We start from the raw sequence: 47,432 nt of genomic DNA, 5'->3' as shown, positions 1-47,432 counted from the left end.
TGTTTGCTCTTCCATCGAAGCATCAGGCCCTTCCTGCCAGGTCCAGCCCTGAGACCGGCCCCGACGCTAGTGCCGGTCCGGCACAGCTGTGCCGGACCGGCACGACGAACGCTCGTATCGGCCGGTGACGCGGTTTTCTCGATCGCACCAGGGCCGGCACCGCGCCTGCCCGGCGAGGCAAGGAGGCCCGGTGGAGACGACACGGACAGCGGACGTCGTAATCGTCGGCGCAGGGATCATCGGGCTGGCCTGCGCACTGGAGCTGGCACAGAGCGGAACCTCGGTGGCGCTGATCGGGCCATGCGCCGGCCGGCACCCCGGGCAGGCGAGCCGGGCAGCGGGAGCGATGCTGACGGTGTTCTCCGAGGTCGAGGCCGCACATCCACCGGAGCGGGTCGCCATCGAAGTGGCCGAACGGGTCGCCGCCCGCGTCGGCTACGAGGCCTGGCTGGACCAGCTCGCCGAAGGCGGCCAGCCAGTGACACTCACCCCGGGCGTGTGGGTCACCGCCAACACGCCCACCGACCGGGCCGAACTCGCCGCGATCGCCGCCGCGGCCGCTGGCGCAGGCGTCCCCGGCGAGCTGCACTCCCCTGGCAACGTTCCCGGGCTGGTCTCCGAGACGGTGTTCGAAGCGCTGTGGCTGCCCGGCGAAGCCGGCGTCGACGCCGAGGCCTTGACCGGCTCGGCCACGGCAGCGGTGCTCGCACATCCGCGGATCTGCTGGCTCGATACTGACGCCGTCACGGTCACCGAAGCCGGATCGGCGATGCGGGTCGCCACCGCCGCCGGCACGACGGTCACCGCCGAGCAGGTGGTGCTCGCCGCCGGCGTTCAGATCCCGGCGCTGCTGCGCCACAGCCCGGGACTTGAACTCGCAGCTCCGCCGGTGCTGGCCGGGCGCGGCGTCAGCATGGTCCTCGACGCCACCCCGGCCCCGGTCGCCTCGCCGATCCGCACGCCCAACCGCGGGTTCGCCTGCGGCGCCCACCTGGTCGCCCGCACCGACGGCGGGTTGTACCTGGGCGCCACCAACCGGCTCAGCACCCACCCGGTCCTGGACCGCTGCCCCAGCGTCGACGAGATCGCGACCCTGCTCCACGACGGCACCCACGAACTCAACGCCGACCTGCGGCACGCCCAGATCCGTGAGGCGCGAGTCGGCTACCGGCCCTACACGACCGACCATCTCCCCCTGGTCGGCCGGACCGCGCACCCGAAGGTGCTCCTCGCGACCGCCACCTACCGCTGCGGGATGCTTCTCGCACCACACGTGGCCCGCCTCATCCAGCACGAGGTCGACCACCCAGGCGCCCTGCTCGATCACCCGTACTCACCGCGGCGATCAATCCAGACGCCCGGTCTGACCGAGCTGCTCACCGCGCACCGCACCGCCCTGGCTGACGTCATCTGCCAACCCGGCGGCTCGCTGCCCGCTGGCACCGCCGCAGCACTCGGCGGACATCTGTGCGCTGCGCTGGCTCACCAGCTGGCCGACCCCGCGGTGCAGCGGCTCGCTGCCTCCGCCCCAGTCGAGGAAGTCCTGCCGCTTCTGCTGGACGTCGCCGGGCGGAGGAGCCAATGACCTTGCCCGCTCCCCTGATCGAGATCGTCACCGCGCTGCGCCCACCGGCCGTATCCCTCACCCCGACATCCACTTTGGACGAAATCGGCTTCGATTCGCTCGATCGGGTCCGGCTCGCCGCCGCGCTCGAATCGGCCTACGGCGTCGTCATCCCCGACGCCGTCCTGGCGGAAGTCCACCGACTCGGCGACCTCACCGCAGTCCTCGGCACCCACCCACCGGCCGAAAGCCAGTCGCAGATCGTCCCCGACCGAATCCCTGCCCCGCGCGAGGCACCTCGCCCACTGCCGCCGGCGGTCGTGCACCCCAGCGCCGAACTCGGCGAGGCCGCTCACGTCGGGCTCGGAAGCCGCGTCTGGCACCGCGCCCAACTCGCCGACGGCGTCGAAGTCGGCGAGGAGTGCACACTGGGCACCGGCGTCCACCTCGGCACGGGAACCCGGGTCGGCAACCGGGTCAAGATGCAGAACCTGGTCCAGGTGTTCGGCGCGGACATCCACGACGACGTCATGCTCGCACCCGCCGTCCTCATCCTGGAGGATCCGGCACCGCGTGCCGTCACCCCGGCAGGAGCCCCGCAGACACCAGCGGACTGGACGGCCCGACCGGTGACGGTCTGCCGCGGCGCCACCATCGGCGCCGGCGCCGTTCTGCTCCCCGGCGTCCGGATCGGCGCCCACGCTCTGGTCGCCGCCGGAGCGGTCGTCGACCACGACGTCCCACCGCACGCCCTCCTTGCCGGCAATCCCTGCCGCCAGATCGGCTGGGCTTGCCTCTGCGGCCACCGCCTCACCAACGACACCTGCCGTCATTGCGGCACCCGCTACCAGCGAGGCGCCCACTCAATGTGACGAAAAGGCAAGCGGACAGTGACGGACCCTGCGGGCTAGCCTGCTCTCCGTGACGACGCCCACCGCGACCCAGCGGGAATTCTTCGAGAAGTACCCCATGGCCATCCCCTCGGCCGGCGTGCTCTTCTTCGACACCCCCGACCACGAACGCGTCTTCATCGTGAAGCCGAACGGCCGCACACTCTGGGAGATCCCCGGCGGGGTCACCGAAGCACGAGCCGGGGAATCACCCGTCGCGACCGCCCGCCGGGAGATCGCCGAAGAACTCGGCCTCGACATCACCGTCGACCGGATCCTCGGCATCGACTCCGTCCCCGAAGGCCCCGACCACGCACCGATGATCGCCTTCCTCTACTACGGCGGCGTCCTCACACCCACCCAGCTCAGCTCGATCCGCTACGTGGACCACGAAATCGGCGACAGCCGATTCGCCCACCCCGACGAACTCGCCGCCATCATGGTGCCCCGCCTCGCCCGCCGCGTCGCCGCCTGCGCCCACCACGCCCGCACCGGCAGTCTCACCCCACTCCACCTCCAACACGGCACCAACTCGGCGACCATCTAGCCGGGACCATGCCGCTGGCCGCACCAAGGCCCACACCGGGCACGTGCCGCCGCATCCCGGGCAGCTTGCACATCCGAGACAGCCTCCTACAGCGGGCTGGCCAGCGTCACGGTCTCGCCGATGTTCCCGCGCGCTGTATCCGACCGCCGTCGAGCGCAGCAGTACATCACGGAACGGCACAGAGCACTATGCTGCGGCGCTCACCATGCGAAATATGGGTGAACACGGTTCCCCGACGGCCCAGCCTCATGACCATATGACCGCCGTCCGCCCAACTGCAACCCCCACAAAGAAGTTTATAGAGACGCGACGACCGCCAGTACTCGGGTTCACGGCATGCAACCGATCACATCGAAATAGGAGGCCATGCCCGACTAGCGGGCGAAATTTGACGCACGCGAGATTTGCCACGACGCTTTCTCGATACCCATAGCCTACGCGCTTGCGCTCATCTGCCTCAACAGGTCCGCGGTCCCAGATTACAGTCTCGCCTCCGACACGTGGGACCGCGAGGTAAACAACGAACGACAACTGCCTCACAAACTGTTGGTCAAGCGGATTAACTTCGAATTCGGTTGCCACATTGTCGAAGTGCACTCGTGCCCCCGCAGAGATCTCACGTACGGTCCCACCGTACACATCTCTGCCATTAATAGTGGCCGACCGAAGTGAGGTACCAAGCACCTCCGCGAGTCGAGTCAGCGCAATAGAGCGAAGTTCGACCAGTGACGGGATAGACTCGCAGCGAGTGATTGTCTCCGCCATCGCGGTCCAGTAATCCGAGCGTAAAACACCGCGCTTCTTGAAGTCGTTCAACGTCGGCCCAAACCTAGCGATCGGCGGAACGACGCGACTTTTGTTGTACCAATCAAAACGAATGCCTTGCATTGCGCGCATTGCTTCTTCACAAAGGCCAAATGGGGCGACATTTGCAACCCGAATTGCGTCAACTTCACCATTGGCCAGCTTTGAGTAATTTGAACTGTCATCGCCACTCACCGAACCACCCCCCCGACTTATCTGCCAGAAAGTCGTTTCGATGCCGCCAGATCCGGAAACGCGATTCGACTAATCCGTTCCTCGACCGCTCGCATGTCCGAAGCCTTCGCCTGCGTCACCAGATCTTCAAGCAGATTCAGGAAGGAGTCTCCGTCATCTCGAGCCTCACGCTCGGCGAGAACAAAAGGATGAAGCGTGTCCCAGGTCTTCAATAACCTGTAGTGCACGGGTACGACTGCCATGTCAGGATTCACAACGCCGATCGCAACGCAGTATGCAAGCGTCGAGTAATATGAAAAGACAACCTCGGCGTCGTCGCGAATTTCGTCCGACAAGCCACCAAAGCCAGATTCCGAACTAAAAGTTGGCAGCTCATTCCAAACTCTACGCTCTCGGTGGCGAAATTCGGGCGTGCGAGCCTCGCGCAACAAATCAACGAAGACTGGAATCTGATTCTGCTGCTTGATTAACAGATGCTGGCGGATTGCAAGAAGTGACGACATTGTCAGTGCGAGAAGTGACGCCACGATCGCACTGACATTCAGAACGATGATCGTCGCGTCCACGTATCTCTCCACTCAGAACATCCGCCAAGCCAGACCCATCGTGCCCCCATGGCAGGTGCCGTGTCTACCCCCGGATGGCATGATCGGCGTACTTGCGGAGGTACTGACATGAAAACGATCATCGCGTTGAGCGCCGTCCGTTACGATCGCGCGCTACTGAGCCGGCTACCGTACCTGCGCTTCGCAGAAGAACGGGCGTTCTCTCATGTCGGCATGTTACGAGACCGAACCACCCGCTTGATCATCATCGCCGAAGCGACCTTCGAAGACGCCATCGTCGACTACTACCTGCGCGATGTTGCTGGTTTTCACGAAGTCGAGCTACCAGGTGTCAAAAGGCGCATTGAACTAATACAGCCGAGACAGCGACCCCACTTGCCGCTCGATACACTCACACTCCATGACGAGCCACTCGTGGCCCGACTCAAAGGCATCATTAAGGATGCAAGGCAAACGCGATTGGTAAACTTTGCCGCTTCTGCCGATACAGACTTACTCAGCCAGACACTCGGCGTCCCAGCCGAGCAAGCACCTCATAACCTCACTCAACAGTGGGGAAGCAAGAGTGGCGGCAAAGAAGTCCTTCGTCGGAGCGGCGTACCCACCCCAGGCGGCTCCGCAAATTCCGCATACTCCTGGCAGGATGTAGCTGCCGCCGTTCAGCAACTCGACAAAACCATGTCAGGCTTGATTGCCGTGAAGCTAAGCGACCCAAAATGGGGTTCAGCGGTCGGCACCGTAGTAATGAATCGTTCAACCATCAGGCCTAACAGCAGCCCTGCACACGGAGTAGTCACGATACGGCAGCCCTGGGCAGCCTTTACCAAAGAAATGGAGACCGGCGGAGCCATTGTAGAAGAGTACTTAGACGATGTGATCTCCGCTCCTAGCGGACAAGCGTTTATAGACCTTTCTGGTGCCGTGCAGGTAATTTCGACTCATGATCAAATACTGATCAACGATCAGTACATGGGATGCATAAGTCCAGCATCCGAATTCGTCGCAACAATAAATAGACATTTGGAGTCAGTAGGCTCAACCCTTGCAGCCATCGGCATAAGGGGACATTTTGGTGTCGACTTCATTGTAAGGGCAACCGGCGATTTATTGGCGACCGAGATCAATATCCGCAAGGTGGGTCCTACTCACGTACTTGCACAAGCCAAAGATGCGGTTGGCGAAGCCACCAGCTTACATTACGTACACCGGCGAGTACATCAACCACAACTACTCAGAAGCTTTAGTGCGAGTGGCGTCATCGAAGCACTCCGAGATGAAGGTTTACTGTTTGAAAGGCGCACACGAAAAGGCGTCCTTTTGCATATGCTCAATGCCGTGTCGCCATGCGGCTACATAGAAACGACTTGCATTGGAAACTCATTGGACGAAGCGTTTGACATCGATCAACGGCTCCATTGCAAGCTCGGACTCCGCCTGAATGGAGCCGCAGACATTGTCTAGCCCGGCCGCTCAGGTCCTGAAATCGCTTCGCGAAGACAACGGCGAATTGACTGCATCGTCAAAGCCAGTATCGCACGGATATTTTTTGCGATTCTCATATCGCTTTGACAGTCAGTCATATACTCACTGGACTTGACACGGCCGCCCGACCACCTCACATCAATCCCTGTGGGTGCCGCAAACCACATCCACGCATTTCAGGCGGCATGTCTGTACTGATGGAGTACTCCGTCGAGGCGGTCCTGTCGGCGTATCACGAGTCGTTCGAACCCATCGGGATCAAGGGCTTGAGGCCGTGCTCGAAGGGGCGCCGCGGCGGCAAGCGATCAGTGGGTTCGGTGCAGATTGTAGTGCCCCTCATACTCGCGAAGCGCACACACCGGAGGCGAGCCTCGTTCCAGATCAACGTGCGGTCCAGCAGTTCGGCGCGTACCTGTGGGTGCCGAAACTGTGTCACCGCATGCGACCTGCTGATATTCGTGAATCAGTCCACCGAGCCGATCACGCAGGCGAACCCGCCCGACGCCAGTCATTCTGACGGGAACCAACACCTGATCGGGCGTCGCTGGCCCAAAGAGCGATGAGGTCGATGCTGGTTGAAGTGATCGACGTACTCGGCCAACACCTTCTCCAGATGACGCCGGTGGACGACAAGGCGGTCGCCACCTGCCTGGGCACGCGGCACTTTCCAGGGCCGACTGCAGGGCCCCGTGTCGAGGTCACGTTGGGGTTCTCTACGTCCGCCGGGCCGTCGGCAGTGGCGGCGAGCACGAACTCTCGACCCGCGGTTGTTCACATCGTTCATCCTTCTTGGCCTCTACCAGGGCCTCACCGAGAACGTCACGCTGTCGCGGACGCTGCACCATTACCTGAATGTGCTGTCCCTGCACGTCGCCGACCAGCCGGTCCGGCTTCCGCGGCCGCAGAGCTGCGCTGGCCAAAGCGCTGGGCCGCTGACTGGTCAGGACGCCGCACGGTTCCGGCGGCCGGTACGCCGGTAATCTCGCCGTATCGGGCTCGACCACGGTCAAGCCGACCGGGATCGTCGAACTCCACCGCAGTCGATACAGCCCTCGCGAGGGCCGGCGACCTGTCGAGGACCGACCTGGGTGCCGGGCTGCCGTGCGCTGCCGACCAGGTCCACGTCGAGCCACGTCGCCGGCGGCCTCGAACCGGAGAGCCAAGCTGCCAGTTCAACCAGCGCGGCGTGGACGGTAAGCCCGTTTAGGTAGACCACGGACGGGTTGGCCGAGCCGGTTCCGTAGCCGTGCCGCCGATCGAGGGCCTGCTGTTCGGCGGACTTCGCCCAGCGCGCGATCTCGGCCGGATCCAACTCGTCCAGGCAAGACAGGCAAGGACCGTCCGGCAGGACCAATACGACACGGCCGCCGAGAGCCGCGGGCTCGGCGGTGTGGTCGGCCCCGGTGGCGATGTCGAGGTAGGGCACCCGCGAGTCGACCGCGATCTGGTTGAGCCGGTGCCGGGGACCGTCGTGGTCGACGCACCCGATGATCAGGTCGACGTCATGAAGTTCCGGATGCGGTTCGGCAACGGTGATCCCCGGCCGCTGCCCGACCTTGATGAGCGGGTCGATCGCGCGCATCCGGCGACGGGCGACGAGCTGCTTCGGGCTGCCGATATCGGCGTGGTCAGCGGTCACCATCCGGTTGAGGTTGGTGGTTTCGACCAGGTCATCGTCGAAGATCAGCACATTGCGAAAGCCGAGGTAAGCGAGCGCGGCGGCAACGTGCGACCCGGTCCCGCCGGCGCCGACAAGGGCGACCCGCAAGCTGCCGATCGATGCCTGGGCTTCGTCCCCGAGGAGCGGAAGCTGGCGGGTGAACCGCTCGTCTTCCACCGCACGGGCGTTGAGGACGCGCAAGGAGGTGCCGACGGAGACCACCGTGTCGAACGGACGGCGTTCCACGCCTCCGGCCTCAGTCGGTCGCCACCACTCAGCCCACAGGGAGCCCTCAGCCCAGACCGCCGCGCCGTAAGGGGTACCGTCCAGGAGATCCAGCACGTACCCCGCCATGGGTTCGAGGTTTGTCTCGTCAATGCGTGAGAACTGCGGGGGCCCGATGTAGTGATTGTGGAACTCGACCAGACCCCGGCCGGATGTGATGGCTCGGTTGTGCACCTGGTCGAGTGCGTGGTCCTTGATGGACCAGCCGTGGGTGCTCTGGTGAACTTCTCGGTCGTCGATGAGGACGACGTCCACGACCTCGAGAACCGGGCCGTTCGGGTCGTTGCGCAAGACGTCGGTCAGGGCGAAGGCGAAGCGTTCGCCTGAGGCCTTCCTGAGGTGCTGTTCGATGCGGGCCCAGTGGCCCGGCACGGTGAACTTGAGGGTGCTCATAGTCGTCAATCCGCTTCTTGGAATCGGGTGAGGGCACCGGCGAGGTACTCGGCGAGGTTGCTGCCGGAAGCCGGGTCGGCGGTCGGCCTCCAGTCGCCGGGCTCGACGTGGTACGAGAACTGCAGCCACGGCTTGCCCGCGTGCACCTGCACGCCCTGGCTATTGCCCGGCGTCCCGCCGTTCGCGAGGGTCAGGTCGGGCCGGCCACAGATGTTGTCCGGCTGCCCTGCCGGGTAGTTCGGCGGGATTGGGAACAGCACGTCGGTTTCTTCGTGCGACCAACCGGCCGGAAGCCGGTGGCCAGGCAGCACGACGACGAGCGACTCCCTATCGATGCGGGCTCCGGGGTATGCCTGGCGCAGCAGGGTTTCCTCCTGCGCCAGGCGCGCCGTGAGCCGGTTCGGCTCCGTCATGAATCAGCCCCGCTTGAACCGCGGACGGCGCTTGAACTGCGCTCCGGGAACCAGGTGAATCGTCTCGTCGGGCGCGACAGTCTTGCGGGTCCCGTCCGGCAGGATCTGGATCAGTCCGTCGCCGGAGCTGATACCGGCGATGGCCATGATCTCCGCGCCGGTGACGGTGGGGTGCTCGTGCTCGTAGGTGGTGCCGTCGACGTCGAACACGAACTTGGCCTGTTGTTCCCCGGGGTGACGTCCCGGGGTGTCGTCGATGTCGGCACTGGTGTGGGTGGCTGGCACATCGCCTCCTGTGGTCGGCCCGCCTGATGCGGGCTTTCACTAAGAGGTCGTCGGCCTCGTCGGTTCCACACCCCCCTCTTCGGGAAAATCTTGCAATTCTTTGTTTGCTCGCGCGTACATGAGCTCGACCGTGTTCGGCGCGATCGCGGCCAGCCTGCGGGCCAAACCTTCCTCGTAGGTCGTGACCACGATTTGGTCGACGGCGCCCGCGTCGGCGGCGAGCAGGAGTGTCCGTGCGATGGTGGCGCGGCGGCGAGGGTCGAGGTGCTCCAGGGGTTCGTCGAACCAGATCGTCGACGCGCGCGCCAACGTCTTTATCAGAAGCAATCTGGTCACCAGTAGCGCTGTCGCACGTTCGCCACCGCTGAGGTCGCCGAGGCCGAGTTCGACGTCGCCGTGCTGGACACCCAGGTGCCCATCCGGACCGAACCGCAGCCCGTCACTGCCGAACACGAGTTTCCAGCGGCGGCTGATCTCCTGGGTGAGCGGTTGTATCCGTTCGTTCAGGTAGTGGTCCGCCACCCGGTTCACGGTGTTCTGTGTAACCTCGGCGACGGCGTCCTCGCGAGCCGCGGTCAAAAGGTCGTTGTGCTCACGTCCGGCTTGGCGCAGGCTCGCTGCCTTTCGTCGTGCTTCCGATAGCCGGGCACCGAGTGAGCCATGTTTCTCGGCGAGCTCGGACACCAACCGGCGTGCGTTGGCTAGCTCGATGGCTGCGGCCGGGCCTGGGTCTTCGTTCTCGGGCTCGATCGGAGTCTGCAGGCCGTTCAAGGTCCGGCTGAAGTCGGCTATTGCGGCAAGCCGCCGCCGGACGGACGCGGTCTCCAGGTCGCGGCGTTCGACCTCGGTGCGAGCGTGCACGCCGAGGTCGCCGTGCGAGGCGAGTGCGGCGTCGCGCTCGGCCGCGCTGAGCGGGCGCAGGCAGGTCGGGCATTCAGTCATCGCGGCGCTCAGGAGATCGGCGGCGTTCGCGGCCGTCGCCGACGCGACCTCGGCTGCTGCCCGGGCAGCCAGGCTGTCCTGCAGAGCAGCGTCAGCTTCACGCTCTTCATCGGCCAGCGCGCTCGCCGGATCGCGCGCGCCGACATCCAGCACGTCGGTCATCTGCACGACTAGGTCGCGCACTCGATCGTCGTAGTCCTTTGCGCTGTGGCGGTAGCGTTCCCACGCATCAGCTCTGGCTGTAGTGACTTCAAGATCGCCGATTCGTGCTTCGGCGATGCTTCGCTCCCTAGCAGCCGCTTCGACTTCATGCTCGAGGTCGGCTACTTCGCGGTCGGCTTCGGCGACCGCCCCGTCGGTCGCAACGAGATCGTCACGGATCGACTTGATCTTCGCAGCCAGGACGCCTCGGCGCTCCTTGAGCTGGGAAGCGGCATCCAGCAGCGGCTGGATGCCGAAGACGTCCGCGAGGTGGTCACGGACCGGAAACCCAGTGTCCTTCCCAGTCGCCTTGGTGCCGAAGATGAGCGCATCCAACAGACCCGGTCGAGCAGACCAGGATTCACGGAGAATCGCTTCGTACTGATGTTCGTTTATCTCCGCACCACCGGCCGTCGCGGTGAAAGTCGCGCTTCCGGTTCGCTTCAGAGTCCTGGTTACCTGCAGATCGGGATACCCGGGCAAGTTGAGTCCGAGCCGGACGGTTGCCGATTCGCTTCCGCTTCGGACGGCGCGTCGACGGTCTTGGCCGGGGCTGCCGAGTAACCCCCACCGCACCGCTTCGACCAGCGAGGTTTTCCCCACTCCGTTGGGAGCAACGAAGAATGTGACGGGACGAGTGAGATGCAGGTCCAGACTCCGGTACGCCCGCCAGTTGGCGAGCTGGATACTGCGGATCACGACGCGCCTGCCCCACTGACCCTGGCGAGCTCGGCCAGCAGTTCATCGCCGGCCAGACGTCGCTCCTGAACAGCGGTGACCATCGCGGCGATCGGCGAGGAACCGATTTCTTGGAGCCAGCGCTGCCCCTCTTTCTTGTGATCGAGGCGCGGCTTCCCTTGGAGAGCCAGTTGCCATTGATCCTGGGCGGCTTCTGCCCCGGTCGTCTCGGTGTCAGCGGCGTCGAGGAAGCCGTCAAGCCCTACAACCTGGTCCCAAGCTGGGAGCAGCTGATCGAAATGCCGGCCGAGGGCGATGTCGAGCGGTTCGGGCGCCGGACTCCGCGGAGGTAGCCATCCGCGGACCGGGTCCACCGAGCGCTGAGCGTCGGCCGCGGTGATCAGCACCGCGCGTTCGGCATCTGCCGAAGTGATCGCGAGCGACGAGATCGGGCTCTCGCGGAAGAACGTGGCGACGGCTTCCGCCCCTCCGAGCCACTGGCCCGGTTCTGCCAGGCACACGGCGACGATTTCACCGAAGACCGCCGACTGAGCGATCGGGGCCATCCCTCTTGGAACCCGTGCTCCCCAGGAAGGGGAAAACTCGAGATCGATCTGCCCGCCGAACCGGAACTGCAGGTCCTCAAGCACCTGCCGCACGCGGCCGTTGCCGGGATCCCGCCCAGTCGTCGGTGGCGTCTCCGGGGTCTTCGACCCGGGCACGAGTCCCAGCCGGATCGCCACCGGGTCCTCCTCGACAGGAGGCGGCTCCGGGCCGCGATCGGCGAGCGCCGCGACGATCTCGAGCTGTTCCCGCACGGTGTCGCGTAGCTCTTGAGGCAGTTCAGTCAAGTCCGGCTCCGGTCCACGCCCGCGCTTGAAGAGCAGGTACCGCTCGGTCATGTCGCTGCTCAGGTCGCCGATTTCGTCGTCACCGTTCATCATTTGCCCCTTCATGATCGGGTGATCGCTTCCGTTTGACGCATCTGCGCAGCGCATCCAGCGCTCGATCGCGTTGCCTGCCGACGGACTGATAACTCCTCCCCGTCTGCAGCGCCCAGTCGGACAACGTAGTGCTGTTCATGATCGTCTCGCGCACGACGGCGCGCTGCTCGTCGGTGAGGCCCTTCATGCACTCGAGAGCCACCCGGAGCAGCACCTCCTGCACTGCTGCTTCCCGTACATCATCCTCGGCGAACTGTGGATCGGCCGTGACGCCGAGGTCGATGACGAGGTCACGCATGCGCTCGCGTTCGCGAATGATGGCCCGGCCGGCGTCCTGTCCCCGGCGGTACGCGATCGTCTTGGCAAAGCCGATCAAGGACTTCACGCCCGCAGGCCCGATCCGCTCCAGCTCGAGGAACGCGTCGTACACCACGTCGTCGACATCGTGTTCGTACGCGACGTCCGCGGTGATCATCGCGATGCCCTGGCGAGCCCGTTGGCGCATCGGCGCGCGAACAGCTTTGAACAGGTCGAGGCGCTCAGCACGTCCATCCTGCCACGCGCTGAGCAGCTCGTCGTCCTCGTTGACCTGCGTCATCACACCCTGGTCGACGGACCGACCCGGTCCACACCCCCAACCGACGAAATACCGCACCAAAGTGATTCACATCACAGTTCAACACACTGTATCTGACGCATAGTCATACCGCATGACCGAGCGTGACCGACGACAGCTCATGGCTCCGTACGATGGCGGAAAAGAGGTCTACCTGGGGGTCCAGGTGCAGACCCGGCGGATGGTCGACCGCGCGGTCGAGCGGGCCGCGCCGGTGCTGCGCAAGATCCTGCCCGAAGCCGTCGACGCCGAGCTGACCGCGCTGGACTCCGAGGTCGAGCACCTCGACCAGGTCATCGGCAGCGCCGGGCTGGAAGGCCGTCCGGTGCACGCCGAGGAGATGTCCTGGCTGATGCACCGCTCCTGCTCCCTGGGCCTGCCCGCCCCGCGGAACATGCCCGCCGTGCCGGGCGCGGCCTGGGAGCCCGAAGACCTGGCCAGCTTCACCGACGCCGCCGACTACTACGCCGACCCGTACGCGCCGACGGTGACCGTCCGCGGCCGCACCGGCTCCAACGCCGGCGTCTCGCGCCACCTGGCCGTGCTCACCGTCGGGCAGATGCACGGCCTGCAGATCCCCGAGGTCGACGACCCCTGGATCCAGCACGCCGACCGGCTGCCCGCCGCGGTCGAGGTGTCCGCGCGCATCTACGTCCGGCGCCCCGAAGACATCGCCAGCGAACTGCAACGGCAGATGAACAAGCAGCTGCCGAACCTAGAAGGCCGCGTCGACCTGCACCTTGAAGTCGTGGTATTCCGCGATGTCGTCATTGCTCATGAGGCTGAATATCTTGGGCTCGTCAGGAAGCACCTCGTTCACGAAGCCCGTCGCGGTTCCGAGGATCTTCCCGTTCTCGTCGAAGAAGGTCGCTTTGAGAACACCGCTCACGGGGTCGGATCTGTTGCTGCGCGCTTCGCCGTGCACCTCGAGACCACCCAAACCGCTCGTCTTCACGCTGAAGTTTCCCAACGTGAGTGCCGCTCCCGTGTTGCGGTGCGGAGCACCACCGTTGGCCGATGTGATCCCGCCATGCGGGCCCGGGTCGACCGGGCGCTTCTCGGCCGGCGGAGGAGGGGTGGTCGACTTCGCCGGCGGGTGGAGGTCGCCGGACGCAAGCCAGTCCGTGCTGGCCTGCAAGTCGACCGGGCACCCCAGCATGGCAAGCCGCTGCGCGAGCAGGGTACGCGCTTTCGCCTCACCGTCCATCTTCACCACGTTGCGCCCGCCGATGTCGGTGAACGGCCGGAGCCGTCCGATCTCGACGAAGATCGTGCGGTCCGTGAACAGCGCCAGCGCCATGCCGGCCTCGAAGAGGACGTTGGGCCGCGCCTGCCCCGCCGGCCGCAGATCCGGGTCGTCATCGTCGTCCTTGTGTTCTGGCTGGAGCTGCGCGATGTCATCCGGCGTTAGCAAGACGACGACCGCGAACGCGTCCGCGAACACGGTGTCCAGCACGTCGCCGACGTACGGCGCCCCTTTACCCGTCTGCTTCAGCGCGTCAGCCCACTCGACAGGTTCAAGCTTCAGCGCACGGAGGAAGTCGAACATCCCACGGCGAAGTCGCCGGTCGCGACCGTGGATCACGAACACCCGGCGCGGATCGGCCACTCCCCGTCCGGGGCCCCATGCGTGTCCCTGCCAGGCGATCGGCTCGTCGGGGACGGCCATCCATGACGACTTCAGCAGCCGGAGCGCTCGGTCCGGATCGTCCGATGTGATCCGGACCGTCAAGCCGCTTTCCGGATCTTCCAGTTCCACGCAGCACTTCGCGCCACCGACGACGGACGGCTGACGAGCGAGCCAGCCCCGGGCGACGCTGGCGATTTCCGCGGTCATCCCAGCCATCCCGCCGCCGAGCAGGACGGCGGCCAGAACGAGCACCGTCCCCGGTCCCCGATCTCCTATCTCGACCCCTCGTCGGCTGGCGAACCCTGCCTCGTCCAGCGCTTCCTCGAGTTGTTCGCGCGCGCGATCCTCCACGTCCTGGTGGTAGCGGGTGACGACGGACTGCTCGGCCATCTCAAGATGATGCCATCGGGCACCGTCGGCGTGGTTCGATGGCCCCGTGAACGCCGGACCGGTCGACCAGCTCCTCGATCCGCTTGCCAGCCCAGTTGTCGCCTTCCGCGGCGATGCCGATGTACCGGAGTCTGCCTTGCGCGCCCACCAATCGGGTGAATACGCGGTCCTCGCCAAGCTCTACGCGGCGCAGTCGGCTGCCGCGCGGCGGAACCGTGATGATCGGCGCGAGCTGCGCATGCTCCTCGCCGAACGCGCCGCTGCGACGGTCTCGGGCGATCGCCACCGAGCTGCTGAAGCCGGCTACTTCGTCGCTCAACGTCACCGATTGCGCGCCGGCTTCTGCCAGGCCGAGGCATGGAACCACGCGTTGCTCGCCACCGACCTCGACGCCGTGACCGCGGTGTCCCACGCCCGAGCGTGGCGCGAGCTGGCGGCGCTCCGGGAAGTCGCCGCGACGTACGACGAGGGATTGGCCTACTGCGAACGCGCTCTTGCCGTGTGTAAGAGTTTCCCGGATTCTGCGGGTATCCCGCGAGTTCATGTCCAAGTCGTTCTCCAACAAGCGGTCCTTCATCGTCTGCGCGGCGCCATCGGGGACGCGGTCTCCGCGGTGCGACGGGCACGCCAGCTCTCCGAAGACCTCGGCGCGGACGTCGAAACTTCGGGTCATGTCGCACTCCGCGAGGGTGGAATCGAGCTGGCCGTGGGACGCGGCAGCGAAGCACTCGCCGCCTACCAGCGGGCCGAAGAGCTGTTCATGGGCAAGAGCCACAACAACGTGAAGATCGCTCAGGTACGACAGATCACCTGCCTGCGAGCAGTTGGACAACCCCAATTAGCGTTGGCTCTCTCCGAACGACTGCGGCAGGAGTATGCAGAAGAAGGCGACCGTTACCGGCTCGGGCAGGTCGTTCTGGAAGAGGCGGAAGTCCTGCACGAACTGGGTCGTGGCGCGGATGTCGCCGATGTGCTCGAAGCCGGCCGTCCGCTGTTCGAGTCCAGCCGGAGCCTCGAAGCCGTGCGCTGGCATCGACACCGGGCAAGGCACCTGATCGAGACCGGCGGTGACCTCCAGGAGGCTGCCGGGCATCTCGCCATTGTGCTGACGGTCGCGGCAGCACCGGATCGTCGCGACCTCACTCGCACCATGTTGGGGCTCTTCGACCTGACCCGACTTCGCGACGTCTCGCCGGTTCTTCGCTTCAAAGCCTCCAGAGCGGCGCTACTGGCCGCAGATCTGCAGCGAGACGACCTGGGCCCACCCCAGTTTCGCTGGGCGATGCATGAGCAGCGGGAGGAGGTCTACTCAGGAGCGATCCTCGTGCACGCGGATGTCGGAAACGCCGACGGGGTCGCGCAGATCACCGAAACCGGCCGCGCCGACGTACTCCACGAGCTACTCAGAGCCGGTTACCCCGCTGAAGGACTCGATGTGCTGCCTATGACCGCGTCACGAGCAGACCCGGACGCGGTGGAGCAGATCTTCGAGACTGCGGCTGCAGCGGCGCGGGCCCTGGGGTCCGGAGCTTCCGCGGACGACGTGCCCGAACTCCGACTTCCGGATTCTCTCCCACCGGAAAGCGAGCTCGATGAACTCGGTGACGTCGTCATCGTGCTGCACGTCGGAACCGATACGACTGGCTGGTTCTGCGCCACATCGGTTCGCGAAAAGTGGATGTCCTGGCGAACATCGGTCCGGGCGGCTGGTCCGGCCGTTGCCTCGCTGCTGGAACGCCTCAGCGCCGGCGAGCCGTTGCCTCAGCGCGGAATCGCCAAGGCGACCTGGGAAGCACTGAGTGCCTTCCTGCTACCGGACGAAGCGTGGACCGGCAGCCCGGAGCACCCACCCTCGGTGGTCTTGTGCCCTGATCCCCGGCTCTGGCAACTCCCCTTCGCGGCGCTTCCCCGCGACAGCGTTCCCCTCGCCGAGACCGCGGAACTCCTGGTCACCCCCAGTTTGCGAACCTCGGAACTGCTGAAGCACCGGCTGGCCGATCCGTCGCCGACGCCGTCGGGTCCGGCCGTCAGCATCCTCGATCCGGCCTTGCCGGGACACGAACTCGAGGTCGACGTCCTCGACACCTGGTCCGCCGGACACCGCTCGATCGCCACCCTGACTGAGCTCGGCGACACGTCCTTGCTCTACGTCGCCGACCACGGTGTTCGAACCGGCCAGGACTCGCTGCTCACCCGTTCGGTGATGACTCTGGCGGATCTCGCCCGCGCGCCGCTTCCTCCGCTGGTCGTGCTCAACGGGTGCTGGAGCGGAACAGCCGAGAGCCGATACGGAACGGACCCGCTCAGCCTGGCGGTCGGGGCGCTGATCGGCGGTGCGTACACGGTCATCGCCGGGTCAGGCGCGATCGGCAGCGCCGGTTCGGCCCTCGTATCGAGTCGCGCGATGGCGTTGATCATCAGCGGCACGCCGGTCTGCGCGGCCGTTCGGCAGGCACAGCGCGAGATCCGCTCGGCGCACCCAGAGCTCGGCCCCTCGGAGTGGGCCGGGCTCTTCGTGGTTGGTGTGGACGGAGCTTACGGAAGTTCGCGGCCGTGACCTCCGATGCCGACTGCTACGACGTCTTCCTGTGTTACAAGTCAGAGGATGCCGTCACCGCTGAGGGTTTGCGGGTCGCGCTGACCGAAGCCGGCTTGAGCGTGTTCCGCGACGAGATCAACGGTCCGGCGTGGGCACCGCTCGACACCTCCATCCAGGCAGCGCTGTACGGATCGCGAACGCTGATCGCTCTCATCACCCCAAGGTTCCCGGTGAGCCCGCACTGCCGCGACGAACTCCATCGGGCCCTTTGCGCCTCCTACTACCTCGATGACGGGGACACATCGCGAGTCATGGCAGTTGTGCAGGGTGTCGGCCCCGAAGACGTCCGTCCACGTCAGCTGACACGCTTCCGGCTACCCCGGCATGGGGTGCTTTCGGCGGAGTTCGTGGCGACGATCGTGCGCGAGGTCCGTCGGCAGGACAGCCGTCGCTTCGGCGATGCGCCCACGCCGGAAGAGCCCGATTGGTATCCCCGGGGACTGCCTGGAGATGCGTACTTCCGTGGACGCCACGCCGAGCTGTGGGAACTGCACGAAGGCCTCCGAGCACAAGAAAAGACCCGTGACCGCGGTCAGCCGGTCGCCGTCGTGCGAGGACTGGGCGGCCAGGGCAAGTCGGCTTTGTGTCTGCAGTACGCCCGGCTGTTCGAACGGGACCACCCGGGCGGGGTTTTCGTCGTCAGGCTTGAAGGCAGCGCTGGCGGGGAGGTCGACGACCAGGTCGTCTTGGTGCGATTTCAAGAGCAGATGGCCGCGATCGCGCGACGGCTCGGCCTCGCTCACCATGAGGATCTCCCCGCAGAACTGGACCGGCGTGCGACGAAGTACCTCTGGATCGTCGACGACGTGCCGGCGACCACGAGCGAACCGGTCTTCAACCGGCTGATCGCTCCGACTCGGCGTGGCACGACGCTGGTCACGACTCGAGGACGGTCGATGTCCGGCCGGTCCTTCGACCGTACCAGCTCGCAAGAACTGAATCTTCCGCCGCTCGATCCGGGATCGAGTGAGGCCGTTCTGACGGCCTACGCCGGACCGGCGAAAGGCGAACGGAAAGCTGTGCGAGAAATCGTGCAACTCCTCGACCACCATGCCCTCGGGCTTACGATCGCCGCCGGCCTGACCACGTTGCCGAGCTTCGCCGGGTACGTTGCGCTACTCGCAGATCTCACCGAGAGTGAGGCTGACCAGCTGGCGGTGGCCGCCCACCTCAAACGCGAGCTCCCGGTGGGGTGCGCGGTGCCGTTCGCGAGGATCCTCCTTCGGAGCTTCGACTCCCTCACCGACAAGGCCAAGGACGTCGCCGCTGCGATGAGCGTGCTCGCCCCGGTGGTCGTGCCCGCTCCCTTGCTAGCCGATGTCCTCCGACGCGTTGCCGGCGACAACGCGGAACAGGAACTTCCAGACGCCCTGCAGCTGGCGACCGAGCGTTCTCTCGTCGAGCTCGGAGACCAGGCCGGCCCGACGATGCACGCCCTGATCGCTCGGGCCCTACGCGTTCACCTGGGCACCTCAGGACGCCGGGCGCGCCTGCGAGCCTCCGCCCTCGCCGCGCTCACCGAGGCTGTCGAGTCCGCCAATGCCGCCGGACGCCACCGCGAGATCCTGCTCCACCTGCCGCACGTCCGGGCCGTGGCCGGTGTCGAGCCGGGCGGCGACCGCTGGGCCGTCGGCGCAGACGAACGGTATCTCCTGAACGAATCCGGGCGGGCGCAGGTCGAAGCCGGTGACACCGGTGGTGCCCTCACAACGTACGAGCTGCTGCACGACTTCGCGGTGGAATCGCGGTCGGTCGATCCGTACACCCGATACGTCGTCCTGAACGGCTTGGCCGTGGCGTACCAGCTGGAAGGCCGCCTCAGCCGAGCGTTGCGCCTCAGCCAAGAGGTCGTCGAAGGTCTTCGTCGGGATCTGGGCGCCGACGACTTGCTGACGTTGACCGCGATCAACAACCTTGCGCTCGTACACTTGGCCTGCGACGAAGCAGAAACAGCCCACGCGCTGCTTTGCAGCGTGTACCGGAAACGACGAGCGGCATTGGGCAGGGACGACCCGGAAACCCTCGTGGCACTCAGCAATCTCGCCATCGCCCGCGGGCACCTCGGCGACGCAACCGCGGACCAGAATCGAAACCGCCGGATCGCGCACCGGTACTGGCTCGGCGTGTGCGCTCGCTGGCACCTCACGGCGCCCCCGGACAACGCAAACGCGCTCGACGCGCTCAACGGGCTGGCGCTCAGCTACCGCGCGCTGGGCTATCTCGAAGAAGCCCTCAAACTTATGCAGAAAGTGCACTCGATCCGCACAGACGTGCTCGGAGCCACCCACCCCGACACCCTCGGCTCCCTGGAAAACATCTTGATCATCAAGGAGGAAATGCGTGAACGAGCCGGCTGAAACCCTGGAGCACCTCTTCCTCCTGCGCTTGCGCGGCCAAGGACCCGAGCACCCCCGAACCCGGGCGACACTGCAGAACCTGATCGTCGGCAAACGAACCCGCGCCGCCGATATCGGCGCCACCGAGGCGGAGCTTCCCGAAGGAATCGACCCGGACGGCGTCCGCCTCGACGGCGACCACGTCGACGCGGAGATCCATCTTCAGCAATTGGCGATGCACCTGCAGCAACACCGGGTCGACAAGCTGGGAGGCGACGACCCGCGCACCATGATCGCCACCGCATACCTCGCCTACGCGCTCGCCCTGGGTGATCACCTCGACGGGCAGGTCGAGTCGGCCGCCGTGCTCGCCGAAGATGCGCACGATGGTCTTGCCGACGCGGCCGACGAGCACGCGGAGCACCTCGGCGACCACGACCTCGAAACGGCCGCCTTCATTCACGAGTGGATCTCGGAGAAGCTGGCCCTGAGCTGAGCGCGACCAGTTCGGCGCGGACCTCCTCGGCGCTCGGTGCCCCGACTTCCTCGAGCAACCGAAGGGCATCCTGCCAGTGTCGCTCGGCTTCAGCCGGTTCGCCGACAGCCAGAGCCAGCCGCCCGAGCCCCCGACGTGCACGGGCTTCTTCGAACCGCGCACCGCACTGCCCAGCCACGTCGATCGCCGTCCGATGGGCGGCTTCGGCGGAACCGTACCGCCTCGCGAGCAGATGGACCTGTCCCAAGGTGTTCCACGAACGGGCTGCGTCCATGTCCATGTCCAACGCGGCGCAAATTTCCAAAGACTCCGTGAGAGCAACTTCGGCCTCGTCGAGTCGCGCGAGCTCGAGCGCCACCAGCGCAACGCTACGCAATGTTATTGCGACGTAGCGTTGCGCGCTCTTCTCCCGGTAGAAGGCCAGTGCGCGGCGATTGCAGTCGAGCGCCTGCTGGAAGTCGCCGCTGCGTCGGTGGACGACAGCCTGGTTGGCGAGGGAGTTGCTGACCCCGTAGAGGTCACCGGCAGTCGTGAAAAGCCGTTCCGCCTGTTCGAACTGTGGCAGCGCTGCCGCATCGTCGTTCCGTTCGTGCAACGCCACGCCGAGGTTGCTTCGGGTCATCGCCTCGCCCAGCTCGTCGCCCGACCTGATCGCGGCGGCGAGGGCGCCCTCATGGCTTTCGATCCACTCGTAGATTCGCTTGGTGCGGAAGAAGTAGCTCCGCAGCTGAAAGGCAAGCCTCCAACGATGTCCGTCGAACTCCACCAGGTCCTGCCGACACAGCGCCACGACTGTCGGATACTCGACGTCCAGCCAGCGCATCGCTCCTTCTCGATCGTCGAACGGAGGCGCAACCGGCGCGGCACTCTCCAGCGGCAGTCGATACCGGTGCGGCTCGATCAGCTGGTCGGCACGCCACGTGGCGTGCAGGTAGTAGTCGAACAGGTGCATGCGTGCCGATGCGACGAGGTCTGGCTCGTCTTCGCCGCCCAGCACGTCTTGCGCATAGAGCCTGAGCAGGTCGTGCATCTCGAACCTGCCCGGCGAAATCTCCGCGACGAGGTTGGCTCGAACGAGCGCGCGCAGCGCTCGCGACGCCGCCAGCGAGGAAAGCCCGGTCAACGCGCAGGTGGTGGCAAGGTCGAAGGACTTGCCTGGGAACAGCCCGATCCTCCGGAACACGAGTGCGGCATCGACCGGCACCTGGTGGTAACTCCAGGAGAACACGGTCCGAGGATCCGACCTCGGGTCTTCGCTGTCCAGCTGATCGAGCCGCTCCTGGGCGTCCGCCAATTCGCTCACCAGGCCCGACAGGGAGGCCGCCTCTCGCTCACGAGCGAGCTGAGCGACGATGAGCAGGACCAGGGGTAGGTGGCCGCAAAGCTCTCCGAGCGAGGTCACGGCCTCGGGCTCGTCGTCGGCGCGTTGACCAATCAAGTCGTGCAAGATCCCCGCCGATTCAGCGGCGGACAGGACCCCGAGCCGAACGGGGTGCGCGCTGTGGTGGATCGCCAGCCCGGGCAGCACGTGCCTGCTCGTGACCAGCACCGAACACGAAGAGGTGCCGGGCAACAGCGGGCGGATCTGCTCCTCGGTGTGCGCGTTGTCGAGTACCAGAAGCATCCGCCGCCGGGCCAAGGTGCTGCGAAGCAGCGCGGCCCGGCTGCCGAGGTCGTCGGGCATGGCCGCGGGGCTCAAGCCCAGTTGGCGAAGCCAAGACGCGACGAGTTCCTCGATGTCGGCGGGATCGTCGGTGCCCCAGCCACGGAGATCGCTGTACAACACACCGTCGGCGAACGCGGACGCCCTAGATCGGGCCCACCGGACGGCAAGCGCGGTTTTGCCGACACCCGGCGGCCCGATCACAACCGCGATCGGTGGCGTATCTTCGGCGTTCCCCCTCAGCAACTGATCCAGCTCGGCGAGCTCACCGTCCCTCGCCGCGAAGTAGGTCGGTCCGCCCGGCAGCTGCTGCGGGGGGCCGGATGTGGGGTCCGCGGTGGCGACCCGGCTATTTGCCTGCCGAGTCTCGAATACCGGACGGCCCACCTCAGCCGCCGCAGCGGCGTAGAGCCGGTCCCAGTCTTGTACCCCGGTCTTTTCGTGCGGGATGTCGACGAGCACGGACAGCATCTTGGGCCAGGTGGAATCGAACTTGGGAATCGTGTTCTCTTTGGCGCCGTACCACACGGTCTTATTGACGCCACTCTTCGCGCTTGCCGCACGGTCACCGCCAAGATGATCGACGGCCCGCTTGATGGCTCTGTGGAACCGCTCGGCGTTGGGCCCCGAATCACGCGACATCGGTCAACCTCCGGCTGACAAGTACGGAGGTGAAGCGTAACCGGAGCAGCCGACCGGATCGGCGTCCGCCGCCGGACGAGTTGTCCGGACGTGGAACGGGCGGACCGTGTGGTCGGGCCCCTGCGAAGGCTTGTCCGGCGGTACGGCCCGACGGACGAGCATCGCCGGACATCGTGCGAACCGCCACCGTTGCCTCCATGAATGAAGTCCAGCTCAGCATGCCGCTTCCTGGCAGACCAGATCGCACGGTCCTTGCCGTCGCTGACGAGTGGTTTCCCGCCCGAGGGGGCATCAGCACCTTCAACCGCCACCTGTGCTCGGCGATGGCCGCCACCGGCGCCTCCGTATACTGCCTGGTGCCGGCCGCGACCGAAGCCGAGCGCGAGGACGCGGCGAGGCGGCGTGTCCACCTGGTGACCGCCGTCCGTGTCATCGGCGGTTCCGCTCGTGAAGCCCTGAGCCGCAGACCAATGCTCCCGGCCGGTGTCGAGCCGGACGTGATCATCGGCCACGGGCGCATCACCGGTCCGTCGGCTCAAGCCCTCGCCGAGGACCACTTCGCGCGCGCTGCTCGGCTGCACTTCGTCCACATGCAGCCCGACCAGATCGAATGGTACAAACCGAACCGACCTCGCGACGCTGCGATCCGCGCTGCCCAGCGGACACAGGAGGAGCTTCAACTCGGCCGCGACGCGAAGCGCATCATCGCCGTCGGACCGGCACTCCACGACTACGCGGTCCGAGATCTCACGGACTTCCCGGATACGCCGGTCCCGCTGCGCGTTGATCCGGGGTTCGACCGACCGGCGACGACCGCCGCCGGGCCGCGGGGCGGCATTCCGCAGATCCTGGTGCTGGGCCGGATGGAAGACGCCGAAGTCAAGGGGCTGATGCTTGCGGCGCGAGCGGTGAGCCACGCGATCGGCACCTGCGGCCTCGTCGAACGTGAAGTCGAACTGCTGGTGCGCGGAGCCCCCGAGAACGAAGGGGCCGAACTCCGCGAAGCCGTCGTAGCTTGGGCCAGTCGCCCTGGCCTTCGCGTCACCGTCCGGAACTACACCGAGCTACCCGATCTGGTGCAGGCGGACATCCTCCGCGCCAGCCTGCTGGTGATGCCCCCGCAGGAAGAAGGCTTCGGACTCGTGGGAGCCGAAGCGATCGCCGCAGGTATTCCCGTGCTGGTCAGCGACCGCAGTGGCCTGGGCAAGCTCCTTGAGGAGGTGCTGCCTGAAGAGCTCGTGAGCCGGCTCGTGGTTCCGGTCCGGCTCACGCAGGACGACACAGCCCTCTGGGGACACCACATCGCACGCGTGCTCTCGGACCGTGCGGCCGCGTTCGCCACCTCGCAGCGAGCTGCGGCTTTGCTCGCCCGCGAACGCACTTGGAAAATGACCGCTCGGGCGGTCTTGGATGCGGCGGACGACGTCAAATGAGCTTCGCGGCAACTTTCTCGGCATCGGGGTGGTGAAGTGACCTGAGCAGCGACAGCGACTCCGAACGGCAATCGAGCGCCCGCTGTGTCTCGCCGCGGCTCTCGTACACGTCCGCGAGCCGATTCAGGGCGTTCGCCTCCCAGTACCGGTCCCCGAGCCGGCGATCGAGCTCCAGCGACTCCCGATACCGTGCGATGGCCTCGGCCGGTCGGCCCAGCGCGTGCTCGGCATCGCCGATGCCCTTCAACACGTCGGCCTGCCCCTCAATGTGCCCCCGCCGCCGGTACTCCGCCAGTGCACGAAGGCTCAGCTCCAAGGACTGTTCATGACGGCCGAGAAGTCCCAGAATCCTGCCCGCCGAGGTCGCGGCATCCGCGAACGTCCGAGCGTCGCCGTCCTGCTCGGCCATGGTCAGCGCAGCGTCCGCATGCTCCAATGCATCGGGGTACCGGCCGGCAGCTTCGAAGACCCGGCTGAACGACAGACGGGTGGCGAGAACGCTGGCGCGATCAGCTTCCCCTTCCGACGTGCTGAGCGCAGTTGCCAGCAGCTCAGCGGCTTCCTCCTGCCGCCCGAGACGCGACATGGCTTCGGCGAGATGACGTGTCGACCTCGCAGACGCACGTTTGTCTCCCATGTACGCCGCGGCTGTCACCGCGGCCCGGTGGATGGCGAGTCGCTCGCCGCGCCGACCCGTACGCCGAACGAAAACATTGCAGTCACGAGCCATCTGCCACGCTTGCGGCGCGAACGACGTCGATGCCAGCTGTTCGATGAGCGATCGGACGGTCAAGAACTCCGCTTCGAGCCAGTCCATCGCGTCCTGATAGGTGTCCAGTGGTGGCAGGAGGCTGTTGGGCACGCGATCCTTGCGGCTGCCCTGGTGCCGCTCCAAACACTCGCCCGCGAGAGCAACGGCACGAACGTAGTGTTCGACCAACCGACTGACGGCCTGGTCGCGTACGCCGGCTGTCAGCGTGGCCACGCGCTCCCGCGCGTACTCATGCAGAAGATCGTGGATGCGGTACCGCCCGACGCCGCTCTCGGTGATCAGGTTCGCGGCGACGAGCGACCCGAGCGCGGCTCGCGGAATCCGCTCTCGATTCAGCAACGCGCCGCAGGCACGCTGTTCCAGGTCGGGGCCAGGGTGTACGCCGAAGAGCGTGAACAACTCGGCTGCCTCGCCCGGCAACGCGGCACAGGACCAGTTGAACACCGTGCGCAAGTCGAGTTCGGCGTCCCACGAGCCGAGTAGGTCCAGCCGACCGCCGGCGCCCCGGAGCTCATCGACAAGGTCCCTCAAGCCGACCGCCGGGCGGCGCGCAGCACCCGCAGCGACGATCCCGAGTGCCAGGGGCAACCGTCCGCAGAGCTCGACGAGGTTGTCCACTGCGTCGCGGTCCGCCTGAGCGCGCCCGTCGCCGACGTATCTTCCGATCAGGCGTCGCGCATCATCTTGCGGCATCAGGTCCAGCGTGAGCTGGTGCGCGCCGTCGTGTACGACCAACCCGTCGAGCCGGTCACGGCTTGTCACCACCGTCAGGCACTCCTCGGAACCCGACAGCAGAGGCCGGACCTGGCCGGCCGATCTCGCATTGTCCAGGAAAACGATCATGCGCCGAGCTGCGACAACGGTTCTGAACAGCGAGCTTTTCGCTTCCCGCCCGGATGGCAACGCGGATGGTGCGACGCCCAGGCTCCTGAGAAAGTCTTCCAAGATCCGCTCGGGTTCCGCCGGCGACTCGCGATCGAAGCCCCGGAGATTTGCGTACAGCTGCCCATCCGGGAAGTCCACGGCGACTCCCCGCGACCAATGCAGCGCCAAGGTCGTCTTGCCGACTCCAGCCATTCCACTTAGCACCACTACCCGCGGACACTCGTCCGAACGGCCCAACGAGCGTTCCAACCACTCAAGCTCTGCTCGCCGACCGACGAACCGGCGCGAGCTGGCGCGTAACTCGCGAGGCTGTCTGGCTCCAGTGTTGCCCAGCGGCTGCGTCGATCCGACCCGCTGCGTCACATCGACTCGGTCACGCAGCGTACAGATCCGCCCTAATTCTGCCCCCTCGACGCCAAGTGCACGGAGCACTCGCTCGAGCACCTCCGCCGACGGCAACGTCGTGCCCTTGAAGTAGGCATACAGGCTCGACTCCGAGATGTTCGCCCGGACGGCCAACGCCTTCACGCTCGTCGCCGCGCGACGACCCTTCTTGGCCCGGACGCGAGCCCCGGTCAGCTCCCGCGCGACGTCCTCGCGCGTCACCGTCTCGTCCGACACGAACCCCTCCGACCAGCGAGCCGCAATCGAGGCATCTCCAGATTATCCCAGCGTCCTCCAGGATCCGAGCTCCGCTGCAGTTGCACAGTGATCTCGTTGCTCCATCGCGCCAACGCACGAAGGGCACGCATCATGACGGACTCTCCGGCCAACGGCCACGCCATTCTGCAGCTGACGGCCCAAGATAGGCACCAGCTCGTAGCCTTGACGAGCGCGCTGGAGCCCCACGAGCCCAGGTATGCCGAAGAGTACTGCCGGACGGCGCGGGACGCCGTCGGCGATCTCCCGCAACGGGTGAAACGGGCACTTGCCGACTTCGCCAGGTGGAGCAGCCCTTCCGGTACCCTGCTCTTGAGGGGGCTGCCCGTCGGCGATGTGCCGGGAACACCGTCCGACAACACCCAGCACATCGGCGAGCGAACTCGTCTCGCGCGTATTCAGGCGATCTTCGGCGAGACTTTGGGCAATCTCGTCGCCTACGAAGCTGAGGGCGACGGGCGCCTGTTCCAGGATATGGTCCCAGCGCGGGCCGCGGCCCACCGCCAGACGAGCCTCGGTTCCCGCGCCGAACTCGAAGTCCACACCGAACAGGCGTTCAGCGCTCTTCGCCCAGACTTTCTCATGCTCGGCTGCATCCGTGGCGACCCCGATGCCCGGACCTTTACCCTGACGGCACGTCAGATCGCGCGGCATGTCGACGAACCGGTGCTCTGGAAGCCCCTGTGGACGACCGGAGTGGACGAATCCTTCCGGCTGGGCGGTCACACATTCTTGGACGGCGACGTGCGCGGACCGATCCCGGTCCTCCACGGTACTCCCGAAGACCCGTTCGTCGTCTTCGACCAGGACTTGATGACGTCGACGGACAAGGCAGCCAGAAGGGCCTTCCGCTCGGTGGTGGAGATTTACCAGCGCGAACGCCGGCAGCATGTTCTAGCCGCCGGAGATCTGCTCGTAATCGACAACCGCCGCGCGCTGCACGGGAGGTCGTCGTTCAGCCCCAGGTTCGACGGCAGCGACCGGTTCATCATCCGGTGTTTCGTCACCGCCGACCTTGGACGTTCGCGCTACGCACGTCCGGGCGACGGACGGACGATCGGCGCGCGCTTCAGCTAGGGACCCGGACCGTATACGAGAGGACAAATCCATGGAAACGCACTGACATCAACTCAGCGTGGACTCGAACCTACTACCCTCCGGCTGATGCAGTCGAGTCGCCACCAGATCGCCGGATACCCCATCGACATGATCATGCGCTGCACAGCCCACGCTGAATTCGTCCGGCGATCACTCGGCGACGACAACCCGAACCAATAACGCTGATGCCGCCCCTCCGGGGAGTAACCAGAACCTGCGAACTGCGCTATTAGGTTTCTTACATGGTCGAACCATGTTCCGCACTTCCCTGACACGGAAGTGGAGACCAGCGGGCAACGACTGATGATGAGCCCAGTACACGTGGTGGTCTCGGAGTGACCGGCAGAGCTGATCAATCCGCCTTACGTGGACGACCGCCGCCGGCGCCTTGGCCCGGCCGACCTGCAGCCCACCTCTCGATCTCATTCCGGCGGTCGGGAGACCAGCCGGGCGTGCGACCGATGACCACATCCGGTTCCGGGAATGGGTGCGAGTCCGCGTAGCGGGAGCGCCAGTTCGCCACGGCGCGGTGGCTGACGTTGAACCAGGTGCCGATTTCCACCATGTCGGCGTAGCGGAGGGTCGCGCCGACCGGGGCAGCCGGGCCGTCCGTGATCTGCCGCTCGACGTGTTCCACGCCGGGAAGTTAGCAGGGAAGAGCAGGTCGTCGCGGTATTCGGCCTCGCGGCGCGTCGGCCCGACTCGGCCGGTCAGAGCTTCTTGAGGAAGTCAAGCACCTTGATTCCCTTGCTCAGGCTGTCAATTTCGTCAAGGAACCCGGCTTGCCGGGCACGAGCGTCGTCTGCCCAGTGCGGGTGCACGAGGATGTCGCCGACGTACAGGTAAACACGCGGGCCGAGGCCCCAGATCAGGCCGTTGACGGCGGCCGCTGCGATCGCGAGAGCGTCGACGTCGGCCCCGAACCATGACATGTCGGCCGGGTCGAGGCCACGGCTGCGGACGACGCACGCGGCCGCTCGGAAGAGCCCGCCGGTGCCGACGGCGTCGTCGCAGAACGAACGACCGGGCTCGAGATCGTCGAGTGCGACCGCCGTCAACGCGCACGCAATGTCACCCGGGGTGTATATCTGTGCGTTGACCTTCATCGCCGTCCGGGACCGCAGTGCGCCGACAAGCGGTCCGAGCACGTCGCAGTCGAAGCGACGCTCGGTGGCGGTCGACTCGAGCAGACCTGCGCGCAACGCGGCATCGGCGGTCGCCTTGATCTGCTTCAGCGGTGCCTCATGAGCGTCGGCGGAGAGCCATCCGGGCAGCGGATACACCGACATCGCCAGGTCCGGGCGGCGGCTGAAGGTCACAGCCCACACGCTGCGGGCGATGTCGACGAAGCCGTCGGGCGAGGCGGACTTCATTCCCTCGGCCACGTCGGCGGTTCGCTCGACCAGCAGCCCGGCGGCCGCGATGGTCGCCACGATTCCCAACGGGATCTCAGGCCGGGCGGAGCCGCCTCCTCGGTGCCAGGCGGAGGCGACCTCGACGGCGAGGGTCAGGGCGTGAGCCTCGGCGTTGATCGGGTTGCTCGCTGATTCCTGACTGGCACGGTGCTTGCACTCGTTCATGTCGAGCCCTCAATCATTGTTGACTTAGTACTCAAGGTTTGCTTACCGTAAACCAAGAGAACTGAGTACACAATGTTTTCACGAGGAGCTGCAGCTACATGAACGTCCCGGAATCACCCAGCTGGTCGCCCCCGCCGCCGCGGCAGCTGCCCGCGCTGCGCGAGCACCTGGCCGATTACCTCCTGAGTCCGCCCGCTCACCTGTTCACGGCAGAGGCGCTGCGCCGCCAACGCGGGACGCTGCGTCCCGTGGTGAGGCCGGACCTCGGCGCGCGGCTCCTGCTGGAGGACGAGCACCAGCGGCTCGGCCAGGCGCAGCTGTTCTACGTGACCACCGACATCACCCGCCTGGTCCGCCAAGCCGCACCGAGCCTGAAAGACCACTGGGACATCCAGCCGCAGGACATCCCGGCACCGACGGGATTCATGCTGTTCGCCGAGCCGCTGACCGAGTACATCCGCGAGGACGGCAAGCGCATCGACATCGTCGCCGTATCCTGGGGCGGAACCGAGCTACTTACGTCGGACACCGGCGGGCTCTGGGTGACCTTCTGGAGCGTCACCGACTTCGCGGCGATCAAGCGGCTGGCCCGATCGATGGGAGCCAGCGCCGCCGAGGCCGAACTGACGGCCCACCAGCAGAACGCCGAACTCACCTGGGACAACGAAATCTACATGCCGTGGGGCGCGACGTCGGCCTCACTGGAACCCGACCCGGATGGCCGGGAGATTCAGCCGGACCAAATCGCCGCCGCCGAGACGACGATCGGATGGCTGCAGACTGTCCACGCCGGGTGGATCTTCTGCACGCCGAACACGCTGACGGAAACCACCGAAGAGCGCCTCCCCCGGACTCAGCGCCTCCGCGACGAACGGGCGGGCTACAGCGCCTCGCCGGTCAGAGTGGTCTCGGTGAGCCGGAAGGCCCCTTCGCGATCAGTTCATCGTGGTGAGCCGTCGGGACGGACGGTGAGTGTGCGGTTTCCGGTCGCGCCGTTCATCCGTCGCCAGGCCTACGGCCCGGGACGGACGCTGCGGCGGTTGACGCCGGTCGCCGGGCACTGGCGCGGGCCGGTCGACGCGCCGGTCCGTATCACCAAGAAGGTGAACCTCGTCGACACGCCACCGACCCGCGCCAGCGAGTAGCAAGTCAGCTCGCCGGATGTACGGGTAGCCAGCTGCCGTCGATGCGCAGGTCCGCGCGGGCGGCCTCGACGAACGCCGTGATCGCGTGATCCAGCCGCCGGCGGCCGGCTTCGTCGTCAGGTCGAAGTCGCTCGTCGACGTTGCCGCCGAAACCAGGCCGACTGGCTGCCTGGATGGTTCGGACGGTATCGGCAACAGCGCGGGCCGCGGTCAGCAGACGCTCCAGTGACGCATTGATCCCCACGCCACAGAAGAACGCGACTTGCATCGCCACGTCCTCAAGGGAGTCGAGCACCGGCGAGGGATCAACTGCGTCTCGTCCCCGCCAAACCGGCAGCCGGCAGAGCCGGTGGGCCGCGGAGTAAACCGCGGGGAACAGCTGGCCTTTGCGTTGCAGGACGACGTAGCGGTCAGCGCCGTCGTCGCGGACCATGTCCATGGTCAGGGGAGGTCGTAACCGAGGTTGTTCGCGACGTCGTCGACGAAGTCCTCCCCCGCGACGCCCGGGTCGTTGTCCTGGACGTCCCAGGCGGCGTCGTCGATCGCGTCGCCGCCTTCGGTGAGCGCGGTCGCGACGATGTCGACCAATTCGCGGGCGTGGGAAGTGTCCAGGTCGAATCGCTGGGCCGCGGACGCGGCGGCCTGGTCGAGTTCGTCGTCGGAGTATTCGTACACGGGTTCCTCCGGTGGCAGAGTCGAGTTCGGACGCGGGAGTCACGCCTTCCTCGGACCGGGTTGATTCACTGCGAGGACGAGCCGGACTTCGGCGCCTCGCCAAGCGGCGCGGTCGGTGGCTGCGGCCGGGCGGTAGTGCCACCTCGGGTGGTTCGAACACGCCAGTGAGCGCCGGCAGTCACACGCCTCCGTCTGCCACCAGCCGGCGTGCAGGATCCGCAGCCGCAGGTCATGGGATCCCGCGATCGGGCGGACATCGAGTGCCGCTCGGACGCGGCTGACGACTTCGGCGATCGTCGAGCCGTGGACGAGGAGATGACCGTGGGCTTCCAGGTGGTCGGCGACCCACTCGACGGCCGCGATCTCCGGAGCCTCGTCTTCCTGCCGCATCGTCCATCACCACCGGATCACTCTGGTTTCGCCAGAGACACGCACCGGCCGTGGCGGGCAGATTCAGTCGCTGTCGAGCGCTTCGACCTCGATCCGCCGTTCGAGCGTCAAGGTGGTCATCCAGGTGTCGAAGTCCTGCAGTACCGCGAGCTGGATTCCGCGGGCCGGCTGGATATGCGCGCGCTGGCCGGTGACCAGCTCGAGGTTCAGCCCGTCGTCGGAGGTTTGAGCTGCCGCGACGTGCAGGGCCCGCCGGCGGACGATCGAGAGGTCGAACGCCGGGAGGCCGTCATGGAAGTTCGCCGAAGCCACGAGCGGGCGGATCCAGATCACCCCGGGTTCGTCGCGGTCCCGGCGAGCGTGCCGGGCGAGTGCGGCTCGAAAGACCTCCTGATCATCCTCGGTCACGACGAGTTCGGCGCCCGGCAGGTCTTCAGCGCTGTCCTGCCGGGCACCGCCGAGCAGCTCGGTCAGCCTGGTCCAGAGCTGGTCAGGGGTCAGGTCGGTCATGCGATGACGACCTCCTCGATCGGCTTTCCGGCGATGCTGGTGACACCTTTGACCTGCAGCATCGCCCGGATCTCGTCGCGTTGCGTCGTGTTGCTGCAGAGGATGCGGCTGGGGCCCTCCGGCCCGAGCAGATCGATGCCGTCCGCGAACATCACTTCGTTGCTGGGGTTGGCGAACTTGGCGATCTTGAACGAGTCCTTGGTCGACTTGGCACCGTACTGCTCGACTTTCGCCGGATTGACCACGCCGAAAGTGTCGCCGTTGGCGCCGTAGTAGTCAGCGCGGACGAGCAGCCGTTCCGGTTGATCCCAAATCAGCTTCGGTTCGGAATCCAGCGACGATGTCGGCCGGACGCGCAAGAACACCGAGCTCGCGCCACCGGTGAGCTTGTCCGCGCTCTCGCTCTTGCCCACGCCGACGTGGGTGCCCATCGTCGTGCGGCGCTCGGTGGACGCCAGGACGCCGGTGGCCAGCATCGCTTTCAGCCCGGTGTGCGAGGTCGAGTGGACCAGTGACCGACCGGCGACTGCGCTGCCGAGCTTGGCTGCGGAGTTGCCGACGTCGAACCGGGTCCAGGTCAGCCACCCGGCCGAACGCCGTGGCGCCGGGTCGTAGCCAGTGCTGGCCGCGAGCGCGTCACCGTCGGCGAAACCCGCGGCCTTGGCGACCGCGTCGCGTAGCACCTGCACCTTCGCCGGGAGCGCGCGAGTGTGGGCTTCGAGCTGGATGTGCTTGGCGAAATCGGCCAGCTGCGCGCCGGTCATGCCGACCGCTTCATGGGCGCGTTCGTGGAAGATCTCCTGGCGGACCATCTCCTCGAGGTGCTGGCCGGTGGCGTGCGCGGCGACGACCTCGGCTCGCTTGTCCAGGCTCTGGGCGGTGACGTTGGTAGTGAGGTAGGTGTACTCGCCCTCGTCCTGGGTCATCGGCCGGTTGGCCAGGTTGAGCCGCCCGAGCCGCGCGACGAGCTCCGGGCCGTGGCCCTCGCCTGCAGGGGCGATGACTTCGAGGCGTCCACGTAGCGAGTACTCGGTCGTTGCCGGGTCGTTGACACTGTAGGGACGGTAGATGGCCTGGTAGCCGTCGCCGAGGTCGATGGCGTACTCCTTGCCGAGCACGTTGGTCGCGCGGGCACCGTCCCAGCTGGCTTGCCCGGTGCCGGTGTCCAGCTCCGGCTTGATGCGGGTCGCGCCGCGGAGCACGGCAACTGCGCCGGCGGCCCCCTCGGGTGGGGGCGCGGGGACCATAACCGTGACCAGCTCGGTGCCTTGGTGCTGGAACGGCGTGACGTGGGCGACCGACGTGCCGGTGGCGACGGCGTCCTTCACCGCCTGGAGCTGGGCGAGGTAGTGGTCGAGCATGGCTTTCTCCACCGGCACGGCCGCGTCGCCGAGGCTTTGGAGAGCAGCTTCCGCGGCGTCGATCTTCTTCGCCGTCGTCGCCGGTGGTCCTTGCTCGGCGGTGATGGTGCCGTTGGTGATGTGGTGGTTGACGCTCTTGGCGGCGGTGATGATCTTTTCGGCCAGGTTGTGCTGCTTGTCCACGGGCAGCCGGCCGGTGACCTGCTGCTCGACCTGCGTCGGCACCATCGCGGGGCTGATGGTGAGCGCGTCGAGCAGCTTCGCTTCGGCGTCTTCGTCGACGCGGGCGTGCAGCACGGTCCGAGGACCGTCCACGCTGTGGTAGCTGACCAGCGTGGCGGTCGAGGCGATCAGGTCGGCTCCCCCGACGAGGACGGGTTCGCCGTAGGCGTGTCCGACGTCCGGGGTCAGAGGGATCGGCGTTACCGGCTGTTGTCCAGGTTCGACGACGATTGGCTCCTCTGCGATCACCGGGGCCTGGTCGTCGGCTCTCGGCGAGTCGACGAGGTCGCTCTCACTGGCCGGGGTGATCGCGTACGCGGTGTGTGTTGTTTTGGCGTTGGTGCCCATCACGTCTTGCCGAGGTGCGCCAAGGCCGCGGCGGAGGACATCTTGAGGTCCTCGGTGAAGAACTCCACGAAGTCCCGCCGCAGCCTCTTCTTCCGCTCGACGGCGTAGTCCAGAAAGGACTCGGCGATCTGCCCGGTGGTGACGGCGGACTCCGGAATGCCCTTGGCCTTCGCGGCACGAGCACGCATCGGCGCGACCCAGGTCAGGTTCTGCGCGGCGCCGGCGTGGGCGACGGTGTGGAGCATGGCGCGCCACTCGGCGTCCGGCACGGACTCGATCCGGCGAATGACCGAGTGCGCCGCAGCCGGGTTGACCTGCACGCCTTGACCGAGCTTGCCGGCGAGGTGGGCGTCGTAGACCTGGTGGAAGACGGCCGTGGTGCTGGGTCGATAGTCGAGCTTCAACTTGTCGCGACCGAAGTTCTTGAACGACTGGCCCTGGTCCACGGGCACGAGCCCTCCGGCATTGGTTCGCAGGACGTTGCCATGGTGGGCGTCGTGGTTGCCCAGCGCCCAGCTGGTGACGTGGAGCCGCACGATCTCGTCGACGTCGGCCTGCGACCAGCTCGCCGCGGCGCCCGAGATCGGTTTCGCCCCGGTGAGCAGGGGCTGCACGCTGACCGGCTTGCCGTCGACCTTGGTCGCATAGACCGGGACGACCGGAAGGCCGGCACGGGCAGCGAGCCGGGACGCCGCGGCCTCGGTCTGGGTGATGGCGCCGGCGTGCGGGGTTCCTTCCTGCTTGGCCATCCACGTCGTTCCGTCCGGTCCGGTGTGGAGAGTCTTCGGGTGGGTGCCGCCGAGATTCGCCGGCGTGCCCGGCCCGAAATCCCAGGCAGCAACTGCGGCGGGATCGGAAGCCTTGGGGATGGCGTTGTGGGCTGCTTGGGCTTGCTGCAGGGCAGCGACGAGCTGGGCGTGCTGCATCCCGAACCGGCTACGAGGCTTCGACACGACCGGGGACGGTTTCGGCACCGGGGAAGCCGTCGACTTCGTGGGAGCCTGAAGCGTCTCCTTGACGGCGCTGACCGTTGCGGTGGAGGCGTTCAGATGACCCTTGCAGCAACTTCCCGAGAGCCGACTTGGTCGCCACCGCCGCCTCGGCCGGCGTGACGATTCCGGCACCGGAGACGAACTTCCGCAGGTCGCCGACCTTCTGGCCATCAGCCCACGCGAGCACCTTCGCCTGACCGGCGTGCAGCACGGCTTGGTTCAGCGGCGCCGGATCGACGGTGTCCCAGGCAGCGACGGCGGTGTAGACCTCGGCAATTGCGCGCAGTTGCTGCACCAGTGCGCCCGCGTTCGCTTGGTCGACCGGGCCGGCGTCGAGCGTGGTGGTTGCGTCGGCGGCGCAGGTGGCGGAGTGCGCCAGCATCGCCGACCGTTCCGCGACGACGCCTGTGATCTCCTGACGTTCGGCAGCGGGAGTGGAGGCGCGCAGCAGCTGCAGGACCTGGTGGGCGTCGAGGGTCTGCAGCTGTGGATCGGCGATGTGCCCGTCGTGCTTGCCGTCCGCCACCGCGGCACTCAGCTGCGCTGGAGTGACGGCTCCCAGCAGCTCATCGACGTGATGACGCGCCGCTGCCGTCGCCGTGCTGAAGTCAGCAGCGGGATCGACGCTCTGGGCGGTGGCGATCCGGTTTTCCCAGTGCACCAGCGCGGCGACCAACTCAGGCCCGGCGGCGGCGCCTTGCTGGGCGACCGCAGCAGCGGCAGCGTCGAAGTCGCCCTGTACCTCGGCCAGGTCGGCTTCGGTCGCCGCCCATCCCTCGAACCCCTCCGGCAACACGGCAGCGGTCGTTGAAAGATCCCACTCGGCGAACTTCTTGCCGTTGATCACCTGGCCGGCACAGAGGGCGTCATGGCGGGCCAGCGCCAGCGCCTGGATCTTCTTCTTGGCTTCGGCATCAGCCGGCACGGACGGGTCGAGCCAGACGGCCAGCGGATGCGGCGCCTGCCCAGCGATCCCGACCAGCTCCGGGTGCTCGAACCCGGCCGCGGCCGCGATGTCGGCGAGTTGCGCAGGCTCAAGTTCCGCCAGGTACTCGGCGCTGAGGGCGTGGAGTTGCTCCTCGTAGGGCCCGGTCGCGCTGTCGGAGAGCTGGCTCCCGGCAGCGAGCGCGGTGCCGACCGCCGCGGAGAACACGCCATAGCCCTGGACCGGATCGTCCGGGAGCTCGATCGCCGGTGATCCGAGCGGGTCATCTGGGTCGACGCCGCCCGCCACGATCCCGGCGACGAACTGCAGGTCGGCCTCCGCCGCGTCCGCGGGCTCCTCGGTATTCGCGCAGACAGCGGCGAGGTGCGCGGCGAACTCTCCGGCCGGTGTTACGGCGTAGGCAGCGTGACCGGCTTTGGCGTTGGTTCCCATCGGGCGACCGCCGGCTCAGCGCGCAGACCCGAGGAGGTCGTCGACCTGCGCCCTCACGACGTCCCCGAGGGTTCCTTCAGCCGCCTCGACTCGCGCGGCCGGAGCGATCGGTGTCTCAGCCCAGAGCGCCATCCGGTCGGCCAGCGTCGCCGCGTCGACGCCGGTAAGGCGTTCGCGCCAGATCTGTCCGGCTACGTACTCCCGCGGGATCCATTCGACTAAGCTCTCGGGCCTCACCGGGTCGAGGCCAAGGACGCCGACTGGGGTGACCGAGGCGCCGAGTTCGGGCGACCAGCCCAGCAGAACCCAGATTTGGCGTGGCATCAGAGGCCTCCCCCGGCGGTGACGGTCCTGTGCCGAAGCAGGGAAGCCATGAAGCGCACGGAGCGGGCGAAAGCGTCAGGAATGCGGGCGTGAACATCCTGACGCCCATCAGCGGTCATCACCGCGCCGTGCAGGGCATACTGCGCCGGGTTCTGGCTGATCACCACGAGCCTGTCACCGAACAGCTCAAGCGCGGTCTCGATCCTGTCCCGGCGGGACAGACCAGTCAGGATCACCACTACGTCCGGTGGCAGGTTTTCGGCCAGCCAAGACAAGCCGGGCAGCGCCCAGCTCTGCCAGTTGTTGTTCTCTCGCACGGTTTGGACGTTGACCGCGACGGCGGCAGGCTTGGTTTCGGAGATCCAATCGGCCTGGCGGCGCAGGTCTTCGAGGCGGTACCAGTACAGGTTCGGCACGGTCGGGATCCCGGCGGCGGCGAACTCGGCGGCAATGATCAGCGAGCGGCGCATGTTGATCAGGTGCTCGGCGCGAGGCCAGTTGCCGTAAATCGAGTAGTTGGGCGCCAGCACGAGCCCGAACCGCAGGTCGGCGATCTGGGTGATCACGTCATCGCGGTGCCGCGCCGTCCAGAAGGCCTCGACGAGCGGGTCCTCGCCGTATCCGCTGAGGACGGTCAGCGTGGTGTTCGGGATATCGAGGACCTCGGCGGCGGTCCGGCCGTCGCACCAGCGCGGGTAGAGCGCATGAGTACGGGGAGAAAACACCCGCCGTAGCCCGACCGCGTACGCTGGCCACCGGACAACCTCGTCGAGCTCAGCGACGCCGGAGCCGTCGACCTGCGGAATGAACGCCGGCAGCGAGGTCGGCAGCGGGGCGGGGACGGCGAGGTCGTCGAATTCCAGGGTGCCGCCGACGTCGCGCATCCAGGCGTCGATGTCGGTGCGGGAGCCGCAGCGGATCGGGCAGGCCCGGCAGTCGGAGCGGCGCAGCCGCAGGAGGCGCAGTCGGAGTTGCAGCCGGAGCACAGCGGCACGATCGCGACTGCAGGATCGGCGTCGACGTACCAGGGGCAGCGCCGGCAGTCGCAGCGCGCGGCCGGCGCAGTGGGCATGCCGAGGAACGTGCTCATGCGGCTTCTCCCTTGTGGAGGACGTCGCCGAGTTGATCGAGCAGCAGCGCGAGGGAGCCGCGGTCGTGCTCTCGCAGCTCGACGCCTTGGACCAGTGCAAAAAGCAGCTGGCGGAGGGCAGCGAGGGTGCGCTCGACGAGCCGGGCGTCGACCGCGGCGACCTGCGCCTCAGGCTTGGCGCGGAGCTTGTCGGCGCGGGCGGCGTCGGCTTGCTCCTGAACGCGCTCGGCTGCGACCAGTGCCTGCTCCGGGCTCAGCCTCTCGTCGGCGCTGGCGGCGGCGAGCGCGGACGGGAGCAGCCGAGTCCGGCCAGAATTCTTGACCGCGGCCCAGATGTCCCCGGCGGCTTGCTCCCGGCCGCGGCGCAGCTCGATGAACCGGATGCGGGTATGCAACGAGACCTTCGCCTCGTCCATCTCCCCGGCGACCTCGCGGGGCATCTCCGCGAACGCCCGCACGAGCTCGCGGGCCTTGCGCGGGCTCAGCTGCAGGCCGAGCCGCGTCAAGACTTCGGCCCACGGCGCGGCGCAGCGCTTGTCGCTGCCGCGGATGCGTTCCATCGCGGCGAAGCGGGCGATCGGATCGTCGATCGCGTAAACCTCGGCCGGGACGGCGTGGCCGCCGGCCAGGAGCTTGCCCAGCAGCACGGCGCACCGGTCGAGCACCAGGGCAGCCGCGAGCTCGCCCGGCCGCAGGCTCTCCCGGGCGAGGTTCTCCACGAGCTGCCAGATCCGGCGTTCCTCATCCGACAGCGGCCCAGGGCAGACCACCGCGGGCAGCGCGGCGAAGTGCGGGTTGTCCGGCCGGTTGACCGCGCCCCACCGGCACGCGCGCAGCCGCCGCTCCCCCGCGGCCAGCTTCATCGCCGGATGTGCCCCGTCGCCTCGGTCGATCTCCTCGACCAGCACCGGCTGCAGGACTCCGACGCTGGCGATCGAGGAGATCAGGTCCGCGAGGTCGGCCGGCGTGGTGGTGTCGCCGGGGAGCCGGCCCTGCACCTCGGTCAACGGCGTGCCGTCGCCACGCAACGGCAGCAGCGCGAACCGGCGTTGCCGCAGACGCGGTGACAGCCCGAACTGCTGCACGACCTCGGTCATGACAGCCTGCCGAACACGCCCACCCACCGCGGATCGCCGAGCAATGGCACGGCCACCGGCTTCAGCGGGCCGCGCTCCCGGAGCTGGGGCAAGGTCGTCGCGACCATGTCGACCCGTCCCGCGGCCGAGCTCACCAGGGACATGGCCTGGGCGTGGGCGCGCAGGTCGGCGAGCCGGCGCTCGAGCACGGGCTGCCCAGCACCGGAGAGGACGATCAGGACCCGCGGGAACCGGGGATATCGCTCCCGCCAGGCCGGCTTCCGGCCTAATCCGGCCGGGGCGTAGTCGTGGTAGCGGATGTAGCCGACGAGCTTGCGGGCCAGGCGGGCGACCGGCATCGTCGCGCGGTCGAGCTCGACGAACAAAGTCCGCTGCGATCGCCGGCCGGGCTCCTCGAGCACGTAGTGCAGGACGGCGTCGGCGATCACGACCCCGCGCCGGTCTCCCGTGCGATCACGGAAATGGTGGGCGACCTCCGGCGTCCAGGACAACGGACCGCACTCGTCACCGCGCTCCCGAGCTGTCTCGACGAAGGTGAGACCGGTCTCGACGACGTCGAGGGTGTGTTCCTGCAGCAGGTGCGCGACTGCGGTGCCCGGCAGTCGGTAGGCGCGGGCGTCGACCGTCCCGGCTGCCTCGACGGCCTCGGCTCCGGCTGGGGTGACGTGCCAGGTGCGGGGCCGGTGCTCCCGGGTGATCCGGTCGGCCAGCCCGGCACGGCGCAGGCCGGCCAGCTTCGCGCGCACGGTGACCGGGGACAGCGCTGGGGCTACCAGCCGCCGGACTTGCTCCGTGGACATCAGCCGGTGCCAGTAGAGGACGGTCAGGGCCTCGCGTTGGAAGACGTCCACAGTGATCACTCCACGCTCGAGGTCAGGTCGATTCCGGCGCCGCTGCCGCGAGTCGGTGGACGCCCGCGCCGGAGCTGCGGGGCCAGCCGCTCGGCCTGCAGGGCGGCGAGGATGCGGTCGTCCAGGTCCTCGAGCTCGTCGAGGACCTCGCCGATCGGGCGGCGGGCGAGGTTGGCGTCGAGGGCCTGGTCGACTTCGTCGTTCCACTCGGGGTGGAAGTGCTCGGCGAACTCGTCGTCGACGTGCAGGCCGCGGATCTTGAATGGGGTCGTGCGCTGGCCGCCGAGGGTGGCGGTGACGACGTGGTGGAACTGCTCCAGCTCGGTCACCGTCGCCGGCTGGACCAGCCCACCGAACTCGCGGGCCACGGTACGGGCGCCGTCGATGGCGGCGGAGGAGGTCATCAGCAGCGACTGGTTCTGCAGCAGCGCCCTGCGGGTCTCCGCGGCGAGCCGGTCGGGCATCTGGTTCATCGCGTGCAGCGCGACCCGGTACTTGCGCAGCTGCTCGAGGATCGCGGCGAGGTAGCCGCGGGAGGCGCCGTCGACCGCGGCTAGCTCGTCGACGAAGGCGTCGCACCTGCGCCGCTGCTCGACCGGGGTGTCGGCGCGGGAGCGGCCGGCGCGGAACAGGTCGTAGATCATGAACGAGGTGATCAGCTTGTTCGTCTCGCCGGTTCCGGTGGTGCAGACGAACACGATCCGCCCGGTGTCCATCGCCCGCCGCACGTCGTAGGTCGTCACCGACGAGCCGAGGAACGCCGATAGCGTCGGGCTGGTCCGCAGCCGGTTGATGATGTTCGTGACGACCGTGGTCGCGTCCGGGGCCAGCTTCGGGAACGAATCGGTCCAGTACCGGCGTACGGACGGCTTCAGTCCCGGCAGGACCGACTCCCGCCAGGTCTCGTCGTCCAGCAGCGTCGGGATCTGGAAGATCGTCGGCGCGCAGTCCGCCGGCAGCCGCATCGCGACATAGCAGAGCGCCTCACACGCCTTCGTCAGAATCGACTTCGCCCGCGGCGCCGCATCACCCCAGCCCAAGGCCGCGGCGAACGACGTGACGACCGCGTCGACCCGGTCCTCGATGTCAGACTCGGTGAAGCCCTGCATGCTCAGCGGATTCCAGCCAGGCAGACGCTTGGCCCGGCCGCGGACGTCAAGGTTGACCTCCCAGAGCCGTGCCCGCAACGCCGGGTCCGAGAGGTAGGGCTTGGCGCGTTTCCAGCCGTCGGCGTGCGGGTCCAGGAACCAGACCCCGCCGCCGAGCCGGGCGATCTCAATGGCCTGGGCCAGGGCCTCTTCGGTCTTCCCGAACCCGGCCTTGCCGAAGCGGGCGGAGAAGAGCAGCTCGCGCAAGGGCACGCCGACCAGGCGCTCGTCGCCGTTGACGTCGGTGACGTACCCCAGCCGCACCAGCCCCGTTCCCGGCCGGTAGGTCGGGACCTCGCGCGGCGCGGGGAGCACCCAGCCGCGGCTACGCGCGATCGCCGGCGACTGGCAACGGCCCAACGGCGGCTTCAGCAGGCCCGCGATCTCACTGGTCGTGACCAACGAACTCGGCCGCGGCTTCGCCAGCCCCGTCCGGAAGCGACGGTCGAACAGCCAACGCACTCCCGCGGTGTCCGCACCGAAGTGCCAGCCGAGGACTCGCGGGCCACGGACCCGCCAGTAGTTCTCACCTCGGAAGATGTCGAACGCGCCGATGACGCTGCGCAGGTGGGCCTGCGCCCGGCCCGGGATTTCCGAGACACAGCGGATCAGAACCTGGATGGCGAAAACCGGCTCATCGGTCACGAACTTGTTCTTCACCCGGTGAGGCGAAGGTGTCACATTCCGGGAACGCCCGCCAGCCTGCGAACGAGCGATGGGCAAGAACTCCCCAAGCAGTTCCCCGGCAACCTCGGCGACTACGCCGAACGGCCTCACACTGTTTCCACCAGAATGCTGCATAGCTCGCCGAGCGAGGTGGCGGATACGCGCCGGCGTCAACGGGATGAGATCTAGGCAGAGCTGCACCGATTCGCCAAGGTCGACGCGAACGTCACCGAGGGCGTTCGCCAGTGTCTGGAGTGGATCGTCCGGCCGGATCGACAAGGCAGCCAAGGGAAGGTGCGCAGGACGCGCGAGCACGAGCTCGGCTCGAGCGACGTGAACGTCCGGCGAGGGCGGCTGACGATGCACGGCGGGTTCTCCTCCCACGAACGGTTTGCACCATCAGTCATGGGAGGTGGAAGCAGTTTTGATGCAGCCGAGCACGGGGGTGAATTTTCCTTTCCGGCTGACGTATGGATACACTCACTGACAGAACATCGCAGAATCTGCAACTTGCAGGTGTTCCTGGACGCACATCCACCCCAAGGAGCATTCAATGGCCCAGAAAGTCCTCGTCGAGATCCTCGACGACATCGACGGCACCACCGCCGCCCAGACCGTGCAGTTCGGTCTCGACGGCGTCACCTACGAAATCGACCTCTCCGACAACAACGCCACCGCCCTGCGCGACGAGCTCGCCCGCTACATCGGCGCCGGCCGCCGTATTGGCGGCCGCAAGGTCCGCGTCGCCACCGGACAGTCGACCACTACCAACGCGTCCGACCGCGAGCGCAACCAGCAAATCCGCGCCTGGGCCAACGCCAACGGCTACGAGGTCTCCGAGCGAGGACGTCTCTCCTCCGAGGTGGTCTCCGCCTTCGAGCAGGCCCAGGTCGCCGAAGCCGAAGCACCGGCGCCGCGGAAGCGTGCGTCGCGCAAGAAGACCGCCGCCTGACCGACCTCGATGGATAGCAGATCACTGGGGAGAGATCACCGCTGTCGTCGCGTCGGCGGCGAGGAGACATCACCCTCGCCGCCGACAGAGGACACTTCACCCTCGGATGTCGCTCGCCGGATATCGACGTCAGGGTAAACGAGCTTGTTGAGCACGCCAGTCATCGACTCTCGCCCCTCCACGCTCATCACCATCTTCCCGAACTCGGGATCCGTGCTGAACCAGATCCGCACCCCCACCACCGACTTCGGCACCCACCCACGCACCGGCCGCACCCGCCCCAGCTGGTGGGCAAACGCCTGTACGGCTTGCGGCGACGGATCGAACGTGGCCGTCGGCAGCAGCTCGAACCGGACACGGGAGCGGAGGTGGCGGGAACGAAGGTGTCGGTGGAGGACGAAGACCGCGATCAGGATCGCGACCGCGGCAGTGGTCACCCACCAGAGCGCGCCACTCGTGAGGACCTCGCCCAGACGGAGCGCCTTCGGCGCACTATTCCCGAGCATGACCTGGCGGTCATGCGTACCGGGGAACATGTCGGCATTCGGAGCAACCCACCGAATGTCCCCGTGACCAGCGAGAAGTTCCCACCTCGTGGATTGAGCCAACGAACGGCGAAAGTCACCGCCAACGACGACGCCTCCGCAATACTCGCAAGTCATGGAGCAACGCCTCCCAACGATCACAACTTCCCTCGAAACTCAGTCATGCCTGCGGCGAATCGGTTCGATGCAGAAGGCGACGAGCGCCTACCGTGACGTCCATGACGACACTGCAGGACAAGGGACGAACTGGCGACAACCCACCCATGCTCCGATGCGACCTCAACACGACGAACACCTACAGCAGCCTCACGCTCGCGCTCCGCGACATGCGGACGGCCAATGGCAGAGATCCCGCCACAGGAGCTGGGGTCGGCAACGAGTCCTGGATCGGCCTCAGTCTTGGCATGATCGTGTTGGATACGCTCTCCGGCAGCAACACGGATGTCGGAGCAAGGTTTCGGGGCCTGCTCACCGACCATGATGTCGAGGAAGGCGACGCACGCTATGTCTACAAGTTCCGTTGCTCGCTACTCCACGGCTATGGCATACCGAAACCAGCCAGCGTCGATGGTCGTCGGCTGATCGCCAGTCCGGAGGTGAACGCCTACGCTGTAGACACCTCACACCCCGACCGCATCGTGGTCAGCGTTCCGGCCTTCTGCGGCCGCCTGGTAGAGCGCATCGCTTACACCGCGCCACAGCGATGGGACACCGCCCTGATCAACACGAACCTGACCATCGGATCTTGAACAACAAGTACCTGCATACGAGGATTGGTTCGACCGACCAAAGGGCCTGACGGCGGGCCAACTCGGACTCCAAAATTATGGGGCCTGCGCGCGAGTCGGAGCGCTGCCGAGTTCCTTCGTCTGAATCAGCCAGAACACCGCGAACTCGGCGATCAGTGACGCCTCCAGGACAAGAACCCAGTGACTGAACCCGCCGATGGCGAACACTACACAGACCAGCACCGTGACAACCATGAAGCCGAACACAAGGAAGTACCTGTTCGTCGGCGGCTCCTCGTCATCCTCGTGCTCCTTTTTGAAGTCAACCGCGTTCACCACTACGGCCGCGGCAATTCCGACGAACAGGGCCACGGCAGCACACAGGTGGCCATATCTCAAAAAGAACTCACGCTCGAAGAAGAATATCGTCACCCCACAGGCGAGCAGCGCCACCGTCAGCCCGAGCCACGCTTTAGCGCTCGCACTGAGCGGACTGCTCGGGTCCTGCCGGACCAGCTTCACCCTCCACCCGACGCCCGCTGCGGCAAGCCCGACCACCAAAGCGGCGAGGGCGTTGTTCCCCACCGCGACTGCGATCTCGTCCGGCGCCGGCCCGTTGGTCGGCGAACACCTCGTGTCGATCTCGGTCGGCACGAACGCCACGATGAACGCCAGGAAACCTGAGTAGTCGAGGACCGCATTCTCGGTGTCCCTGTTGCCCCGGTAGACGATGAGGCACACTCCGATTGCACAGAGAGCGCCGACGAAAACCGGCCGCACAGCGGTGTAGTAATAGGCACTGATGGACGGCTGGAAACAGGGCCCATGACTGATGGATACCAGTTGGAAGACAACTGCCAAGAAGAGCAGCAAGACCAGAAGTACCATAGCGAAACGCAGCGCAAGGTAGGTCTGCACAGCGTTGTTGTTCGCGGTCATCTTCGACCTCCATCCTGACAGATCGCGGGTCACTGCGCTCCGTGAACGTCAGACCATGCTTCTAGTGAATCCGTCGAGCAACGGGTCCGGCTGAACCCAAGACGGGCTTGCTCAGGGGTCGCAGCCGCACCCTCGACCGTTACCGCTCAGCAGAACGCTTACCTAAATGTGTTCAAGGCTCGACATGATCATACGTGCCTCAGAGATCAGGAATTCCTGTCCGGATCACGCCGACGCGAGCTTCGACATGAGCAACGATCCGATGTGGACGCCGTGAGCCTAGCGCACCGGCCGTGTAGCCCAGATCGCACTATTTCCGAACCTGTCGATACGAACAGGCTTCCCGAAATCCGGTGCGTTGATCATGTTTCCGGCGCTGATCACCAACCCGACATGCGTGACGTGGGCCGGCCCACTGCCGAAGAACACGAGGTCACCAGGCTCCAGTCGATCGACGGCCACTCGCGGACCGGCGTTGAACTGGGTCTGCGCAGTACGAGGCAGATCGATCCCAGCTGCCGCGTAGGCGGCTTTGGTCAGGCCGGAACAGTCGAAGCCGGCGTCACCACCGGCAGGACCGTTGCCTCCCCAAACGTACGGCAGGCCCAGTTGGTCACATGCGAACGCGACAACCGTGCGGATGACAGGATTCGCCGTCTGCACGGCGCTGCAGCTGTAACGCTCGGCTTGGGCAAGGACTTTCTGGACGTACCACTCGGCGTGGTTGTAGGCGAAGATCGCGGCGTGCAGGTCGCGGCCGTCGCGGGCTCCGGCGTCGCAGAGGTAGGCCGCGGCGGCGTAGATCGCGTCGTGTGGGTTGTACCGCGACGGCGGGTGCGCGCCGCCGGGCGGAGGTGGATGGCGGGCGACGACGTTGTCGAACGTCGGCTGGAGGAACTGCATGGGGCCGCCGGCTTTGGCGCTGTTCACCCCGCTGTGGACGCCGGGAAGTTGTGAGCGACCGTGGTCGCTTTCGATCTTGCCGATGGCGGCGAGGATCGTCCAGTCGAGGCCGGGGCAGGTTTGAGCGGCTTCGCGGTAGAGGACGAGGTAGTCGGCCGGGATGTCGCCCACCGTCCCACCGTGCCGCCGTTCGGCGCGGCTCCCGAACTCGAGTCGCCGGCCCCGGCGAGCGTCGCGAGCAGCACGACGACGATCATCACGCAGACGACGGGCGGGCCGAACAGCAGTAGTGCAGCCAGACAACCCCAGCGAGCCGGGTGCTCACGGAGCTGGTCTCGTGCGATCTCGGCCGCTCGCAGGGCGAGTAGCGGGTTCATCGTCGACTGGCGGCGTCGCCGAGCCGCTCGCGCAGCCGCTGCGCCCACGGGACGGACGGCGGCAGCATCGCGGGTGGCAAAGAGGTTTCAGCCGGTGGCTTCGCGATGAAGCCGCGCCCACGGCCAGCAGCCCCGAGGTCGGTGCCGGTGAACGCCGGTTTCCGCCCGGTGGCCGGCGGCGTCGCTCCGGCGATCTCCGCGCCGAAGTACGTCGACGTTGCTGGCTTCTGTCCACGTGGGCGGTCGCTGAGTGCGGCGAGCACGTTGGTCGCGGCGTGCCACGCGGGCCGCGCGCCCGTCGCTGTGCCGAGATTCCCGGCATAGGCGGTGGCGTAGGTTTTGGCGGCCTCGGTACGACGAGCCAGCGCACCTTTGGCGACTCCGGCCTTGGCGGTGAGCGCCGTCTGCGCACGCTGAGCCGCCTGCGGCCACGAGACCGGCGCCCCCACGGTGTACTTGAGCGCTTGTCCCCCAGCCTTCCCGCCGGCGCGGCCCGCGGTGACCAGGCGCTCCTTGAGCCGCCCGACCGGCGCGAAGGTCTCCGCGAACGCCGACGTCCCGGCCTTGAACGTCCGGGCGAGCCGATCCGGCCCAGCGGGGACGACCGGCGTCGGCAACGCCTTCGGGGCCTGGCGTGGCCGGCCGAGCCGCTGCAGCCGGGAGCTGAGCTGGCCTCGGACCCGCTGAAGGTTCGCGGTCAGGCGTTTGCGGAAAAGGAAGCCGGAGAAGACGACAAGGTCGATGACGGCGAAGCGGACCAGCTGCGGGCCGAGGTCGGCCAGCATGAGCGTGCGCAGCAGCACGGTCATGACGGCGAGGAAGACCATGCCGGCCAGCAGCCGGGCGATGGTGGCGGCGATCGAGCTGACCCGGTAGGCGAGCTGGTGCTGCATCGAGGGCACCAGCGCGGCGACCAACGCCAGCGCGAGCAGCAGCCCTTCGAACAGCAGCAGGTACGGGGCCAGAACCTGGACGGCGTTCAGGCAGATCACCAGGATGGCGAACAGGATCATCGCGATCGCGTACAGCCAGGCTCCGAGGGTGCGGTCACCGTCGGCGACCTCGTTGTACTTGCCGTAGTCGCCGGGGCAGCCGTCGAGTTCGCGGGCCTTGGTGCTGTCGTCCTTGCCAGACCAGGGACCGTCGTCGAGGACGCGCTTGACGGAGTACTGGCAGGCGCCGGCGATGCCCTTGACGCGGCTGATTGGGGTGCCGTAGTTGAGCGTCTCCCAGGGTGTGACCAGCAGGTTGTCGATGAACGCCTGGCCGATCGGCGCGGCCGGGTTCCCGGTGCCTCCGGGCTCCTGGCCCATGATGACGCTGGACACGTCGGCGGCAATGTCGCGAGACAGGGACAGCACGCCGTTGTCGCCGATGAGGACGTCGACGGGGTGGGTGAGGATCGCGACGGCGAGGACGTTGACCGCGATGGTGGACGCGGTCTCTCGCCATGCCCGGGTGGTGAGGCCGCGGGCGAAGAGCAGGCCGAGGTAGCAGGTGGCGAGAAGCATCGCGATCTGGCGGAGCTTCAGGTCGCCGATGACCGAGGTCTGCCATATGTCTTCGAGGTCGTGAGCCGGTGCCTTGATCCAGTCGAAGACCTGGGTAGAGGCGGCCCATTCGGTGAACCAGACCGAGAACCCGACCGCGTACTTGCCGACGGCGAAGCCGATGTTGCCCAGCCACAGCCAGATTGTCGGCATCGGGTTGTCGAGCAAGCCGGGGAGGTTGGCAAAGAGGTCGTAGTTGTGCAGGTCTCGGCCGTAGCCGTCGTCGATGCTGAAGATCCCGCCGAGGTGGACGTGGTGACTGGGGTCGTCCTGCAGCGGCAACGGCGGCGCATCCGGCTCCGGCTTCAGCGGCGTCGGCTGATTGCCTGGCACCCACAAGCACGTCGGATACGGCTCGCACGGGTTCTTTTGCGTCTGGCCGTATGCAGCTTGTGGCGCGACAAGTCCGATGAGGACGATGACGGCGGCAATCGCGAGCCCACGGGTTCCGACAGAACTCAGTCTCATCACGACCTCCTGCCCTGCGTCTCTGTGAGACAGGGATCAAAAGGCCCGGGCGGATTCATGCGGTCGTCGCAACATGCTCTATTTAGGACAGTAACATTGTGAGCTTCTTTGCAGGGCTGATCCA

The 47,432-nt window shown here is 66.8% G+C and carries 41 protein-coding genes and 1 pseudogene; 13 read left to right on the top strand and 29 right to left on the bottom strand.

All coding sequences use genetic code 11. The annotated features are described in order from the left end of the window. The first annotated feature begins 190 nt into the window (after positions 1-190). The 3 genes from Q5425_RS32220 to Q5425_RS32210 are packed head-to-tail and all read left to right on the top strand — an operon-like array spanning position 191 to position 3,001. Complete coding sequence (locus tag Q5425_RS32220) at positions 191-1,585, top strand: FAD-binding oxidoreductase (protein ID WP_308676117.1); 1,395 nt, start codon at positions 191-193, stop codon at positions 1,583-1,585. Then, positions 1,582-2,436 (top strand): phosphopantetheine-binding protein, encoded by an 855-nt coding sequence (locus tag Q5425_RS32215; protein WP_308676116.1) that lies wholly within the window; start codon positions 1,582-1,584, stop codon positions 2,434-2,436. The genes Q5425_RS32220 and Q5425_RS32215 overlap by 4 nt, the downstream gene beginning before the upstream one ends. Before the next feature lie 49 nt (positions 2,437-2,485). Then, positions 2,486-3,001 (top strand): NUDIX hydrolase, encoded by a 516-nt coding sequence (locus Q5425_RS32210; RefSeq protein ID WP_308676115.1) that lies wholly within the window; start codon positions 2,486-2,488, stop codon positions 2,999-3,001. A 1,016-nt stretch (positions 3,002-4,017) separates the two neighbouring features. Here Q5425_RS32210 and Q5425_RS32205 read toward each other — a convergent pair. Then, positions 4,018-4,566 carry a hypothetical protein gene (locus Q5425_RS32205; protein ID WP_308676114.1) on the bottom strand — a complete coding sequence of 183 codons (549 nt, stop codon included), beginning with the start codon at positions 4,564-4,566 and terminating at the stop codon, positions 4,018-4,020. 108 nt (positions 4,567-4,674) lie between these two features. Between Q5425_RS32205 and Q5425_RS32200 the strand changes: the two genes are divergently transcribed. After that, positions 4,675-6,027: a peptide ligase PGM1-related protein gene (locus Q5425_RS32200; RefSeq protein ID WP_308676113.1), complete on the top strand. Its 1,353-nt coding sequence runs from the start codon at positions 4,675-4,677 to the stop codon at positions 6,025-6,027. A 529-nt stretch (positions 6,028-6,556) separates the two neighbouring features. On the opposite strand, the gene Q5425_RS45845 is transcribed toward Q5425_RS32200, so the two are convergent. The 7 genes from Q5425_RS45845 to Q5425_RS32170 form a co-directional block, all read right to left on the bottom strand. Then, the gene (locus Q5425_RS45845; protein WP_396135283.1) at positions 6,557-6,832 is read right to left on the bottom strand and encodes an integrase core domain-containing protein; all 276 of its coding nucleotides are present in this window, start codon (positions 6,830-6,832) and stop codon (positions 6,557-6,559) included. A 222-nt stretch (positions 6,833-7,054) separates the two neighbouring features. Continuing rightward, entirely contained in the window at positions 7,055-8,386 is a 1,332-nt protein-coding gene (locus Q5425_RS32195) for a ThiF family adenylyltransferase (protein WP_308676112.1), read from the bottom strand. Between the two features lie 5 nt (positions 8,387-8,391). Beyond that, positions 8,392-8,799: an E2/UBC family protein gene (locus Q5425_RS32190; RefSeq protein ID WP_308676111.1), complete on the bottom strand. Its 408-nt coding sequence runs from the start codon at positions 8,797-8,799 to the stop codon at positions 8,392-8,394. A gap of 3 nt (positions 8,800-8,802) precedes the next feature. After that, on the bottom strand, positions 8,803-9,084 hold the full coding sequence (locus Q5425_RS32185; RefSeq protein ID WP_308676110.1) for a multiubiquitin domain-containing protein: 282 nt from the start codon (positions 9,082-9,084) through the stop codon (positions 8,803-8,805). Between the two features lie 39 nt (positions 9,085-9,123). Next, positions 9,124-10,926, bottom strand: coding sequence for an AAA family ATPase (locus Q5425_RS32180; protein WP_308676109.1), 1,803 nt, complete (start codon positions 10,924-10,926; stop codon positions 9,124-9,126). Beyond that, the gene (locus tag Q5425_RS32175; protein WP_308676108.1) at positions 10,923-11,846 is read right to left on the bottom strand and encodes a hypothetical protein; all 924 of its coding nucleotides are present in this window, start codon (positions 11,844-11,846) and stop codon (positions 10,923-10,925) included. The genes Q5425_RS32180 and Q5425_RS32175 overlap by 4 nt, the downstream gene beginning before the upstream one ends. Then, positions 11,836-12,447, bottom strand: a complete 612-nt coding sequence (locus tag Q5425_RS32170) for a hypothetical protein (protein WP_308676107.1) — start codon at positions 12,445-12,447, stop codon at positions 11,836-11,838. The genes Q5425_RS32175 and Q5425_RS32170 overlap by 11 nt, the downstream gene beginning before the upstream one ends. Before the next feature lie 124 nt (positions 12,448-12,571). Between Q5425_RS32170 and Q5425_RS32165 the strand changes: the two are divergent. Next, positions 12,572-13,204 (top strand): annotated as a pseudogene (locus Q5425_RS32165) (ATPase); the annotation flags it as partial. Here Q5425_RS32165 and Q5425_RS32160 read toward each other — a convergent pair. Continuing rightward, positions 13,181-14,134, bottom strand: a complete 954-nt coding sequence (locus tag Q5425_RS32160) for a TIR domain-containing protein (RefSeq protein ID WP_396135284.1) — start codon at positions 14,132-14,134, stop codon at positions 13,181-13,183. The pseudogene Q5425_RS32165 and the gene Q5425_RS32160 sit on opposite strands and share 24 nt — an antisense overlap. Positions 14,135-14,531: 397 nt before the next feature. Between Q5425_RS32160 and Q5425_RS32155 the strand changes: the two genes are divergently transcribed. The 3 genes from Q5425_RS32155 to Q5425_RS32145 are packed head-to-tail and all read left to right on the top strand — an operon-like array spanning position 14,532 to position 19,916. Then, positions 14,532-17,042, top strand: a complete 2,511-nt coding sequence (locus Q5425_RS32155) for a CHAT domain-containing protein (RefSeq protein WP_308676105.1) — start codon at positions 14,532-14,534, stop codon at positions 17,040-17,042. Continuing rightward, positions 17,039-19,441 (top strand): tetratricopeptide repeat protein, encoded by a 2,403-nt coding sequence (locus tag Q5425_RS32150; RefSeq protein WP_308676104.1) that lies wholly within the window; start codon positions 17,039-17,041, stop codon positions 19,439-19,441. Before Q5425_RS32155 ends, Q5425_RS32150 begins: the two co-directional genes overlap by 4 nt. Further along, positions 19,425-19,916: a hypothetical protein gene (locus tag Q5425_RS32145; RefSeq protein ID WP_308676103.1), complete on the top strand. Its 492-nt coding sequence runs from the start codon at positions 19,425-19,427 to the stop codon at positions 19,914-19,916. Before Q5425_RS32150 ends, Q5425_RS32145 begins: the two co-directional genes overlap by 17 nt. On the opposite strand, the gene Q5425_RS32140 is transcribed toward Q5425_RS32145, so the two are convergent. Beyond that, positions 19,876-22,221 carry a tetratricopeptide repeat protein gene (locus Q5425_RS32140; protein ID WP_308676102.1) on the bottom strand — a complete coding sequence of 782 codons (2,346 nt, stop codon included), beginning with the start codon at positions 22,219-22,221 and terminating at the stop codon, positions 19,876-19,878. The genes Q5425_RS32145 and Q5425_RS32140 overlap by 41 nt on opposite strands. Positions 22,222-22,418: 197 nt before the next feature. Here Q5425_RS32140 and Q5425_RS32135 point away from each other — a divergent pair, with 197 nt between their 5' ends. Beyond that, positions 22,419-23,654 (top strand): glycosyltransferase family 4 protein, encoded by a 1,236-nt coding sequence (locus Q5425_RS32135; RefSeq protein WP_308676101.1) that lies wholly within the window; start codon positions 22,419-22,421, stop codon positions 23,652-23,654. Here the strand turns inward: Q5425_RS32135 and Q5425_RS32130 are convergent. Continuing rightward, positions 23,647-25,932, bottom strand: a complete 2,286-nt coding sequence (locus tag Q5425_RS32130) for a tetratricopeptide repeat protein (protein ID WP_308676100.1) — start codon at positions 25,930-25,932, stop codon at positions 23,647-23,649. The two genes, Q5425_RS32135 and Q5425_RS32130, sit on opposite strands and share 8 nt — an antisense overlap. A gap of 87 nt (positions 25,933-26,019) precedes the next feature. Between Q5425_RS32130 and Q5425_RS32125 the strand changes: the two genes are divergently transcribed. Continuing rightward, positions 26,020-27,048: a TauD/TfdA family dioxygenase gene (locus tag Q5425_RS32125; RefSeq protein ID WP_308676099.1), complete on the top strand. Its 1,029-nt coding sequence runs from the start codon at positions 26,020-26,022 to the stop codon at positions 27,046-27,048. Positions 27,049-27,421: 373 nt separating this feature from the next. Here the strand turns inward: Q5425_RS32125 and Q5425_RS32120 are convergent, their stop codons facing one another. Continuing rightward, on the bottom strand, positions 27,422-27,706 hold the full coding sequence (locus tag Q5425_RS32120; RefSeq protein ID WP_308676098.1) for a hypothetical protein: 285 nt from the start codon (positions 27,704-27,706) through the stop codon (positions 27,422-27,424). 73 nt (positions 27,707-27,779) lie between these two features. Further along, on the bottom strand, positions 27,780-28,649 hold the full coding sequence (locus tag Q5425_RS32115; protein ID WP_308676097.1) for an N-6 DNA methylase: 870 nt from the start codon (positions 28,647-28,649) through the stop codon (positions 27,780-27,782). Positions 28,650-28,747: 98 nt separating this feature from the next. On the opposite strand from Q5425_RS32115, the gene Q5425_RS32110 reads away from it, so the two are divergent. Next, complete coding sequence (locus tag Q5425_RS32110) at positions 28,748-29,794, top strand: hypothetical protein (RefSeq protein ID WP_308676096.1); 1,047 nt, start codon at positions 28,748-28,750, stop codon at positions 29,792-29,794. Positions 29,795-29,798: 4 nt separating this feature from the next. Here Q5425_RS32110 and Q5425_RS32105 read toward each other — a convergent pair whose 3' ends face one another. From Q5425_RS32105 to Q5425_RS32050, 12 genes are all read right to left on the bottom strand, one after another. Next, positions 29,799-30,227, bottom strand: coding sequence for a hypothetical protein (locus Q5425_RS32105; protein ID WP_308676095.1), 429 nt, complete (start codon positions 30,225-30,227; stop codon positions 29,799-29,801). Between the two features lie 8 nt (positions 30,228-30,235). Further along, positions 30,236-30,469 (bottom strand): hypothetical protein, encoded by a 234-nt coding sequence (locus tag Q5425_RS32100; RefSeq protein ID WP_020646578.1) that lies wholly within the window; start codon positions 30,467-30,469, stop codon positions 30,236-30,238. A 39-nt stretch (positions 30,470-30,508) separates the two neighbouring features. Continuing rightward, positions 30,509-30,859, bottom strand: a complete 351-nt coding sequence (locus Q5425_RS32095) for a hypothetical protein (protein ID WP_308676094.1) — start codon at positions 30,857-30,859, stop codon at positions 30,509-30,511. Between the two features lie 63 nt (positions 30,860-30,922). Continuing rightward, positions 30,923-31,369 carry a hypothetical protein gene (locus Q5425_RS32090; RefSeq protein WP_308676093.1) on the bottom strand — a complete coding sequence of 149 codons (447 nt, stop codon included), beginning with the start codon at positions 31,367-31,369 and terminating at the stop codon, positions 30,923-30,925. Next, a complete protein-coding gene (locus Q5425_RS32085) occupies positions 31,366-33,300 on the bottom strand; it encodes a hypothetical protein (protein ID WP_308676092.1) in 1,935 nt (644 codons plus the stop codon). The genes Q5425_RS32090 and Q5425_RS32085 overlap by 4 nt, the downstream gene beginning before the upstream one ends. After that, positions 33,300-34,253, bottom strand: a complete 954-nt coding sequence (locus Q5425_RS32080) for a hypothetical protein (RefSeq protein ID WP_308676091.1) — start codon at positions 34,251-34,253, stop codon at positions 33,300-33,302. Before Q5425_RS32080 ends, Q5425_RS32085 begins: the two co-directional genes overlap by 1 nt. Beyond that, positions 34,237-35,670 carry a hypothetical protein gene (locus Q5425_RS32075; RefSeq protein ID WP_308676090.1) on the bottom strand — a complete coding sequence of 478 codons (1,434 nt, stop codon included), beginning with the start codon at positions 35,668-35,670 and terminating at the stop codon, positions 34,237-34,239. The genes Q5425_RS32080 and Q5425_RS32075 overlap by 17 nt, the downstream gene beginning before the upstream one ends. A gap of 15 nt (positions 35,671-35,685) precedes the next feature. After that, positions 35,686-35,994 (bottom strand): hypothetical protein, encoded by a 309-nt coding sequence (locus tag Q5425_RS32070; protein WP_308676089.1) that lies wholly within the window; start codon positions 35,992-35,994, stop codon positions 35,686-35,688. Next, on the bottom strand, positions 35,994-36,980 hold the full coding sequence (locus tag Q5425_RS32065) for a DUF4417 domain-containing protein (protein WP_308676088.1): 987 nt from the start codon (positions 36,978-36,980) through the stop codon (positions 35,994-35,996). Before Q5425_RS32065 ends, Q5425_RS32070 begins: the two co-directional genes overlap by 1 nt. 100 nt (positions 36,981-37,080) lie before the next feature. Continuing rightward, on the bottom strand, positions 37,081-38,181 hold the full coding sequence (locus Q5425_RS32060; RefSeq protein ID WP_308676087.1) for a ParB N-terminal domain-containing protein: 1,101 nt from the start codon (positions 38,179-38,181) through the stop codon (positions 37,081-37,083). Then, positions 38,178-39,032: a replication-relaxation family protein gene (locus tag Q5425_RS32055; protein WP_308676086.1), complete on the bottom strand. Its 855-nt coding sequence runs from the start codon at positions 39,030-39,032 to the stop codon at positions 38,178-38,180. The genes Q5425_RS32060 and Q5425_RS32055 overlap by 4 nt, the downstream gene beginning before the upstream one ends. A gap of 5 nt (positions 39,033-39,037) precedes the next feature. After that, complete coding sequence (locus Q5425_RS32050; RefSeq protein WP_308676085.1) at positions 39,038-40,840, bottom strand: ATP-binding protein; 1,803 nt, start codon at positions 40,838-40,840, stop codon at positions 39,038-39,040. A gap of 559 nt (positions 40,841-41,399) precedes the next feature. Here Q5425_RS32050 and Q5425_RS32045 point away from each other — a divergent pair. After that, on the top strand, positions 41,400-41,798 hold the full coding sequence (locus Q5425_RS32045) for an Lsr2 family protein (RefSeq protein ID WP_308676084.1): 399 nt from the start codon (positions 41,400-41,402) through the stop codon (positions 41,796-41,798). Between the two features lie 35 nt (positions 41,799-41,833). On the opposite strand, the gene Q5425_RS32040 is transcribed toward Q5425_RS32045, so the two are convergent. Next, a complete protein-coding gene (locus Q5425_RS32040; protein ID WP_308676083.1) occupies positions 41,834-42,235 on the bottom strand; it encodes a hypothetical protein in 402 nt (133 codons plus the stop codon). Positions 42,236-42,561: 326 nt separating this feature from the next. Between Q5425_RS32040 and Q5425_RS32035 the strand changes: the two genes are divergently transcribed. Further along, entirely contained in the window at positions 42,562-43,092 is a 531-nt protein-coding gene (locus Q5425_RS32035; protein WP_308676082.1) for a hypothetical protein, read from the top strand. Positions 43,093-43,167: 75 nt separating this feature from the next. On the opposite strand, the gene Q5425_RS32030 is transcribed toward Q5425_RS32035, so the two are convergent. The 3 genes from Q5425_RS32030 to Q5425_RS32020 all read right to left on the bottom strand — a co-directional run bounded on the left by Q5425_RS32030 (position 43,168) and on the right by Q5425_RS32020 (position 47,173). Further along, positions 43,168-44,010 carry a hypothetical protein gene (locus tag Q5425_RS32030; protein WP_308676081.1) on the bottom strand — a complete coding sequence of 281 codons (843 nt, stop codon included), beginning with the start codon at positions 44,008-44,010 and terminating at the stop codon, positions 43,168-43,170. 279 nt (positions 44,011-44,289) lie between these two features. Next, positions 44,290-45,084, bottom strand: a complete 795-nt coding sequence (locus tag Q5425_RS32025; RefSeq protein WP_396135282.1) for a C40 family peptidase — start codon at positions 45,082-45,084, stop codon at positions 44,290-44,292. Positions 45,085-45,286: 202 nt separating this feature from the next. After that, positions 45,287-47,173 carry a hypothetical protein gene (locus Q5425_RS32020; protein WP_308676080.1) on the bottom strand — a complete coding sequence of 629 codons (1,887 nt, stop codon included), beginning with the start codon at positions 47,171-47,173 and terminating at the stop codon, positions 45,287-45,289. Between the last annotated feature and the right edge of the window lie 259 nt (positions 47,174-47,432).

Origin of the sequence: Amycolatopsis sp. A133, from assembly GCF_031082405.1 — a bacterium.
Lineage (GTDB): Bacteria > Actinomycetota > Actinomycetes > Mycobacteriales > Pseudonocardiaceae > Amycolatopsis.
This window is presented reverse-complemented; position numbering and strand designations above follow the sequence as displayed.

Coding starts and splice junctions, on each gene's coding strand:
- Q5425_RS32085 (WP_308676092.1), bottom strand. CDS start 33,300: ATGGGCACCAACGCCAAAACAACACACACCGCGTACGCGATCACCCCG.
- Q5425_RS32140 (WP_308676102.1), bottom strand. CDS start 22,221: ATGTCGCGTGATTCGGGGCCCAACGCCGAGCGGTTCCACAGAGCCATC.
- Q5425_RS32030 (WP_308676081.1), bottom strand. CDS start 44,010: ATGACCGCGAACAACAACGCTGTGCAGACCTACCTTGCGCTGCGTTTC.
- Q5425_RS32115 (WP_308676097.1), bottom strand. CDS start 28,649: ATGAACGAGTGCAAGCACCGTGCCAGTCAGGAATCAGCGAGCAACCCG.
- Q5425_RS32215 (WP_308676116.1), top strand. CDS start 1,582: ATGACCTTGCCCGCTCCCCTGATCGAGATCGTCACCGCGCTGCGCCCA.
- Q5425_RS32175 (WP_308676108.1), bottom strand. CDS start 11,846: ATGAACGGTGACGACGAAATCGGCGACCTGAGCAGCGACATGACCGAG.
- Q5425_RS32160 (WP_396135284.1), bottom strand. CDS start 14,134: ATGGCCGTCCCCGACGAGCCGATCGCCTGGCAGGGACACGCATGGGGC.
- Q5425_RS45845 (WP_396135283.1), bottom strand. CDS start 6,832: ATGAACGATGTGAACAACCGCGGGTCGAGAGTTCGTGCTCGCCGCCAC.
- Q5425_RS32045 (WP_308676084.1), top strand. CDS start 41,400: ATGGCCCAGAAAGTCCTCGTCGAGATCCTCGACGACATCGACGGCACC.
- Q5425_RS32105 (WP_308676095.1), bottom strand. CDS start 30,227: ATGGTCCGCGACGACGGCGCTGACCGCTACGTCGTCCTGCAACGCAAA.
- Q5425_RS32170 (WP_308676107.1), bottom strand. CDS start 12,447: ATGACGCAGGTCAACGAGGACGACGAGCTGCTCAGCGCGTGGCAGGAT.
- Q5425_RS32070 (WP_308676089.1), bottom strand. CDS start 35,994: ATGCCACGCCAAATCTGGGTTCTGCTGGGCTGGTCGCCCGAACTCGGC.
- Q5425_RS32190 (WP_308676111.1), bottom strand. CDS start 8,799: ATGACGGAGCCGAACCGGCTCACGGCGCGCCTGGCGCAGGAGGAAACC.
- Q5425_RS32035 (WP_308676082.1), top strand. CDS start 42,562: ATGACGACACTGCAGGACAAGGGACGAACTGGCGACAACCCACCCATG.
- Q5425_RS32075 (WP_308676090.1), bottom strand. CDS start 35,670: ATGGGAACCAACGCCAAAGCCGGTCACGCTGCCTACGCCGTAACACCG.
- Q5425_RS32195 (WP_308676112.1), bottom strand. CDS start 8,386: ATGAGCACCCTCAAGTTCACCGTGCCGGGCCACTGGGCCCGCATCGAA.
- Q5425_RS32135 (WP_308676101.1), top strand. CDS start 22,419: ATGAATGAAGTCCAGCTCAGCATGCCGCTTCCTGGCAGACCAGATCGC.
- Q5425_RS32200 (WP_308676113.1), top strand. CDS start 4,675: ATGAAAACGATCATCGCGTTGAGCGCCGTCCGTTACGATCGCGCGCTA.
- Q5425_RS32060 (WP_308676087.1), bottom strand. CDS start 38,181: ATGACCGAGGTCGTGCAGCAGTTCGGGCTGTCACCGCGTCTGCGGCAA.
- Q5425_RS32095 (WP_308676094.1), bottom strand. CDS start 30,859: ATGCGGCAGGAAGACGAGGCTCCGGAGATCGCGGCCGTCGAGTGGGTC.
- Q5425_RS32090 (WP_308676093.1), bottom strand. CDS start 31,369: ATGACCGACCTGACCCCTGACCAGCTCTGGACCAGGCTGACCGAGCTG.
- Q5425_RS32110 (WP_308676096.1), top strand. CDS start 28,748: ATGAACGTCCCGGAATCACCCAGCTGGTCGCCCCCGCCGCCGCGGCAG.